Annotated in this window: 49 protein-coding genes and 1 pseudogene (1 of these 50 running past the window's edge); 21 read left to right on the forward strand and 29 right to left on the reverse strand. The window is 57.7% G+C overall.

What is annotated here, in order from left to right:
- Window positions 1–869: the 3' portion of a PQQ-dependent sugar dehydrogenase gene (locus tag CKW20_RS22880; protein ID WP_095054916.1), read on the forward strand. The gene continues 283 nt to the left of window position 1, outside the view; 869 of the gene's 1,152 nt are visible here — the last part of the coding sequence; its start codon lies beyond the left edge, outside the window; it ends in the stop codon at window positions 867–869.
- Between the two features lie 46 nt (window positions 870–915).
- On the opposite strand, the gene rimI is transcribed toward CKW20_RS22880, so the two are convergent.
- Window positions 916–2,013 carry a ribosomal protein S18-alanine N-acetyltransferase gene (rimI, locus tag CKW20_RS22885; RefSeq protein WP_095054917.1) on the reverse strand — a complete coding sequence of 366 codons (1,098 nt, stop codon included), beginning with the start codon at window positions 2,011–2,013 and terminating at the stop codon, window positions 916–918.
- 200 nt (window positions 2,014–2,213) lie between these two features.
- Here rimI and CKW20_RS22890 point away from each other — a divergent pair, with 200 nt between their 5' ends.
- Window positions 2,214–3,692: a RimK family protein gene (locus tag CKW20_RS22890; RefSeq protein WP_176466948.1), complete on the forward strand. Its 1,479-nt coding sequence runs from the start codon at window positions 2,214–2,216 to the stop codon at window positions 3,690–3,692.
- Window positions 3,693–3,699: 7 nt separating this feature from the next.
- A complete protein-coding gene (locus tag CKW20_RS22895; protein WP_095054919.1) occupies window positions 3,700–4,623 on the forward strand; it encodes a magnesium transporter CorA family protein in 924 nt (307 codons plus the stop codon).
- Window positions 4,624–4,682: 59 nt separating this feature from the next.
- Here CKW20_RS22895 and CKW20_RS22900 read toward each other — a convergent pair whose 3' ends face one another.
- A complete protein-coding gene (locus CKW20_RS22900) occupies window positions 4,683–5,018 on the reverse strand; it encodes a DUF2834 domain-containing protein (RefSeq protein ID WP_095054920.1) in 336 nt (111 codons plus the stop codon).
- A 247-nt stretch (window positions 5,019–5,265) separates the two neighbouring features.
- Between CKW20_RS22900 and ilvA the strand changes: the two are divergent.
- Window positions 5,266–6,261, forward strand: a pseudogene (gene ilvA, locus CKW20_RS22905) (threonine ammonia-lyase, biosynthetic); the annotation flags it as partial.
- Between the two features lie 30 nt (window positions 6,262–6,291).
- Here the strand turns inward: ilvA and eco are convergent.
- A complete protein-coding gene (gene eco, locus CKW20_RS22910; protein WP_095054922.1) occupies window positions 6,292–6,774 on the reverse strand; it encodes a serine protease inhibitor ecotin in 483 nt (160 codons plus the stop codon).
- Between the two features lie 390 nt (window positions 6,775–7,164).
- Between eco and CKW20_RS22915 the strand changes: the two genes are divergently transcribed.
- Window positions 7,165–7,434: a DUF1652 domain-containing protein gene (locus tag CKW20_RS22915; RefSeq protein ID WP_095054923.1), complete on the forward strand. Its 270-nt coding sequence runs from the start codon at window positions 7,165–7,167 to the stop codon at window positions 7,432–7,434.
- On the opposite strand, the gene CKW20_RS29645 is transcribed toward CKW20_RS22915, so the two are convergent.
- The 13 genes from CKW20_RS29645 to CKW20_RS22975 form a co-directional block, all read right to left on the reverse strand.
- Window positions 7,431–7,574, reverse strand: coding sequence for a hypothetical protein (locus tag CKW20_RS29645; protein ID WP_176466949.1), 144 nt, complete (start codon window positions 7,572–7,574; stop codon window positions 7,431–7,433). The two genes, CKW20_RS22915 and CKW20_RS29645, sit on opposite strands and share 4 nt — an antisense overlap.
- A 10-nt stretch (window positions 7,575–7,584) precedes the next feature.
- Entirely contained in the window at window positions 7,585–7,854 is a 270-nt protein-coding gene (locus tag CKW20_RS22920; protein WP_095054924.1) for a DUF2790 domain-containing protein, read from the reverse strand.
- Between the two features lie 329 nt (window positions 7,855–8,183).
- Window positions 8,184–9,128 carry a carbohydrate kinase gene (locus tag CKW20_RS22925; RefSeq protein ID WP_095054925.1) on the reverse strand — a complete coding sequence of 315 codons (945 nt, stop codon included), beginning with the start codon at window positions 9,126–9,128 and terminating at the stop codon, window positions 8,184–8,186.
- 14 nt (window positions 9,129–9,142) lie between these two features.
- Window positions 9,143–10,639, reverse strand: coding sequence for a xylulokinase (gene xylB, locus CKW20_RS22930; protein WP_095054926.1), 1,497 nt, complete (start codon window positions 10,637–10,639; stop codon window positions 9,143–9,145).
- Window positions 10,640–10,787: 148 nt separating this feature from the next.
- The gene (locus CKW20_RS22935) at window positions 10,788–12,260 is read right to left on the reverse strand and encodes a mannitol dehydrogenase family protein (RefSeq protein WP_095054927.1); all 1,473 of its coding nucleotides are present in this window, start codon (window positions 12,258–12,260) and stop codon (window positions 10,788–10,790) included.
- A 14-nt stretch (window positions 12,261–12,274) separates the two neighbouring features.
- Window positions 12,275–13,378, reverse strand: a complete 1,104-nt coding sequence (locus CKW20_RS22940; protein ID WP_095054964.1) for an ABC transporter ATP-binding protein — start codon at window positions 13,376–13,378, stop codon at window positions 12,275–12,277.
- Between the two features lie 131 nt (window positions 13,379–13,509).
- On the reverse strand, window positions 13,510–14,340 hold the full coding sequence (locus CKW20_RS22945) for a carbohydrate ABC transporter permease (protein WP_095054928.1): 831 nt from the start codon (window positions 14,338–14,340) through the stop codon (window positions 13,510–13,512).
- 10 nt (window positions 14,341–14,350) lie between these two features.
- Entirely contained in the window at window positions 14,351–15,250 is a 900-nt protein-coding gene (locus CKW20_RS22950) for a carbohydrate ABC transporter permease (protein ID WP_256585109.1), read from the reverse strand.
- Between the two features lie 155 nt (window positions 15,251–15,405).
- Entirely contained in the window at window positions 15,406–16,716 is a 1,311-nt protein-coding gene (locus tag CKW20_RS22955) for a sugar ABC transporter substrate-binding protein (RefSeq protein WP_095054930.1), read from the reverse strand.
- Window positions 16,717–17,114: 398 nt separating this feature from the next.
- Window positions 17,115–18,020 carry an AraC family transcriptional regulator gene (locus CKW20_RS22960; RefSeq protein ID WP_095054931.1) on the reverse strand — a complete coding sequence of 302 codons (906 nt, stop codon included), beginning with the start codon at window positions 18,018–18,020 and terminating at the stop codon, window positions 17,115–17,117.
- An 84-nt stretch (window positions 18,021–18,104) separates the two neighbouring features.
- Complete coding sequence (locus tag CKW20_RS22965) at window positions 18,105–18,977, reverse strand: phospholipase (protein WP_095054932.1); 873 nt, start codon at window positions 18,975–18,977, stop codon at window positions 18,105–18,107.
- A gap of 188 nt (window positions 18,978–19,165) precedes the next feature.
- Window positions 19,166–20,464, reverse strand: a complete 1,299-nt coding sequence (locus CKW20_RS22970; protein ID WP_095054933.1) for a glycosyltransferase — start codon at window positions 20,462–20,464, stop codon at window positions 19,166–19,168.
- 57 nt (window positions 20,465–20,521) lie between these two features.
- A complete protein-coding gene (locus CKW20_RS22975; protein WP_095054934.1) occupies window positions 20,522–20,881 on the reverse strand; it encodes a response regulator in 360 nt (119 codons plus the stop codon).
- Between the two features lie 257 nt (window positions 20,882–21,138).
- Here CKW20_RS22975 and CKW20_RS22980 point away from each other — a divergent pair, with 257 nt between their 5' ends.
- The 4 genes from CKW20_RS22980 (at window position 21,139) to CKW20_RS22995 (ending at window position 27,155) form a co-directional block, all read left to right on the forward strand.
- Window positions 21,139–24,630 (forward strand): response regulator, encoded by a 3,492-nt coding sequence (locus CKW20_RS22980; protein ID WP_095054935.1) that lies wholly within the window; start codon window positions 21,139–21,141, stop codon window positions 24,628–24,630.
- On the forward strand, window positions 24,630–25,442 hold the full coding sequence (locus CKW20_RS22985; protein WP_095054936.1) for a protein-glutamate O-methyltransferase CheR: 813 nt from the start codon (window positions 24,630–24,632) through the stop codon (window positions 25,440–25,442). The genes CKW20_RS22980 and CKW20_RS22985 overlap by 1 nt, the downstream gene beginning before the upstream one ends.
- Window positions 25,443–25,518: 76 nt before the next feature.
- The gene (locus tag CKW20_RS22990; RefSeq protein ID WP_095054937.1) at window positions 25,519–26,733 is read left to right on the forward strand and encodes a hybrid sensor histidine kinase/response regulator; all 1,215 of its coding nucleotides are present in this window, start codon (window positions 25,519–25,521) and stop codon (window positions 26,731–26,733) included.
- Window positions 26,734–26,777: 44 nt separating this feature from the next.
- Window positions 26,778–27,155, forward strand: a complete 378-nt coding sequence (locus CKW20_RS22995) for a response regulator (protein WP_007905602.1) — start codon at window positions 26,778–26,780, stop codon at window positions 27,153–27,155.
- 31 nt (window positions 27,156–27,186) lie between these two features.
- Here CKW20_RS22995 and CKW20_RS23000 read toward each other — a convergent pair whose 3' ends face one another.
- Window positions 27,187–28,242, reverse strand: a complete 1,056-nt coding sequence (locus CKW20_RS23000) for a tetratricopeptide repeat protein (RefSeq protein ID WP_095054938.1) — start codon at window positions 28,240–28,242, stop codon at window positions 27,187–27,189.
- A 176-nt stretch (window positions 28,243–28,418) separates the two neighbouring features.
- On the opposite strand from CKW20_RS23000, the gene CKW20_RS23005 reads away from it, so the two are divergent.
- Genes CKW20_RS23005 through CKW20_RS23015 form a run of 3 tightly spaced genes read left to right on the forward strand, consistent with a single transcriptional unit; the run spans window position 28,419 to window position 31,726 of the window.
- On the forward strand, window positions 28,419–30,566 hold the full coding sequence (locus CKW20_RS23005) for an FUSC family protein (protein WP_095054939.1): 2,148 nt from the start codon (window positions 28,419–28,421) through the stop codon (window positions 30,564–30,566).
- A complete protein-coding gene (locus CKW20_RS23010) occupies window positions 30,556–30,756 on the forward strand; it encodes a DUF1656 domain-containing protein (protein ID WP_038983381.1) in 201 nt (66 codons plus the stop codon). Before CKW20_RS23005 ends, CKW20_RS23010 begins: the two co-directional genes overlap by 11 nt.
- Before the next feature lie 4 nt (window positions 30,757–30,760).
- Window positions 30,761–31,726 (forward strand): HlyD family secretion protein, encoded by a 966-nt coding sequence (locus CKW20_RS23015; RefSeq protein ID WP_095054940.1) that lies wholly within the window; start codon window positions 30,761–30,763, stop codon window positions 31,724–31,726.
- A 202-nt stretch (window positions 31,727–31,928) separates the two neighbouring features.
- Here the strand turns inward: CKW20_RS23015 and CKW20_RS23020 are convergent, their stop codons facing one another.
- From CKW20_RS23020 to CKW20_RS23035, 4 genes are all read right to left on the reverse strand, one after another.
- Entirely contained in the window at window positions 31,929–33,350 is a 1,422-nt protein-coding gene (locus tag CKW20_RS23020; RefSeq protein WP_095054941.1) for an efflux transporter outer membrane subunit, read from the reverse strand.
- Window positions 33,347–36,538, reverse strand: coding sequence for an efflux RND transporter permease subunit (locus tag CKW20_RS23025; RefSeq protein ID WP_095054942.1), 3,192 nt, complete (start codon window positions 36,536–36,538; stop codon window positions 33,347–33,349). Before CKW20_RS23025 ends, CKW20_RS23020 begins: the two co-directional genes overlap by 4 nt.
- Before the next feature lie 15 nt (window positions 36,539–36,553).
- On the reverse strand, window positions 36,554–37,807 hold the full coding sequence (gene mexE / locus CKW20_RS23030) for a multidrug efflux RND transporter periplasmic adaptor subunit MexE (RefSeq protein WP_095054943.1): 1,254 nt from the start codon (window positions 37,805–37,807) through the stop codon (window positions 36,554–36,556).
- 363 nt (window positions 37,808–38,170) lie between these two features.
- Window positions 38,171–39,196 carry an AraC family transcriptional regulator gene (locus CKW20_RS23035; RefSeq protein ID WP_095054944.1) on the reverse strand — a complete coding sequence of 342 codons (1,026 nt, stop codon included), beginning with the start codon at window positions 39,194–39,196 and terminating at the stop codon, window positions 38,171–38,173.
- A gap of 418 nt (window positions 39,197–39,614) precedes the next feature.
- Between CKW20_RS23035 and CKW20_RS23040 the strand changes: the two genes are divergently transcribed.
- The 7 genes from CKW20_RS23040 (at window position 39,615) to CKW20_RS23070 (ending at window position 46,741) form a co-directional block, all read left to right on the forward strand.
- A complete protein-coding gene (locus CKW20_RS23040) occupies window positions 39,615–40,157 on the forward strand; it encodes a lecithin retinol acyltransferase family protein (protein ID WP_095054945.1) in 543 nt (180 codons plus the stop codon).
- 17 nt (window positions 40,158–40,174) lie between these two features.
- Window positions 40,175–41,419, forward strand: coding sequence for a dienelactone hydrolase family protein (locus CKW20_RS23045; RefSeq protein WP_095054946.1), 1,245 nt, complete (start codon window positions 40,175–40,177; stop codon window positions 41,417–41,419).
- Window positions 41,420–41,429: 10 nt separating this feature from the next.
- The gene (locus CKW20_RS23050) at window positions 41,430–42,215 is read left to right on the forward strand and encodes an SDR family oxidoreductase (RefSeq protein ID WP_095054947.1); all 786 of its coding nucleotides are present in this window, start codon (window positions 41,430–41,432) and stop codon (window positions 42,213–42,215) included.
- A gap of 79 nt (window positions 42,216–42,294) precedes the next feature.
- The gene (locus CKW20_RS23055) at window positions 42,295–43,533 is read left to right on the forward strand and encodes a styrene monooxygenase/indole monooxygenase family protein (protein WP_095054948.1); all 1,239 of its coding nucleotides are present in this window, start codon (window positions 42,295–42,297) and stop codon (window positions 43,531–43,533) included.
- Window positions 43,534–43,558: 25 nt separating this feature from the next.
- A complete protein-coding gene (locus tag CKW20_RS23060) occupies window positions 43,559–44,101 on the forward strand; it encodes a flavin reductase family protein (protein WP_095054949.1) in 543 nt (180 codons plus the stop codon).
- A 43-nt stretch (window positions 44,102–44,144) separates the two neighbouring features.
- Window positions 44,145–45,092, forward strand: coding sequence for a transporter (locus tag CKW20_RS23065; RefSeq protein ID WP_095054950.1), 948 nt, complete (start codon window positions 44,145–44,147; stop codon window positions 45,090–45,092).
- Between the two features lie 101 nt (window positions 45,093–45,193).
- A complete protein-coding gene (locus tag CKW20_RS23070; protein ID WP_095054951.1) occupies window positions 45,194–46,741 on the forward strand; it encodes a PAS domain-containing methyl-accepting chemotaxis protein in 1,548 nt (515 codons plus the stop codon).
- Window positions 46,742–46,830: 89 nt separating this feature from the next.
- Here the strand turns inward: CKW20_RS23070 and antC are convergent, their stop codons facing one another.
- The 3 genes from antC to antA are packed head-to-tail and all read right to left on the reverse strand — an operon-like array spanning window position 46,831 to window position 49,756.
- Window positions 46,831–47,862 (reverse strand): anthranilate 1,2-dioxygenase electron transfer component AntC, encoded by a 1,032-nt coding sequence (gene antC / locus CKW20_RS23075; RefSeq protein ID WP_095054952.1) that lies wholly within the window; start codon window positions 47,860–47,862, stop codon window positions 46,831–46,833.
- Window positions 47,863–47,880: 18 nt separating this feature from the next.
- Window positions 47,881–48,369 carry an anthranilate 1,2-dioxygenase small subunit gene (gene antB / locus CKW20_RS23080; protein ID WP_095054953.1) on the reverse strand — a complete coding sequence of 163 codons (489 nt, stop codon included), beginning with the start codon at window positions 48,367–48,369 and terminating at the stop codon, window positions 47,881–47,883.
- A gap of 1 nt (window position 48,370) precedes the next feature.
- Complete coding sequence (antA, locus tag CKW20_RS23085) at window positions 48,371–49,756, reverse strand: anthranilate 1,2-dioxygenase large subunit (RefSeq protein WP_095054954.1); 1,386 nt, start codon at window positions 49,754–49,756, stop codon at window positions 48,371–48,373.
- Window positions 49,757–49,996: 240 nt separating this feature from the next.
- On the opposite strand from antA, the gene CKW20_RS23090 reads away from it, so the two are divergent.
- Together CKW20_RS23090 and CKW20_RS23095 are read left to right on the forward strand one after the other, a co-directional pair.
- Window positions 49,997–51,004 (forward strand): AraC family transcriptional regulator, encoded by a 1,008-nt coding sequence (locus tag CKW20_RS23090; protein WP_095054955.1) that lies wholly within the window; start codon window positions 49,997–49,999, stop codon window positions 51,002–51,004.
- A 100-nt stretch (window positions 51,005–51,104) separates the two neighbouring features.
- Window positions 51,105–51,545: a CBS domain-containing protein gene (locus CKW20_RS23095; RefSeq protein WP_095054956.1), complete on the forward strand. Its 441-nt coding sequence runs from the start codon at window positions 51,105–51,107 to the stop codon at window positions 51,543–51,545.
- 187 nt (window positions 51,546–51,732) lie between these two features.
- On the opposite strand, the gene CKW20_RS23100 is transcribed toward CKW20_RS23095, so the two are convergent.
- The 5 genes from CKW20_RS23100 to CKW20_RS29995 form a co-directional block, all read right to left on the reverse strand.
- The gene (locus tag CKW20_RS23100; RefSeq protein WP_095054957.1) at window positions 51,733–53,298 is read right to left on the reverse strand and encodes a BCCT family transporter; all 1,566 of its coding nucleotides are present in this window, start codon (window positions 53,296–53,298) and stop codon (window positions 51,733–51,735) included.
- A gap of 85 nt (window positions 53,299–53,383) precedes the next feature.
- Entirely contained in the window at window positions 53,384–53,620 is a 237-nt protein-coding gene (locus tag CKW20_RS29365; protein WP_141228978.1) for a transposase, read from the reverse strand.
- 156 nt (window positions 53,621–53,776) lie between these two features.
- Window positions 53,777–55,213, reverse strand: coding sequence for an NAD(P)(+) transhydrogenase (Re/Si-specific) subunit beta (locus tag CKW20_RS23110; protein WP_095054959.1), 1,437 nt, complete (start codon window positions 55,211–55,213; stop codon window positions 53,777–53,779).
- The gene (locus tag CKW20_RS23115) at window positions 55,210–55,566 is read right to left on the reverse strand and encodes an NAD(P) transhydrogenase subunit alpha (RefSeq protein ID WP_095054960.1); all 357 of its coding nucleotides are present in this window, start codon (window positions 55,564–55,566) and stop codon (window positions 55,210–55,212) included. Before CKW20_RS23115 ends, CKW20_RS23110 begins: the two co-directional genes overlap by 4 nt.
- A gap of 15 nt (window positions 55,567–55,581) precedes the next feature.
- The coding region (locus tag CKW20_RS29995; RefSeq protein ID WP_256585110.1) for a hypothetical protein at window positions 55,582–55,670 on the reverse strand (89 nt) is incomplete at its 5' end.

Raw genomic sequence — 55,670 nt, forward strand, 5'->3', positions numbered from 1 at the left:
GCGGGTTGCTTGATGTGGTGTTGTCGCCCGACTTCAAGCAAGACCGCATGGTCTATCTGTCTTACGCCGAAGGGGGCGGTGAGGGTGGCAGGGCCGGCACGGCGGTCGGCCGCGGACGGTTGTCGGAAGACCTGACGGCCATCAAGGATTTCAGGGTGATCTTCCGTCAGGAGCCCAAGCTCTCGGTGGGCAATCACTTCGGCTCGCGACTGGTGTTCGACCGCGACGGTTATCTGTTCATTACCTTGGGCGAGAATAACGACCGGCCCACGGCGCAGGACCTCGACAAACTGCAAGGCAAGATCGTGCGGCTCTATCCGGACGGCAAGGTGCCGAAGGACAATCCCTTTGTCGGGCAAAAAGGCGTTCGCCCGGAAATCTGGTCCTACGGCCATCGCAACCCGCAAGGCGCGGCGCTCAATCCCTGGAGCGGCACTCTCTGGGAAAACGAGCACGGCCCCCGGGGTGGCGACGAGATCAATATCATCGAACGCGGCAAAAATTACGGCTGGCCGCTGGCAACTCACGGCATCAACTACTCCGGCCTGCCAGTCCCGGAAGCCAAGGGCGAAACCGCCGAAGGCACCGTGGGCCCGCACCATGTCTGGGAAAAATCCCCGGGCCTCAGCGGTATGGCCTTCTATGACGGCGATCGCTTCAAGGCCTGGCAGCACAACGTATTTATCGGCGCTCTGGTGAGTCAGGAACTGATCCGTTTGCAGTTCGAAGGCGACAAAGTCGTTCACGAAGAGCGGTTGTTGGGTGAGTTCAACAAACGGATTCGCGATGTACGGCAGGGGCCGGATGGGTATTTATATGTACTGACCGATGAAGATGACGGGGGGCTGTACAAGGTTGGCCTGAAGTAACGCACAAGTCCTGTGGCGAGAGGGAGCAAGCTCTCTCGCCACAGGTTTATTCACGCCGATAGAGAATCACAGCTGCCCGCAGCTTCCCCCGTCCGAAACTGCACATTTTGTCGAATTCCCCATGGCTGACCGGCAAGTGCTGGCAGTCCATCGGCTGACGATGCTGGCTGTGGTCCACATCCGGATCGTGCAGGTAGACGAACTCTTCATCGCAATCGGTGACGATCACCCAGTGCGGCGCCTTGGAGCGGGTCAGGCGATAGCTGCTGATCAGCACCAGCGGCTGCCCGCTATCGTGCAGTAATCGTGGCAGATCCAGCGGCCCGCCGATCACTCGTTCGACGTCAGTGGCTTGCAACTGCGCCGTGAACTCCTCGTGTACCAGGCGCATTACGTCTTTTTTATGCGCATCGCGTACACCGTCGAGAAACAGCGGCCCGGCCATGCTCAGTTGCAGCCGCACCCGAAAGCCACGCCGCCACGCCGCCAGTGCCAGACCTTGAGGGCTGCAGCCTCCATGGCCAGACGTCATGAACACCGTGGTCGCCTCGCGCCAGATTTGCAGTTCTTCGCCGCGCTCCAGCGCGCGATCCTCTTGCAGCGCGCCCATGGCCATCAGCAGGCAGGCCGGGCCGCAGGTGAACTCGGTGGTCTGCGGGTAGTAAGGCACCTTGATGTTGCGTGAATCGCGATGCTGGAGGATACGTTTTTCCAGCCGCAACGCGTCGGCATGGTCCTGATAATAGTCATGGATCAATGCGAAACGTCGGTAGCCGTTGCGTTCATACAGCGCAATCGCCGTCGGGTTGTCGATGCGCACTTCAAGTCGCAAGTAGGCGCAGTCATGCTCAAGGGCGCAGGCCTCGACACGTTCGAGCAATTGTTTGCCCAGTCCATTGCCGCGAGCATCATGGGCAATCGCAATCGAGTACAGGCGCGCCAGTGAAGTGCCCAGGTGAAACAGCACCACCGCATAGCCCACCAATTGCTCCCGCCATTGGGCCACCAGCAGTTGCCCGTGAGCCCGCGTGATCATCCATTGAAAGCTGCGACTGTTGAGCCGATCCGTGGTGAAGCATTGCTGTTCGAGTTTCAGCAGTGCCGGCAAATCTTCAATGACCGCCAGGCGAAAAACAGTATTCATATGACCGCCGTAAAAGTTGCGTAACGAAACGGGACTTTCGAAAAAGTTCGTGCTTAATAGGAAAGGTCTTGTTCTCCAACGGATCAATCACTATGTCAGCGGTACAAGGTCATTGGCGCGAAGTATCCGAGCAAACTTTGCCGACAGCAATAACTTCTGCAAACTATTTAAATAGCTCGATCAGAACTTCCAGCCAGTTGATGATCATCGTCGAACGCAAAGAAGACTGGGCCTCCTACTTTCCCAGTGAAGACATCGTCACCGCCCAGGAATACCTCGAACAGACCCGCGACAACGAGCAGGGCAAACGGGTTCAGGTGATCAACCTGTGCCGCAGCTACAAGTACCTCGGGCACGGTTATTACTGCTCGCTGCTGGCTGAAGCGCGGGGGCACAAGGTTATTCCGTCGGTACGGACCATCAGCGAACTGACTCGAAAATCCCTGTATGGCCTGGCCCTGGATGATTTGGATAAAACCCTGGAAAAGGCCCTCAATAATCACCTTTACAGCGATACCGAAGGTTTTACCCTGACACTGTACTTCGGCAAAACCGCTATCGAGCCATTGCAGGATCTGGCTCGACAGTTGTTCGAAGTTTTTCCTTGTCCGATATTGCTGGTTGAGTTTCGTCGAACTAACGGTTGGCACATCGAAGGTGTAAAGTTTGGCGCCTTGCATAAGTTGCGTGAAGATCAGGAAGATCAGTTCGCTAATGCGCTCGACAGTTTCAGTCGCAAGATCTGGCGCATACCGCGCTCCAGGCGATTGGCCCGTTATGACCTGGCCATTCTGCACGATCCGCAAGAAACATTGCCGCCTTCCAATCCCAAGGCTTTGGATAACTTCGTCAGGGTCGGCAAGACGTTAGGCATCGATGTCGAGCTGATCGAGCGCAAGGACTATGCCCGAATCGCCGAATACGACGGGCTCCTGATTCGCGAGACGACGAGCGTTGACAACCACACCTACCGTTTCGCGAAAAAAGCCGAGAGCGAAGGTCTGGTGGTGATGGACGACCCGGCGTCGATCCTGCGCTGCACCAACAAGGTGTATCTGACCGACCTGCTCAAGAGCCATCAACTGGGCATGCCCGCCACCGAAATCCTCTACAAGGAGCGACCGGAAGATTTTGAGCGGGTGGGCGAGCGTTTGGGGTTTCCACTGGTGCTGAAGATCCCCGACGGTTGCTTCTCCAGGGGCGTCATCAAGGTCGAAAGCCAGCAAGCCTTGCTCGAGGCGACTGCCGAACTGTTTGAGCACTCGGTGTTGCTGCTGGCCCAGGAGTTTTTCTACACCGAGTACGACTGGCGCATTGGTGTGCTCAATCGCAAACCGATCTTTGCCTGCCAGTATTTCATGTCCAAGGGCCACTGGCAGATCTACAATCACAAGGCCAAAGGCCAGGACATCAACGGCGAATGCCGTACCCTGGCGGTTCACGAAGCACCGCGAGCGGTGGTTGAACTGGCGGTGAAAACCGCAAACCTCATCGGCGACGGCCTCTACGGCGTCGATCTCAAGCAGTCCGGCGACAAAGTGGTGGTGATCGAAGTCAACGACAACCCGAACATGGACGCCGGCATCGAAGACGCCTACTTACAGGACGATTTGTATTCCTTGGTGTTGGAAGAGTTTGTCCGTCGGTTGGAGCTCAAGCGTCGCGGCCAGGCCTGGTGAGCGGCCGATGATCAAGAGCTTTGAGCTGAGCCACGGAGCCCTGCACGCGGTCGAACGGCTAGACGCCGACGTGATGCTATTCAGTAACCCCGATGCGGCCGAACGGGATCTGTTGCACAGCCATTTCAAACTCGATGAACATGCCCTGGCCTCGGCCCTGGACCCGGATGAGGTGTCGCGCATCGAGTTTCACCCCGACAACCTGTTCCTGATCTGGAAGCGTCCGGAAAACTACTCCGGTGGTGGCAGCCTGGCCTTCGAAGTGTCGTCCTGCGGCTTGCTGTTTTCCCCGGGGCGTCTGTTGGTGATTGCCACCGACGACTCGCCGCTCAGCGGCCTCGGCACGCGGCAGTCACTGAAGACGCCACTGGATGTGTTGCTCGACCTGTTGTTCAACAACATTCACCACTATCTGGGGCACCTCAAGGTGATCAAGATGGTTGCCCGGGAGTTGCAGCAGAAATTCAATGCCTCGATGCAGAACCAGCATCTGATCCAGATGTTCAACCTCAGCGAAAGCCTTATCTATTACATCAACGCCATTCACAGCAACGGCGCGGTCCTGACCCGGCTGCGTAATCATGCGGCAAAGGAACACTTCAGCGTTGAAGCCATTGGTTTGATCGACGACCTGATCATCGAAAACAACCAGTGCTACAAGCAGGCGGAAATCTACTCCACAGTGTTCTCCGGGTTGATCGACGCCCGGGGCAATCTGATGAACAACAGCATGAACAACCTGCTGCGCAAACTGACGTTGATCAACGTAGTGTTTCTGCCGTTGAACCTGATTGCGAGCATTGGTGGTATGTCCGAGTTCAGCATGATGACCGCCGGCACGCCGTGGTGGCTTTCCTATCCGTTGTTTCTGACGGCGATGATGCTCGGGGCGGCGGGGATGGTGATTGGCCTCAAGCGCCTGGCGAGGTGATTTCGGCGGATGTCAGATCGCCTTCGCGATAGCCATCTCAAAATCAGACCAAATCTGGATCATGCTTGTTGAGTGGCATCGATGGAGTTCTTGCGGCGTTGAAGACCCCGCACCACCAGATACAACAACGGCCCGACAGACACAAAAATCGCCGTCACCAACAGATAAGGAATCACCGACCATCCCGACTGCCCACGCTTGCGCGCATCCTGGTACATCCAGATACCGGCAAGCGTCGCCAACAGGTACAAATCGATCACCACCTGCGCGGTATCGGGCCGCGACATCAGGCTGATGCCGAAATCGAGCAACGACTGCTCGGCCTGCAGCATCACCGAAACGGTGTAGCCAGCGAAGGCGATCAGGGCGGTGAGGGGCAGGGCGACAAACTTCATGGTTTCCTTCCTTGGGACAATGAGCAGAATCGCCAGCCTACAGCGGCCCTTGAAAATTGGCCATTGACTTGCCATCAACGTCCGGCTAATTTCCAGCCATGACTTCCACCGTACTGCGCTGCCAGCCGAGCATTATTACCGCCATTCCTTATTTGGCGGGCTAGCTCACGACTGCAGCACCCAACCCGCCCTAGAGGCGGGTTTTTACTTTCTGTCTCTGGGCTCCGATCAAAGTCAGGAGACGACCATGAGCAGCACCCCTACCCAGCAGAGCTTGCTTGAGCACTACGTAAAAAAAATCCTCGCCGCGCCGGTGTACGAACTCGCCGTGCGTACGCCATTGCAAGCGGCACCGGCCTTGTCCGAGGCATTAGGTAATCAGATCCTGCTCAAGCGCGAGGACTTGCAACCGACGTTTTCCTTCAAGATCCGCGGCGCCTACAACAAACTGGTGAACCTGAGCGATGAACAGAAGGCCCGTGGTGTGATCACGGCCTCGGCGGGCAATCATGCCCAAGGCGTAGCGTTGGCGGCGCGCGAGTTGGGGATTGCCGCAACCATTGTCATGCCTTGCACGACACCGGAATTGAAGGTGCTGGGTGTCCGCAGCCGGGGAGCCGACGCGGTGCTGCACGGCGAGAGTTTTCCATTTGCCCTGGAGTACGCGCTGAGCCTGGCACGGCAAACCGGTCGCACCTTTGTCTCTCCCTTCGACGACCCGGATGTGATCGCGGGGCAGGGCACCGTCGGCATGGAAATCCTGCGCCAGCACCAAGGGCCGCTGGACGCGATCTTTGTTCCGGTAGGCGGTGGTGGCTTGATCGCCGGTATTGCCGCGTACGTCAAATACCTGCGCCCTGAAGTCCGCATCATCGGCGTCGAGTCGGAACATTCCGCTTGTTTACAGGCTGCATTACAGGCCGGTGAACGGGTTGTGCTGCCAACCGTCGGCACTTTCGCCGATGGCGTGGCCGTCGCCCAGATCGGCGCCCATGGTTTCGAGGTCTGCCGGTTTTGTGTCGATGAAGTGCTGACCGTCAGCAACGACGAACTCTGCGCCGCGATCAAGAACATCTACGACGATACCCGCTCGATCACCGAACCTTCCGGTGCGCTGGCCGTGGCCGGGATCAAGCAGTACGTGGCACGAACCGGCGCCCGGGGTCAGACCCTGGTGGCCATTGATTCCGGCGCGAATATCAATTTCGACAGTTTGCGGCATGTGGCCGAGCGCGCCGCGTTGAGCAGCGTGTCGGCGTGAGGGCTGGACCGATTATTCCTGAACCGCTTTCTCGACATGCTCCGACGCCGACCAGATCCGGTAGCGCACTTCGACATCTTTGGGTACGTAGAGCACGATTGGCAACTTGCTGTTGTAACGCAGCCTGAAGCCGTCACCCACCACAGGTACGAAGTCCTTTTTGCTCTTGCTGTCGGGGCACGCCATCCGCGTACTCATCGGGCCGATGACGTTTTCCAGCCGGTAATACGGGTAACCCCACCCCTCAAGATTCTTTTCCTCAAGCATGCCACCCAGGCGCTGACGGTTGCAGTCGACGGTCAGGGTTTTGCCGGCCAGAATTTCGACTTCATAACCATCTTCCTGTTGTTGCGGGGCGAGGTGAATGACCTGGCGGGTAAAACCGCTCTCGGGCTTTGGATATGGCGCGACGTTTTCGAGGGTTGCGGCGTGGGCGACGGACGACAGAGCGGCAACTATCAGCCCGACGGTCGTATTAAGCGGTAAAGCACCCATGATGCCTCCTTGCGTGTGTGTGGGGTCAGCAGATACTGAATGGATGGGCCGCATTCTCACTGCCGTCCTCACCCAATGCAAACCCGCCATCGGCGGTGTTTGCAAAATGCAGGTCTTGAAACAGTCCTTTCTTGCATTTTGCATGACTCGATGTGTTGCCATTCACCCTAAACCCCTGATTTGCCGACGAGGCGCAGAGCGAAATTCCGGGCATGTTTTATGCTGTAGCTGTCTTGAGCTGGCCACGATTCCTACTGAGTCAGCGCTGAAACAGGAAAGCGGTTGGATATTGGAACAATCAGGCCCCCCACGGAAGAGAAGCAACGGGCGATTTGAGTTCCGACCGACATTGATTTTTGATTGGCAATTTCACAAACCGAGAGGGTGGCCATGTTTCTTTCTGCCTTGGAACTACGCAATATCATTGAGAGCAGTTTTCTCCCGAAACGCTGTCAATGCACGCTGTCACCGGACCTGTCGATGACGGTCAAGGTGTACTCGGATCGCGAAACGGATCATCTCGATTTGTTCGTCACCGGCATAGACGCTCAGCGCCTCAATGGATGTAGAGAGATAAAAGATCTGATCGTCGAGTTGCGTTCGGACCTTGAACATCACGTTATCGAGCATCCATACAGCCCAAGGTCAAAGGCCCATTAACCGGCCGTTTCACCCAGTTCGACCGACACGCGCCGGGTCTGGATAAACCCCAGACCCAGTGCCAATTCCACCAGGATCGCCAGCAAAATACCCGGCCCGGCATGGCCGTTGAGCCATTCGCCGAAGCTCAGTGCTGCCAAACCAAAACTGTCAGTTCTGATAACTGCAAGCGTCAGAAAATTTTAGGTAGGTGATTTCCGCAGGCTTGCCCGAGACGCTATCGATGTATTTCATGTTGGCCGTGACCACTTGGCAATCCAGCGTCGACGGTTCGGTCATGGAAATGACCTTGCCCACATGCAGCGGCATGCCGTAGTGATAGGGCACGGCCTGGGAGGACGACGTCTCGTTGGCCTGGGCCAGACCGGCAAATGCAGTGCAAGCGAGGACAGTGGTGATCAGCAATGTTCGCATGTTCATGATGGAGCTCCAGTGCAGACGGAATGTCAGTTCGACTGAAGGGCGTCGAACCTGCCGCACTGGGCGTCAGACGGGGCTGAGGGCGTGCGGTCCAGTAAAGTTTTGGACCGCGGAGTTAAGCGATGGTTAACCGGATTGGAATGCCGCTTGTCGTGAGGGATGTGGATGAGCCCCCGGTTGATCGTGAGTTACAACTTTTCGGTGTTGTATCCGCTTTCGCGGGCAAGCCTCGCTCCTACGGGATTTGCGCAGATCCATCGATCACGACTAAAACACTGTAGGAGCGAGCGGTGCGACGATCCGACTTGCCCGCGAAGGGACCATTAAATTCAGCGCAACTCTAGCTGGTGCCGATACGGCAAATCTGGCCCGGTCTTGCTGCAGGTCAATGCCGCAGCGCTCACTGCAAACTTGAGCATCGCGTCAATGTGCTTGCGACTCAGCTGCTGCAAACCTTCAACCGAATCCAGCTGCTGCTCGGTCAACCAGGTAATCAGCGCCGCCTGAAACGTATCACCGGCCCCCACCGTGTCGGCAATCTTCACCGAGCAGGCCGGCACTGACCACGAACCATGGGCACGGCTGAACACCGTCGCGCCTTCGCCGCCGCGGGTCAGGAATACCAACTGACAGCGATGCTCCAGCCAGCCTTCGATGACGCGCTGAGGGTCCTGTTCGGGATATAACAGGCTCAAGTCTTCATCACTGACCTTGATCAGATCCGCCAGCTCCACCAGCATGGCCATCCGCGAACGCCACAACTCGATGTTCGGCTCGGGATTCAGGCGCACGTTCGGGTCGAGGCTGATCAGGCGTTTGCCGCTTTCCCGTTGCACCAATGCCAATAACGTATCGGCAATCGGTTGCACCACCAACGAGAACGAGCCGACGTGCAACCCGCGCACTTCAGGCCCTAGCTCTGGCAGATGCGCCAGGCTCAACTGCCGATCAGCGCAACCTTCGCCACGAAAGCTGTAGTGGGGCGAGCCATTGGCACCGACCGCGACCATCGCCAACGTGGTCGGTGCGGCAAAGTCCACGAGGTAGTCCGGGCGCACCCCTTCATCCTGCAGCACTTGCTGCAAACGTCGGCCGAGGTAATCGGTCGATAGCCCGCCAAACAGCGCGGCGTCCACGCCCAAGCGGCGCAAACCTACGGCCACGTTGAACGGCGAGCCACCGGCAATTGCCTTGATATTCACTTTGGACGCCAGACCGCTGGCATCGTCTTCGCTGAAGAAATCGAACAGCGCTTCGCCACACACCAGATACATAGTTATTCGCTCTCTTAAAGGGTTGCGACATGCTGTTGATAGCGTTCGTAGGCCTGCTGACAGGCCGCCACATTTTCTGCAATCGGTAAGGTTTCACTGGCCAGATCGAGCTTTACGCAGCGCTCGCACAAGTCCGCCAGGCTGTTTTCGTGACCGTTTGCCCAAGACTTGCACCACGCGGCCTGAATCGCTGCGCCGAGGGCCGCGGCCTCGCTGTGTTCGGTGCAAATCACTGGCGTATTCATGATGTCAGCGACGATCTGTAGCCACACCGGGCTCTTCGAGCCGCCGCCGATCAGGCAGATGCTGCGGCTTTGTAAGCCGTTCTGGCGCAGCAGGTCCAGCCCATAACGCAAACCGAAGGTGGTGCCTTCCACCACGGCGCGGCACAGATTGGCTCGGGTCAGGTTGGTCATGGTCAGCCCCAGCAGGCTGCCGCTGGCATGGGGCAGGGCGGGCACGCGTTCGCCATTGAGGAACGGCAGCATGCACACGCCTTCGGCACCAATTGGCGCTTGCGCGACCAAGGCGTTGAACGCTTCGATATCCAATTCGAATAACTCGCGAATCGCGCCGGTCGCGTTGGTCAGGTTCATCGTGCAGATCAACGGCAACCAGCCGCCGCTGGAGGAGCAGAACGTCGCGACCGAGGCATCCGTGCTGACGTTTGGCTGCTCGGCATAGGCGTAAACCGTCCCCGAGGAGCCGAGGCTCATGGTGATTGCGCCGGGCTTTATATTGCCGGTGCCGATGGCGCCCATCATGTTATCGCCGCCACCGCTGGAGACCAGGGCCTTGGGGTTGATGCCCAAATGTTCGGCGATGCTCGGCAAGATTGTCCCGACCGGCTGATGGGCGTCGATCAGCTCCGGGAGTGCGGCTTGCAGGCGTCCGGTGGGGTCGAGGTCGCGCAGCAGTTGCAAGTCCCACTGACGGGTGCGCACGTTGAAATAACCGGTGCCCGAGGCATCGCCATACTCGCTGCAACTGCGGCCGGTGAGCCAGAAGTTGAGGTAGTCATGGGGCAGCAGGATGCGGGCGATTCGGGCGAAGACCGCCGGGTGCTGTTCTTTGGTCCAGAGCAGTTTGGACACGGTGTAACCCGGCGCGATGACTACGCCGAGGCGTTCCAGTGAGCCTTTTTCGCCGCCCAGATGGGCGAGCAAGCGGTCGTTTTCCGGCGTGGACTCGGTGTCGCACCAGAGCTTGGCCGGGCGCAGGACCTGGCCGCGATCGTCGAGCAGTACCAGGCCATGTTGCTGGCCGGAAACGCCGATGCCGAGGATCGCCTGACCGTCTACATTTGCTGCGAGCAATGCGCGGTGGGTGGCCAGGGTCAAGGCTTCCAGCCATTGGGCGGTGTCTTGCTCGCGACGACCATTGGCGCCGCTGATGAGATTGTGGGTGGCAGCGCCCTGACCGAGAACCTGGCCGCTGTGCGCGTCGAGGACAATGGCTTTGGTGCCTTGGGTGCCGCAGTCGATGCCGAGGAAAAGTTGTTGGTTTGCCATGCAAGATCCTTGGTGTGTCAGGTCGATCTCGGTGAACCCATTCGCGGGCAAGCCTCGCTCCTACAGGATTTGTAGCGTTCATGACTAAACGCCTGACCTGTAGGAGCGAGGCTTGCCCGCGAAGACGGCAGCAGGTTCACCACCATTCTTACGCCAGAACCCGCTCCAACGTCTTCGTCACCCCAACCTCCCGCAAGCAGTTACAGCACCACTCGAACGCCGCCACGAACTCCGGTGAGCGCGGGATCTCTGTACCGAAAATTTCCTCAACCTCCAGCAACCGCTGAGTGATCAACACATCATCCGCCACCAGCGCCTGACAGAATGCCGCCCGCGGATCGGGAATCGAGTAGGTCTTGCCATGCTCATCCATGCCTTTGAGGTACAGCGCCCACGCCGCAACTACCAGCGCCGCACGCTTGGTCTCCTGGCCGTCGGCAATCAAGCGGTTGATGGTCGGCACGGTGAATTTCGGAAACTTCGAAGAGCCATCCGAACACACCCGCTCCAGCTGATCGGCAATCGCCTGGTTGGAGAAGCGCGCCACCAGAGTGTTTTTGTACTCGGTCAGGTCGATCCCCGGCACCGGCGCCAGTTGTGGCGTCACGTCCAGGTCCATGTAGGCGCGCATGTAACGCACGAACAGCGGGTCGTTCATGGTTTCGTGAACGAAGCGGTAACCCTTCAAAAAGCCCAGATAGGTCAGGGCCAGATGGCTGCCGTTGAGCAGTTTGATCTTCATCTCTTCGTAAGGCGTGACGTCGTCGGTGAACTGCACGCCGACCTTTTCCCAGGCCGGGCGACCGTTGACGAATTTGTCTTCCAGTACCCACTGCACAAAGGGTTCGCAGACCACCGGCCAAGCGTCATCAACCGCATGTTTGTCGGCCAGTTGCAGACGATGCTCGGTGCTGGTCATCGGCGTAATGCGGTCGACCATGGCGTTGGGGAAGCTGACATGGCGCTCGATCCAGTCGCGTAGATCGGCATCACGCAGGGCGGCGAAGGCGAGCAAGGCTTTACGGGTCACGGCGCCGTTGTGCGGCAGGTTATCGCAGGACATCAGTGTGAACGCGGGCGTACCGGCTGCGCGCCGTTTGGCCAGCGCCGCACAGAGGAACCCGAACACGGTTTTCGGCGCGTTCGGGTGAGCCAGGTCGTACTGGATTTGCGGCAGGTGGGCCATGAACTCGCCGTTGCTGTCGTCGATGCAATAGCCACCCTCGGTGATGGTCAGCGAGACGATACGAATCTGGGGGCTGGCAAGCTTGTCGATCAGCGCTTCGGCGCTGTCTTCGGCCAGCAGCATGTCGCGGATGGCACCGATAACCCGGATTTCGGCGTCGTCGGCGTCGCCGAGTTCGACCAGGGTAAACAGATAGTCCTGCTCTTTGAGATCGTCCCGGGCGCGGCGGTCTTCGGCGCGCAGGCCGACCCCGCAAATGGTCCAGTCGAGCGCTTCGCCGGTATTCATCAAGGCGTCGGTGTAGTACGCCTGATGCGCGCGGTGGAAACCGCCGACGCCAATGTGCGCGATGCCTTGGCGGGTATCGCTCAGGCTGTAGGCGGGCAGGGCTACCTCGGGGGCGAGGCGGTTGAGGTTGTGTTTATTCAGTTTCATCGCATGCTCTCGGATCAGGCTGCGGCGCGCAGTGGGCGGGTCAGCGCCACGCCGTGGGCATCGAATAAATGGCAGTGTTCGGCGTCCAGGTGCAGGCTCAGGGTTTCGCCATAACGGCTGGCCAGATCGCCGCGAACGCGCATGGTCAGCGCTTCGCCGGAAGACGTCAGGACGTGGCAGAAGGTGTCGCTGCCCAAGCGTTCGCTGACATCGGCAGTCACTTGCAGCGTGCAGTCGCCGAGTCGCGCTAGCTCCAGATGTTCTGGGCGAATTCCCAGGGTCACGGCGCCGCCGACGCTCAGGTTGGCAGCGCTCAGCGGCAGGGTGATGCGGGTGCCGGCGTCCAGCAGCACTTCGCAGCTTTGGCCGTTGACGCGGGTGACTTTGCCCTTGAGGAAGCCCATTTTCGGCGTGCCGAGGAAGCCGGCGACAAACAGGTTGGCCGGCTGGTGATACAGGTCCAGTGGCGAACCGACTTGCTCGATCTTGCCGCCATTGAGGACGACGACTTTGTCGGCCATGGTCATGGCTTCGACCTGATCGTGGGTCACGTAGATCATCGTGGCTTGCAGTTCTTTGTGCAGGCGCAACAGTTCCAGTCGCATCTGCACCCGTAGGGCGGCGTCGAGGTTGGACAATGGTTCGTCGAACAGGAAGATTTTCGGGTTACGCACGATGGCCCGACCAATCGCCACACGTTGACGCTGACCGCCAGACAGTTGCTTCGGCTTGCGTTCGAGCATCGGCCCGAGTTCAAGGATGCGCGCCGCTTCGCCGACTTTCTTCTCGACTTCGGCCTTCGCTACACCGGCCAGGTCCAAGGCAAACGACATGTTTTTGCGCACGCTCATGTGCGGGTACAGGGCGTAGGTCTGGAACACCATCGCGAGGTCGCGCTTGGCCGGGCTGACTTCGGTGATGTCGCGGCCATCCAGTTCGATGGTGCCGCCGCTGACCTCTTCAAGACCCGCGATCAACCGCAGCAGGGTGGATTTGCCGCAGCCCGACGGGCCGACGAATACCACGAATTCCTTGTCATTCACTTCCAGGTCGATGCCTTTGATGATGGAAAAACCTTCGAAGCCTTTTTGCAGATTTTTGATTTTCAGGTTGGCCATGATGATGGGCCTCCACATGTTGTTATTCATTTAAGCCGGACGGCTTTTTGTAGGAGCCAGGCTTGCCGGCGAAGGCGTCCGTCAAATCGCCTTCGCCGGCAAGCCGTGCTCCTACAGGGATTGGATCGGATTCATTTCACGGCGCCGAACGACAGGCCGCGGACCAATTGTTTCTGGCTGATCCAGCCGAAGATCAGGATCGGTGCACAGGCCAAGGTCGACACTGCCGACAACTTGGCCCAGAACAGACCTTCAGGACTCGAGTACGAGGCGATCAACGCGGTCAGTGGTGCAGCCTGCGACGAGGTCAGGTTCAGCGACCAGAACGCTTCGTTCCAGCACAGGATCAGCGATAGCAATACCGTGGAAGCCAGGCCGCCCTTGGCGATCGGCAGCAACACTCGGACCATTTCCTGCCACAGCGTTGCGCCGTCCAGGCGTGCGGCTTCGAGGATGTCTTTGGGGATGTCTTTGAAGTAGGTGTAAATCATCCAGACCACGATCGGCAGGTTGATCAGCGTGTAAATCACGATCAGCGCGATTCGCGTGTCCAGCAGGCCGAAACTCTTGGCCAGCAGGTAGATCGGCATCAGCACGCCCACCGGTGGCAGCATCTTGGTCGAGAGCATCCACAGCAGCGTGCCTTTGGTGCGCTGGGTTTCGTAGAACGCCATGGAGTAGGCCGCCGGCACCGCGATCAGCAGGCACAGGGCCGTGGCGCTGAAGGAAATCACCACCGAGTTCCAGGCGAAGCTGAAGTAGTCGCTGCGCTCGTTGATGTGCAGGTAGTTCTCCAGCGTCGGTGTGAAGATGAACTGCGGCGGCGTGGCGAACGCGTCGATTTCGGTTTTGAAACTGGTCATCACCATCCAGAAGATCGGGAAGAAGATCAGGATCGCGATGGCCCAGGCCAGAGTGCCGAGCAGCAGGCTTTGCAGACGGCGGGATTGTTGAAGAGTCATGGCGCAGGCCTCAGGCTTTATCTGTCAGGTTTTTGCCGATCATCCGTACCAGCACGATGGCCGCGATGTTGGCAATCAACACCGCGATCAAACCACCGGCGGACGCCATGCCGACGTCGAACTGCACCAGCGCCTGGTTGTAGATCAGGTAGGCGAGGTTGGTCGAGGCGTAGCCGGGGCCACCGTTGGTGGTGGTGAAGATTTCGGCGAACACCGACAGCAGGAAGATGGTTTCAATCATCACCACCACCGCGATTGGCCGGGCCAGGTGCGGCAGGGTCAGGTGCCAGAAAATCGCGATGGGACCGGCACCGTCCAGGCGTGCGGCTTCTTTCTGCTCCTGATCGAGGGACTGCATGGCGGTCATCAGGATCAGGATCGCGAAGGGCAGCCATTGCCACGAGACAATGATGATGATCGACAGCAGCGGGTAATGCGCCAGCCAGTCCACCGGCTGCGCGCCGAACAGCTTCCAGATGTAGGCGAGAATCCCCGAGACCGGGTGAAAGATCAGGTTTTTCCAGATCAGCGCACCGACGGTGGGCATGATGAAGAACGGCGAGATCAACATCACCCGCACGATGCCGCGACCGAGAAACTCACTGGCCTCCAGCAACGCGCTGATCAACACCCCGAACACCACGCTGATCAGCAGCACGCTACCCACCAGCAACAGGGTGTTGGTGGCGCCGGGCAGAAAGCCCGAGTCGCTCAGAAAGTAGCTGAAGTTCTCCAGCCCCACGAACTGGTTTTCGCCGGGGTAGAGCAGGTTGTAGCGGATCAGCGAAAAGTAAACGGTCATGCCCAGCGGCACGATCATCCACAGCAGCAGCAACGCCACCGAGGGGCTGACCAGAAACCAGCCGGGGTTGGTCAACCGGCTTTTACGCACCGGTTGGGGGATGTCCATGTGAGCTTTGACAGTTGAGATATTCATGGCGATAGAACCGATTAAGTGCGAAAGCAGGCATAGCGCAAAACCAGTAGGAGCGAGGCTTGCCCGCGAAGGCGATTTGTCTGACACACCGCTTTCGCGGGCAAGCCTCGCTCCTACATGGGCCGTGGTTATTTGGGATAACCGGCGCGTTTCATCTCACGTTCGGTGGTTGACTGGGCGGCGGTCAGGGCCTGGTCGACCGTGGTCTGGCCGATCAGCGCTGCCGAGAACAGCTTGCCGACCTGGGTGCCCACCGCCTGGAACTCAGGGATGGTCACCAACTGAATGCCGACGTAGGGCACGGGTTTGAGCGACGGCTGACTCGGGTCCGCGGCCTTCAGCGATTCCAGCGTTACTTTGGCGAACGGCGCGGCAGTCATGTAGGCCTCGGTGTAGGTCGAGGCGCGAGTGCCTGGCGGCACGTTGACAATGCCGTCTTTTTCCGCGACCAGCGCACCGTATTCCTTGGAGGTGGCCCAGGCGCTGAACGTTTTCGCCGCGTCCTTGGCCTTGGAACTGGTCGGAATGGCCAGCGCCCAGGAATACAACCAGGCCGAACCTTTGTCGGTGGTTTCATGCGGTGCGTAGGTGAAGCCGACGTGATCGCTGACCTTGCTTTGGGTCTTGTCGGTGACGAACGAACCGGCGACGCTGGCATCGACCCAGATCGCACATTTACCGCTGTTGAACAGCGCCAGGTTTTCGTTGAAACCGTTGCTCGATGCCCCCGGTGGTCCGGACTTCTTCAGGGTGTCGACATAGAAGTTCAGCGCGTTCTTCCACTCAGGGCCAGTGAATTCCGGTTTCCACTGCTCATCGAACCAGCGTGCGCCGTAAGCATTGGCGACGGTGGTGATCAGGGCCATGTTCTCGCCCCAGCCTGCCTTGCCGCGCAGGCAGAGGCCGTACTGTTCTTTGTCCTTATTGGTGAGTTTGCCGGCAAATTCGCTGATCTGAGTCCAGGTCGGACGCTCGGGCATGGTCAGCCCGGCGTCCTTGAACAGGTCGGTGCGGTAATAGGTGATGGAGCTTTCAGCATAGAACGGCAGGGCATAGAGCGTGCCCTTGACCGAAAGGCCTTCACGCACTGAAGGGAACACGTCGTCGAGGGCGTAACTGGCCGGCAAGTCCTTCATCGGTTCCAGCCAACCCTTGGCACCCCAGAGTGCGGCTTCGTACATGCCGATGGTCAACACATCGAACTGTCCGCCCTGGGTAGCGATGTCGGTGGTCAGGCGTTGGCGCAGGACGTTTTCTTCGAGCACCACCCAATTGAGTTTGATGTCCGGATGCTCGGCCTCGAAGGTTTTCGAGAGCTTTTGCATGCGGATCATGTCGCTGTTGTTGACGGTGGCGATGGTCAGGGTCTGGGCGCCGAGACTGACGCTACTGAGGGTCATGCAGGTGAGAGCAAGCAGAGCTTTTACCGAAGGTTGCATCGTGCACTCCTTTTCTGCACCCGGAGGGTTACAGAAGGACAGTTATTGTTTTTGTGTCTTCCTGCGGAGGAAGAATGTGCGCTGATTACAGCCTTCAATCGATGGGCTGACAAATCATCCATCGCACTGTGACCGATACTTTTTTGCACTGGGCTTTGGTGCGGGAGATGCAAGGACAGGCTTTGCAGAGGCGAGGGGGCATCGAATTTGTACAGGGTTCACCGGCCTCTTCGCGGGCAAGCCTCGCTCCTACAGGGGGATGTGGTAAGGCTTTGCAGAGGTGAGCGGTCATTGAATTTGTACAGGTTTCACCGTCCCCTTCGCGGGCAAGCCTCGCTCTTGTAGGAGCGAGGCTTGCCCGCGAAGGCGATCTAAAAATCACCACGTGACCAAGGGTTTCAGCCCAGGTTTTGCTCAGTCAAACGCTGCACGGCCAACCGCCGGTAGTGCGACGGCGTCATGCCCTTCAACTGCTGAAAACGCCGGTTGAAGTTGGAAATATTATTGAAGCCCGACTCGAAACACACATCGGTCACCGTTTTGTCGCCATCGGCCAGCAGCTCGCAGGATTTGCTGATGCGCAGGCGATTGACGAATTCGATAAAACAGCGCCCGGTGGCCTGTTTGAACACGCGACTGAAGTAGGTCGGCGTCAGCCCCAGGTGCTCGGCGACTTCTTCCAGCGGCAGTTCCCGGGCGTAATGGGCAAAGATGTAATCCACCGCCCGGTTGGTCCGGTCGATATTGTGTTCATCGGCCAATTGCGGCGTCGTGGCACCGGACAGCAACTGATAGTCATCGGACGCCGCCAGCAACTCCAGCAGAATGAAAAAATGCCCGAGCCGGGTCATGCCCTGAGTGTCGGCAATGCGCTGCATCAAGGCCACGGCCTGGCGGATCGTGCGCTTGCAGCGAAACTCGATGCCGTACTGCGCGCGCTCCAGCAAGGGTGCAAGTGTCTTGAGTTCGGAAAATACCTGATGACCGCTTTCAAACAGTTCGTCAGTGAAATTGACCAGCATGTCGCGCTTGGGCACCACTTCGTCTTCGGCGACCTGGCTGATCCAGTTGTGGGGCAGGTTGGGGCCGGTGAGGAACAGGCTTTCGGGGTAGAAGTTGCCGATGTAGTCGCCGATAAACACCTTGCCGGAGCTGGCGACGATCAGGTGCAGTTCGTATTCCTTGTGGAAATGCCAGCGCACCAGAGGGCAGGGGAAGCCGTGCTGACGATAAATGATGGACAACCCATTGCGGTCGTCCATCAATTCGTAGGAAGGATCGGTAACTCTGGCTGTTCGGCTCATGTCAGGACACTTTTATTATTATCGCGTTCTAATCATGCCTCTGCGTGGCAGGTAACGCCAGTTTCACCGATGCAAAGTCTGGCGCTATACAGTGCGTCGCTGCGCCTTGATTATGTTAGCGGTACGGCAGTTGTGCACGAGACGGGACTCTTCGAAGAAATCCGTATTGATAATGCTGCAGTCGAGCAGCCAGTTGCCGGATTCGGGATCGAACCATCGGTCCAGATGCTCCTTGATGTCCACAGGCCCCAAGGCGAGGTTGTAACTGGTAGCGGAGAGCGACCACGGCATACGACCGGATGGAGGGGCCTGCATCGTTCGGATAATGTGGTTCTCCAGTTCAACGACGCTGGTGTCCGCAATTCCGCTCCAGCGATGTTCGATTTCCGGGAGAAACCAGGTACGGTCCAGAGCCGGGTGGCGCTCAGCGGTCAACCACACCCGCTGGACGCGGCTTGCCTGTTTCAATTGACCCACACTCAGATGCCAGTTGCTGGAAGTAATGATTCTTGGCCCAAGATGCGTCAACAGAAAACGGTCGAACTCTCGATAATCGAAGACGACGTTGCCGGCCTTCAGTTGATGGAAATCCAGCAGTACAAACTCGTCGGGGCTTTCCTCGAGAAAACGAACCACATGCATGATCAGGTTTTCCAGTGAGCGGGATGACCGTACTCCCTGATGCTGGAACCAGAACGTGCCGACCCCTCTGGAATCCCGGTGATACTCGACCCTGGCATCAAGGGCGCGCGCGCCATTGCGTAGCTGATCGTAAAAAGAATTGTTCTGACACGCCGCCCAGTGCGCAATGCCTGGTCCTGCGTACGTGGCTTTTTTGTCGACACCACTATTATGGGCTCCCGGCAGAATCAATTCGCCAAGTGTTAAAGTATCGATGCTTGAAGTGGAGGCCATCCATTGGCTGAGTTCAAGATTTTCTAATGCGATATTGGTCATAAAATGCTTCCTTGCATGTATGAGTGGCACCCGCTTTGGTGGGCGCGAAGTTAAGTTGAAGGTGCCAGATATTTATAATGGTCAAGCGCTGAAATGACCAACACCGACTTGATACGAGAGGTATCTTGTCGGTGTATTTTAAAGTTCGTCCAGATGGAAAATTAGTTGGGTCTGAATGGGGGCTTTGTTTATGTTGTTGGAATGCGGTTTTTTGCTTCAATCCATTGCGCCATGTACTGGGTGCTTTTATGTTGGTGGTGGCGCAACATGCTGCCAGTAAAGTTATCCCTTCTAAGTCGCGACAAGTGTTGTTGGCAGTACAGCAACTTCTCGATCAGCGCCGGGCCGTGTATTGATGGCCGATAGCGAGCGGTCAACAGCGCCTGCCCATGGGATTGGGCATTCATCCAGAGGTCTTTGTCTTTATAAAGACGAACCGCGCAATCGGCAAACTCACGCGCAGTTCGGGTCACCGCCCCCGGCCACGGCTGTTCACGATGCATCGCTTCTGCGCCAATCGGGGTGGTGACATTCGGCGTACCGCACAGCATAGCGTCGACAATCTTGCCTTTGATACCGGCACCAAAGCGCAGGGGCGCCAGACAAATACGCGTAGCAGACATAACGGCTAATGCATCTTCTGCCCAGTTCATCACATGAAAACCCTGGGCCGCATTGTGCAGGGCCGTGGCTTTAGGTGGCGTGTAGGCGCCGTAGAGGTGCAACTGCGCGTCGGGAAGCTGTTGGCGGATCAGCGGCCAGATTGTGGTTTTCATCCAGAGCACGGCATCCCAGTTCGGCGCATGACGGAAGTTACCGATACTGAGGAAATGCGCACGGTCCTCAAAGGCTGGCGGTGGTGCACTCGGCGGGTCGACCATCAGCGGACACCAGTGCAGCAAGTTGCGTGGCAGCCGGAATTGTTCGACCAGCAACTCGATTTCCACTTCGGAAATCATCAGGTTCAAATCACAGCGATACAGCGCTGCGATCTCCCGTTTGGCCAGATCGGTGTCAGCCATCAGCTCGAACTCTTCGCGCAGCGCCGGGGCGAACAGCCCGGTGAAATCATCCACGTCGTCACTGGCCTTCAGGCGGTCCTTGAGGCGTTGATGTCGAGCATGCCGCAGGCTTTGCAGGTCGGAGGTCTCCAGCACGCGCAAGGCGTCAGGGCAGTTTTTTTCGACTCGCCAGCCGAACTGCTCTTCCATCATGAACTGGTCGAACAACACGATATCCGGTGCCAGTTCACTGACAAAGGTGTCGAAACTGCTGTTATTCAACTCGATTGGCACTTCGCGAATGCCCAGCGCGGTCAGGTCCGCACGGTGCTCACCGGTGCCGGCCGGGCTGCTGAAGGTAATCTCCCAGCCTTGCTGCAAGAACGTTTCGAGGATTTGCATGACATGCCCGCTCGCCGCGGAAGAGCGGGGCTCGGGCCAGACGTAACCAATGACCAGGACTTTGGTTGCGCGGGGCTGACTCATTGACGGGTATTCCTTGATGCGGGTAGAGAGTGGAGAGATCGGGGGGGACAAATCAGCCTAGACGAGTATACCTTTGACCTTGTCCCGCAATTGATCAATCGAGAACGGTTTGCCGATAAGATGCATGCCGTCCGGCACCTCGATGTTTTCGGCATAGCCGCTGGCGAACAGAATCGGCAATTCGGGACGCAGCATGCGCGCCTGCTTCGCCAGTTCCCGACCATCCATGACCGGCAACCCTATATCCGTCATCAGCAAATCGATGTCCTGGTCCTCATCGTTGAGGAACTCCAGCGCCTTTTCACAGCCATCCGCCGCAAGCACCCGGAATTCCAGTTCCTCCAGTACATCGACGATCAACGTGCGCACGATGGCATCGTCTTCGACGACTAGAATGGTGGAGGCGTTCGTGGGCATAGTGGGCTCTCAAGGTTTGGTTGGTGGTGACGTCGATCGAAATCGCCGGGCCCTTGGGTGAATCAGTGACGGACCACGACACGTTTGCGGCGCGCTATAAAAAACAATAGCCGCTCAAGAGCCGCACAGGATAACCGCTCCTTTGTTCCAGAGCAGTCAAATGCAGGGTTTTGCCGAAAAACATGTCGGAAAATTGGATCCACTCGGCAGTTATGGAGCAAACTCGGTTACTTTCAACAGTTCGACAAGGCCTCCCCATGACCTCTGCGCCCTCGGTTGATGAGCAACGATTCCGTAAACTCCTGAGCCGCAACGTCAGCCTGCCGCTGGGTGTCGGCGTCATCAGCGCAGTGTTCTTCGTTTCATTGATTACCTATTTGCTGTCGGTGATCCAGTGGGTCCAGCACACCGACCGGGTGATCAATAATGCCAATGAGTCGATAAAGCTGACCGTCGATCTGGAAACCGGCATGCGCGGTTTTCTGCTCAGTGATGACGAGCATTTTCTTGAGCCCTATGAGACGGCCAAGCCGAGAATCGCCGTCGCTCTCAACACCTTGCTCGACCTGACCGCCGACAACCCTGTCCAGACCGACCGCCTGCACCGGCTCCAGGCGTTGCAGACGGAATGGGCCCATTACGCGCAATCGATGATCGATTTGCGGCGCGCAAACGGTGACTACCGCAGCGTCATCAAGGCCGGGCGTGGCAAGCGGCTGACCGATGAGATTCGTAAGCAATTCGAAGACGTGATCGACATGGAGCAGCAGTTGCGTGCCACGCGCAACGAGGAAGTGCGCCAAACCACGATTTGGAGCATCGCCCTTTATCTGCTGTTCGTGGCCGGTATCAGCGGGTTGCTGGCCTACATTGGCCGTCGGGACTTGCTCAAATTGTCGCAAAGTTACAGCGCCAACCTCGCCGGGCAACAGGCCAGTGCCCGGCGCCTGGAACAGCAAGCCTGGTTGCGCAACGGCCAGACCGAACTGGCCGAGCAAGTCTTGGGGCAGTTATCGCTCAATCTGTTGGGGCGTAACATTCTGCAGTTCTGCGCCCAGTATTTAGGGACGGCTGTCGCGGCACTCTATGTCCGTGAGGATCATGGTGGTCTGAAACGCATCGCGTCTTACGGTTTCTCCCGGGAACAGGAAGCGCTTGAACAGCAGATTTACAGTGGCGAAGGGATTGTCGGCCAAGTGGCGCAACAGGCGCGCTTGATTCGTCTGGATGATGTGCCGAGTGATTACTTCAAGATCAGCTCAGGCCTGGGCGAAGGTTTACCGCACAGCGTGCTGGTGGTGCCGACCAGCGACGACGATCGGGTCAACGGTGTGATCGAGCTGGGGTTTCTGCGGGCGCTGACGGAGCGTGATATCGAACTGCTGGAATTGATTGCCGGCAACATCGGCACCTCGATCGAGGCCGCTCGATATCGTCAGCGCTTGCAGGAAGTGCTGGCCGAAGCCCAGCAACTCAACGAAGAGCTGCAGGTTCAGCAAGAAGAACTCAAGAGCACCAACGAAGAGCTGGAAGAGCGGTCGCGGATTCTCAAGGAGTCCCAGACTCACCTGGAAACCCAGCAGGTCGAGCTGGAGCAAACCAACGAACTACTCGCCGAGCAGGCGCAGATTCTGGCCGCGCAACGCGATGTCATGGACCTGAAGAACACCGAATTGAATCAGGCCCAGGTTGAGCTCGAAGCACGCGCCGAAGCGTTGCAGCGCTCAAGCCAATACAAGTCCGAATTCCTCGCCAACATGTCCCACGAGCTGCGCACGCCGCTGAACAGTTCGTTGATTCTGGCCAGGCTGTTGGCGGAAAACCCGCAGGAAAACCTCAGCGCCGAGCAGGTCAAGTTCGCCGAGTCGATCTACTCCGCCGGCAACGATTTGCTCAACCTGATCAACGACATTCTCGACATTTCCAAGGTCGAGGCCGGCAAACTTGAAGTGCGTCCGGAGAACACCCATGTTGCGCGTCTGGTGGAAGGCCTGCATAGCGTGTTCCTGCCGTTGGCTGCGGACAAGAAACTGGATTTTCAGATCCAATTGCAGGCCGATGCACCGCTGATGCTGTTCACCGACCGCCAGCGGCTGGAGCAAGTAATCAAGAACCTGCTGTCCAACGCAGTGAAGTTCACTGAAAAGGGCACGATCATCCTGAATGTCGCTGCTCAGCCGGGCGACTGCATCGCCTTTATTGTCCGCGATTCCGGCATCGGTATCGCCCCGGATCAGCAAGAAAGCATTTTCGAAGCCTTTCGTCAGGCCGATGGCACCACCAATCGTCGTTACGGCGGCACCGGCCTGGGTTTGTCGATTTCTCGTGATCTGGCCACGCTATTGGGCGGCTCCATCAGTGTGACCAGCACGCCGGGGCAGGGCAGTGTGTTCACCCTGGTGTTGCCGCAGCACTACGTTGAACCGGGCGATGCGCCTGTCGGGACGATGAAAGCCGCGCCGGTTGTCATGCCGAAAAACGCCGCGGTTGCTGCGCCTATGCCGCTGAGTGCCGACGCGGATATTCCGCGTTTCGACGATGATCGCAACAAGGCGCCATTCGTCACTCGCTGCATTCTGGTGGTGGAAGATGAGCCGAACTTTGCGCACATTCTCTACGACCTGGCTCATGAACTGGGTTATCAGTGCCTGGTGGCCCACGGCGCCGACGAAGGCTACGACCTGGCCAGGCAGTTCATCCCCGATGCGATTCTGTTGGATATGCGCCTGCCGGATCATTCCGGGCTGGCGGTATTGCAGCGTCTGAAAGAACATGCCGAAACCCGGCATATCCCGGTGCATGTGATTTCTGTCGAAGACCGTGTCGAGGCCGCCATGCACATGGGCGCCATCGGTTATGCGGTCAAACCCACCACGCGTGAGGAACTCAAGGCTGTGTTTGGCCGCCTCGAAGCCAAACTGACGCAGAAGGTCAAACGGGTATTGCTGGTCGAAGACGACGATGTGCAACGCGACAGCATCGCCCGACTGATCGGCGACGAGGACATCGAAATCACCGCCGTCGGCCTGGCGCAGGATGCGCTCGACTTGCTGCGCAGCACGATTTTCGACTGCATGATCATCGATCTGAAGCTGCCGGACATGCTCGGCAATGACTTGCTCAAGTGCATGTCCACCGAAGATATCTGCTCGTTCCCGCCGGTGATCGTCTATACCGGACGTAACCTGACCCGGGACGAAGAAGCCGAACTGCGCAAATATTCGCGCTCGATCATTATCAAGGGCGCGCGCTCGCCCGAGCGGTTGCTGGACGAAGTGACACTCTTTTTGCACAAAGTCGAATCCCGGTTATCCCAGGAACGCCAGACGATGCTCAGGACCGCCCGCAGTCGCGACAAGGTTTTTGAAGGACGTAAAGTGCTGCTGGTGGACGACGATGTACGTAACATCTTCGCCCTCACCAGTGCGCTGGAGCAAAAGGGCGCCATCGTGGTCATTGGCCGTAACGGCCGTGAAGCGATCGAGAAATTGAATGAAGTCGAGGACATTGACCTGGTGCTGATGGACGTGATGATGCCGCAGATGGATGGTTTTGAAGCCACCCTCGAAATCCGCAAGGACCCACGCTGGCGCAAGCTGCCGATCATTGCGGTGACGGCCAAGGCCATGAAGGACGATCAGGAGCGCTGCTTGCACGCCGGTGCCAATGACTACCTGGCCAAGCCCATCGACCTGGATCGCCTGTTCTCGCTGATTCGTGTGTGGTTACCGAAGATGGAGCGCCTCTAGTGGAGCGCGCCGAAATCGAATTGAGGTTGTTGATCGAGGCGATCTACCTCAAGTACAGCTACGATTTTCGCGATTATTCCGGCGCGTCGATCAAACGCCGGGTCAATCACGCCTTGAGTCAGTTCGAGTGCAAGACCATCTCGGCACTGCAGGAGAAGGTTCTGCACGATCCGACCGCGTTCATGCAACTGCTGCAATTGCTGACGATCCCGGTCAGCGAAATGTTCCGCGATCCTTCGCACTTCCTGGCCCTGCGCCGGGAAGTGGTGCCATTGCTCAAGACTTATCCGTCGATCAAGGTCTGGATCGCCGGTTGCAGCACCGGCGAAGAAGTCTATTCGATGGCGATTCTGCTGCGTGAAGAAGGCCTGCTGGATCGCTCCATCCTGTATGCCACAGACATCAACCCGCGCTCGCTGGATAAAGCCAGGCAGGGGATTTTCTCCCTGGAGAATGTTCGGGCCTACACTCACAACTACCAGCAGGCCGGCGGTCAGCGTTCATTCGCCGATTACTACACGGCGGCCTATGGCTACGCCATTTTCGACAAGAGCCTGTGCGATAACGTGACCTTCGCCGATCACAGCCTGGCCACCGACAGTGTGTTCTCGGAAACTCAGTTAATTTCGTGCCGTAACGTTTTGATTTATTTCAACAAAAAACTACAGGATCGCGCGTTCGGCCTGTTTCACGAATCCCTGTGTCATCGGGGTTTTCTGGCACTGGGCAATAAGGAAACCCTGGATTTCTCGGCTTATGGCAATCAATTTGAAGCATTGGTCAAACCAGAACGGATCTATCGAAAATTATGAACAGGGCAGTGCTGGATACTCATCGGCTGGATCTTCGCGGCATTGACCGTCTGTTTGTCGAGCCGGAACGAATCGCATGCTAAGTAATATCCAGGCCAAATTGCTGGTCGTCGACGACCTGCCGGAGAACCTTCTGGCGCTCGAAGCCTTGATCCGGCGTGAAGACCGTATCGTCTACAAAGCCCTGTCCGCCGACGAAGCCTTGTCGCTGTTGTTGCAGCATGAATTCGCCATGGCCATTCTCGATGTGCAGATGCCCGGCATGAACGGCTTCGAGCTGGCCGAGTTGATGCGCGGTACGGAAAAAACCAAACACATCCCGATTGTGTTCGTCAGTGCCGCTGGCCGCGAGCTTGATTACGCGTTCAAGGGTTACGAAAGCGGTGCGGTAGACTTCTTGCACAAGCCGCTGGATGTTCACGCGGTCAAGAGCAAGGTTAATGTCTTCGTCGACCTGTATCGCCAGAGCAAAGCGATGCAGCGTCAGGTCGAAGCCCTGGAGCAAAGTCGCCGGGAGCAGGGTGCGCTGCTCCAGCAGTTGCAGAACATCCAGAATGAGCTAGAGCAAGCGGTGCGCATGCGTGATGACTTCATGTCCGTCGTTGCTCACGAAGTCCGTACGCCGCTCAATGGCCTGATTCTCGAAACCCAGTTGCGCAAAATGCACTTGGCCCGGGGTGACGCCGCGGCATTCACCCTGGACAAAATGCACGCCATGGTCGACCGCGATGAGCGGCAGATCAAAAGCCTGATCCGCCTGATCGAAGACATGCTCGATGTGTCGCGGATTCGTACTGGCAAGCTGTCGATCCGCCCCAACCGGTTTGACCTGGTGCAGCTGATGAACAATCTTCTGCAAAACTTTGCCCCGCAGGTCGAGGCCGCAGAGTCATCGGTTACCTTGACGGCCAACCAGCCCGTGGTGGGCAATTGGGATGAGTTCCGTATTGAACAAGTGATGTCCAACCTGTTGACCAATGCGTTACGTTATGGCGCCAAGAGCCCGATCGACGTACGCGTGTACAATCAGGACGGGCAAGCGCGGGTTGAGGTTCAGGATCGCGGTATCGGGATCAGTGAAGAGAATCAGCAGCGCATTTTTCAGCAGTTCGAAAGGGTTAGCGCCAATGCCGTTGTCGCGGGGCTGGGTCTGGGATTGTTTATTTCGGAGCAGATTGTCGCCGCCCATGGTGGCTCCATCACCGTCGAGAGCCGGATTGGCGAAGGCGCCTTGTTTCGCGTTTGTCTGCCGCTGCAGGAAAACAGCCCGATAAACGCAACCTCTGAATGACCTCACGGTCGTATCAGCAGCTATTGACTGAACAAAGGCTTTCCATGAGTGAAGATGCGCAAGATGTGGTACTGATCGTCGAGGATGACCCTTCGATCCTGATGGTGCTGTCCGCTTATTTGTCGGGCGAGGGTTACCGGGTGCTGCAAGCCGAAAACGGCGAGCAGGCCTTTGAGATTCTGGCGAGCAAACCGCATCTGGACATGATGATCACCGACTTCCGCTTGCCGGGGGGGATTTCTGGCGTGCAGATCGCCGAACCCGCCGTGAAGCTGCGACCGGAACTCAAGGTCATCTTCATCAGCGGCTATCCGCAGGAAATTCGCGAGACCGACAGCCCGATCACCCGCAAAGCGCCGATCCTGGGCAAGCCGTTCGATCTGGATGTGTTGCAACAGATCATGCAGGACATGTTGTCCTGACCGCTCCGGCCCTCGCAGGCGCTTTTCAAGGTTAAAGCCCTTGTTGCAACGCCGGGTCATCCGGGTTGAGCTGCTCCAGCTGTGCCAACAGGATCTGCACGTTCTGCAACTGTCCGCTTTCTTTCCAATAGTTGATCAGCAGCACGCGCGCCTTGCGATCGGCCGGGTGACGCTGGACGATTTCCTGTAGCTGGTTCTGCGCCGCTTCCAGCTCCTGCTCACCATGCAGCGTGGTGGCCAGGTCGTAGCGGTAATCCTTGTTGTTCGGCTCAAGCTCCACGGCTTTGGACAGGCCGAGCAAAGCGAATTCGCTTTGACCGTGATGCAACAGCCACAATCCCAGGGCATGTTGCAAATAGGCCGAATCGGGTTGCGCCTTGAGTTGTTTGGCCAACAATTGTCGGGCAGCGTCGTTCTGCCCCAGTTTATCAAGCACTTCAATCTGCATTACCACCGCCGGCAGGTTGTCCGGCGCCAGGCGCAAGGTGTTTTCAAGCGCCTGCTGCGCCTCCTTGAATTCAGCATTGTGCAGATGCAGACGAGCCAGTTGATACTGGTTGTCAGCGCTTTGCGGCGCGTTTTTGAGTGCTTGCTGCCAGGCATCGATGGCCTGTTCCAGCGGTCCGAAATACAAGCCGAGGTCATCCGGCGAAAGCCCCAGCAAGGCATTGACTGCGGCAAACCGTACGTTCTGGTCACTGTCATCGAGCAACGGCCCCAGCAACAGGCTGCGCTGACCACTGGGTATAAATCCGCTGATGCTTTTGATCGCCGCAATGCGCACTTCGGGTGATTCATGCTGCAAATCCGCATCGGCCAGTTTCAGGGCGACGGAACTGGGGTAATTGGGCAACTCTGCATGCAGCCAGACGCGCCGCTTGGGCGAAATATCCGGGCGTCCCAGTTGTTGATAAAGCACCCGCGCGGCGCCCGGTTGACCGTTTCGGGCCGCCGCCAGCGCTTCGCTGTAACCGCGCTTGATCGCCTCTGGCACGACAGGAGTGGTGCTGCGCAGGAACGCCCACGCAAGGCCGATGGCAAACAGGATAGAGAGACTGATGATCAGGTAACGGCGTGACTTGGGCATGCAGAATCCGAGAGTGGCAACATTTGGCAAGCTATCAGCTTCGGTCAGGCCGGGTTGTGAGTCAAATCCAAGCTTGATTCAGCACGTAGTCGTCGGTGAATTTGCCTACAGGTCTTGTCGATATTGAAACCTGTCGAGGCACTGAAGCAATGACTACGCTTGCTGGATATGACTCGATGAGCGCTCCCATGCAACCACTGCTTCAATATTTCAAGGCGATACTCAACCCCGGACGAGAGGTGCTGCTGTTCGCCCTGAGGACCATTGTGGCCGGACTGCTGACGTTGTACCTGGCCTTCCTGTTCGACCTTGAGCAGCCCAAGTGGTCGATCATGGCGGTGATCATCGTCAGCCAGCCGTTGGCTGGCATGGCCCTGGCCCGAAGTTTCGGCCAGGTCATCGGCACCACGTTTGGAGCCGTCGTGGCGGTGTTGATCATGGCGATCTTTCCCCAGGCGCCCCTGCCTTTCATCCTCACCCTGGCCTTGTGGTTGGCATTCTGTACTGCTGGGGGCACCTTGTTGCGCTACACCAGTTCCCAGGCCTTTGTTCTGAGTGGGTACACGGCGGTAGTCGTGGCGCTGCTGGCGGTGCCCGATCAGGACGGTACGTTCCTGCTGGCTGTCACTCGTGTGACCGAGACGCTGTTGGCGGTGGCTTGCGTGTGCGTGGTCAGCCTTCTCACGGCGCGGCCGGAAGCTGTGGCACGGGATTACTTCGCCAGGATCGATCAGGTCATCAAGCTGCTCGCGACCCACGCTGCTGCCGTCATCCGAACCGAAGAAAGCGAGGCCGATTTCCATCGGCGGCAGATGCAACTGCTCGGTGCAATCAGCGCTCTGGAGGGGGTACGTCGGCATTTATATTACGATGCCCCACGGTTGCGCAGCGCCAATGGTCTGGTGCAATTGCTTGGCAATCAGCTGGTGCTGCTGACTTCGCGGTTGACGGCCCTGCGTCACCAGCGGCTACTGCTCACCGAACGCTGGGAAGGAGCGTTGCCGGAAGAGATACAGCGTTTGCGCGCCGAAGAACTGGCGTTTCTCGATGAATTGGCCCTGCAAGGGCGCTCATTGTCGAGCGAGGCACGGCACCATTTCGCGGCGCTGCAACAGCGTTTCGATGACCAGGCCTACAAGGCCGAACAACTCACCGAGACGATGCCTGCCACCCTGCGTTCATTGGCCTGGGCACTGCGCTGGGAACAGGCACGGATGCTAGAGCAACTGGCGCAGATTCTGGAACTAAGCGACGCGATCCAGGAAGGGCGTGAAGCCAGTTGCGTGTTCCGTGGCCAGGACAATCCGCTGCATCTGGACTTCACGTTGGCGGCAATGAATGCAATCCGGGCCTTTACCGCGTTGCTGGTGGCCGGTCTGATCTGGATCGAGACCGCTTGGGAGGGGGCCCGTGGCGGGATGATTGTGGTAGGGATTCTCTGTTCGCTGATGGCGACTTTTCCGCGGCCGTTGCTGGCCGCGCAAAGCTTTGCCAGGGGACTGGGCCTGGCCTTGGTAGTGTCGGCGCTCTATCTGTTCATGTTGGTACCGATGATCAGTGATTTCGAATTACTCGCCTTGTTACTTGCCCCATTGCTGTATGCGGTCGCGGTGGGGCTGGCCAGTCCGCCAACCACTGGCACAGGCATCGGTCTTGGGCTAACGACAATACTGTTGCTGGGCCCGCAAAACGTAGGTGTCGGCCAAAACACTGCCATTCAGTGGTTCGAGTTTGCCGGTGCGTACATCAGCGCCTCCGCGCTGGCGCTCAGTGTCTACGCCTTGATCTTCCCGTTCAGGCCCGTTTTGCGGATACGCCGGCTGTTCAATGAAAACTGCGAGCAGGTTTACGCTTTGCTGAAGACGCCGGCCACCGATGAACAACAATTTGCGTTTGAAAGCCGTATGGTCGATCGCCTGACCATGATGTTGGGATTATTGCCGGCTACCAACGACAAGCACTCTAGCGAGCTGTTCGAAGTCAGCTTAGGGTGCATGGCACTCGGTGTGGCCTTGAACCAGCTCAGGCAACAGGGGCAAAGCAACACGTTGCTGAGCACGGAGCAGCAAAACCGTTTGCTGGCTGCCGTCCGTGAGACAGGCCGATTGATCGCCGGGCGGCCCGGGATTGACCTTGAGCAGTTGCTCGGAAACTTGCATGTCTTGGGCGATGAAATGGACGATTTGCATTTAGACGTTCATGAACACCTGTGGTCGGTATTCAGGATGCGCGTGGCGTTGTTGATCGTGGTGTCGTTTCTGGAGCGACATCGCCAATACTTTCAACCCGCCCAAACGGAAGGAGAGCCAGCCCTTGCCCATTGATTTTGAATTGGGCGGCGTCTACTTGCCGCCGATTGCCCAGGCATTATTGCTGGCCCTGCCGATTTTCCTGCTACTGGACTGGATCTTGCGCCGCTTTGGCGTGCTGCGTTTTGTCTGGCATGAGGCCTTGTTCGAAGGCGCGCTGTACGCGTGCGTTTGCGCGACGCTGATTCTGGTGATGGGAGCTTGATGCCTTGAAGAAGATCCTTGCCCGACTCGTGACTGTGGCGATGGTGTTGCTGGCCTTTATCCTCGGCTGGTTCGCCTGGGAACATTACACCCGCGCGCCCTGGACTCGGGATGCGCGGGTTCGCGCCGATGTGGTGACGTTGTCCGCCGATGTCTCGGGGCGCATCGTCAGCCTGAGTGTTCAAGACAACCAGCATGTTGAGAAAGGCCAGTTGCTGCTGGAGATCGACCCTGCTCGTTATACGCTGGCAGTGGAGCATGCCAAGCGCGCGGTGGAAGTGGCAAAAGCCACGCTGGGCCAGTCTGAAGCGACGATTGTCGCCAGCGAAGCGCTGCTCAGGCAGCGTCAAAGCGAAGAGCATCGCCGTCGAACCCTCAAACAGCGTTTCGCGATCTCTGGCGAAGAATGGGAAAAATCCAGTACCGAAGTGGCTGTGGCGCAGGCGGAGCTGTTGCGCAATCAGGCCAATCTGGGTCTGGCACAGGCCAACGTGCAACTGGCGATCGCTGCATTGACCCAGGCCGAACTGGACTTGCAGCGCACGCGGGTCGCATCGCCTGTCAGTGGTTACGTGACCAACCTGCTGACGCGTCAGGGTGATTACGCCATTGCCGGAGGGGCGTTGTTGGCGCTGGTGGACAGCGACTCGTTTTATATCAGCGGCTACTTTGAAGAAACAAAGCTGCCACGAATCGAGGAGGGCGACCGGGTCAGGGTCGAGTTGATGAGCGGCGAGACTTTCGGCGGCACCGTGCAAAGCATCGCTTTTGCTATCGCCGACCGCGAGAATTCCCCCGGCAGTCGTCTGCTGGCCAACATCAACCCCAGTTACACCTGGGTCAAGCTGGCGCAACGGGTGCCGGTGCGGATTCAGATCGATGCTGACTATGCCGCCAAAAACCGCCTGCGTGCCGGGACCACGGCTACGGTGACCGTTGAGGAAAACCGAGATAACGAGACTGCCCACTAACCCTGTAGGAGCGAGGCTTGCCCGCGAAGAACGATGACGCGTAATACCTGAAAAACCGCAGTGCATTCTTCGCGGGCAAGCCTCGCTCCTACAGGGATATGTGTTGAATTAAAGACCAACAAAAAAAAAGCCCCACGACCGAATGAGGCGCGGGGCAAAAGAATTGGTTGATTGCGGCCAACCAAAGGAGCTCTTTAAAACGTTACTTGCTGGCGACTGTCTCTGGTTGCCAGCCGCCGCCGAGGGCTTTGTAGATGGCGACAATGCCGCGATACAAATCGACTTCGGCCTGGGCCTGGGTGTCTTCCGCTGCCAGGCGCTCACGCTGAGCATCGAGCAGTACGAGGAAGTCCACGGTGCCTTCGCGGTAGCGAATATCGGCGAGATCGGCAGCGGCGCGGCTTGATTCGCTTTGACGAATCAGCGAGATCAGGCGCTGCTGACGTTTGCCGTAATCGCTGAAGGCGTTTTCCGACTCTTCCAACGCCAACAGTACTTGCTGCTCGTAGGTCGCCAAGGCGCCTTCGGCTTCAGCATCGGCACCGCGCAAACGGGCGCGCACGCTGCCCAGGTCGAACGCCGCCCAGGTGATGCTTGGGCCCAGTGCCCAGGCGTTGGCCGCCGAGGAACCGATCTGCGAACCGCGTCCCGCAGTGAAGCCGAGGAAGCCGCTGAGGCTGACCCGTGGGAACAAGTCAGCCTTGGCCACGCCGATACGGGCGGTGGCGGCCGCCAGTTGGCGTTCGGCGCTGCGGATGTCCGGACGCCGTTGCAGCAGTTCGCCCGGATCACCGATCGGCAGGGCCTTGGCGATTGCCGGCAGGTCTTTTGGACTCAGGTCGACGCTCAGTTTGTCCGGACGCTCACCCAGCAGGGTGGCGATGCGGTTGCGCTGACGCACCTGTTCGGCCTGCAGCTGCGGCACGCTGGCTTCGACAGAGGCCAAGCGCGCATCGGCGCGAACCACGTCCAGCTGATCGCCGACACCGGCATCACGCAGGCTTTCGGTGATCTTGCGTGATTCCTGCTGGTTGTTCAGGTTGGCCAGGGCGATCTTTTCCCGTAGCTGTGCGCCACGCAGTTGACCGTAGGCGTCCACCAGTTCGGCAATCATGGTGACTTGCAGTTGGTAAAGATCGGCTTCGGCGGCCTGCTGCTCGGCATCGCTGGATTCCAGGTTGCGCTGGATGCGACCGAACAAGTCCAGCTCCCAGGCCATGTCCAGGCCCAGGTCATAGCGTTCACTGCTGACCCGGTCGGTGGTCTGGCCGGGAATCTGCCCTTTGGCCAGATCACTGCTGGCGCGGCTAGTGATGGTCGGCATGGCGTCATTGCTGACGTCATCACGAATCGCCCGGGCTGCTTTCCAGCGAGCGAAGGCCACGCGCAAATCGCGGTTGCCTTGCAAGGATTGCGTCACCAACTGGTTGAGGGTCGGATCGTCGAACTGCTGCCACCAGATGCCTTCGAAACGGGCGCGGTCGAAGTTCTTCTGACCGGCGCTGCCATCGGTGGCGGCCGTGATGTTGGCCGCCTCCGTCGCTGGGGTTTTGTAATCCGGGCCAACGGCGCAGGCACTCAGGGCCAGTACCAGAAGGCTCGGCAGGAAGGCTTTCAGGCTCATTGTTGCGCCTCCAGTTGCTTTTCCAGTTTCAGCGCCTTGGCCGCTTTGCGCGCTTCACCGCGCTCTACAAAGTTGCGAATCAGTACGTAGAACACCGGCGTCAGCAACAGACCGAAGAAGGTCACCCCGAGCATCCCGGAGAACACCGCCACACCCATGGCATGACGCATTTCGGCACCGGCACCGCTGGAGAAAACCAGAGGCACAACACCCATGATGAACGCGAAGGAGGTCATCAGGATCGGCCGCAGACGCAGGCGGCAAGCTTCCAGCACCGCTGCCAGCGGGCCGAGGCCTTCTTCCTGTTTATCCTTGGCAAACTCGACGATCAGAATCGCGTTCTTGCACGCCAGGCCCACCAGTACGATCAAGCCGATCTGGGTGAAGATGTTGTTGTCGCCGCCCGAAGCAATCACACCGGTAATGGCCGACAGCAGGGTCATCGGTACGATCAGGATCACCGCCAGTGGCAGGCTCCAGCTTTCGTATTGCGCCGCGAGCACCAGGAACGCCAGCAGTACGCAGAGCGGGAATACGAACAGCGCGGTGTTGCCGGACAGAATTTGCTGGTAGGTCAGGTCGGTCCACTCGTAGGTCATGCCGTTGGGCAATTCGTCCTTGAGCAGTTTCTCGATGGCTTTCTCGGCCTGGCCAGAGCTGTAGCCGGGGGCTGCTGCACCGTTGATTTCCGCGGTGATGAAACCGTTGTAGTGCATCACCCGGTCCGGGCCCGAGGTGTCGCTGACCTTGATGAAGGTCGCCAGCGGAATCATCTCGCCCCGGTTGTTACGCACTTTCAACTGACCGATCTGGTCCGATTCGAGACGGAACTGCTGCTCAGCCTGAACGTTGACCTGATAGGTGCGACCGAAGCGGTTGAAGTCGTTGGCATACAGCGAACCCAGATAGATCTGCAGGGTGTCGAAGATGTCGCTGACGGCCACGCCGTGGGTCTTGGCTTTTTCCCGGTCGATGGCGGCATCGACCTGCGGCACGTTCACGGTGTAACTGGTGAACAGACCGGCCAGTTCCGGCACGCTGTGGCTTTTGGTGATGATGTTCATGGTTTCTTTGTACAGCTCGTCATAACCCAGGTTGCCCCGGTCCTCGATCTGCAGGCGGAAACCGCCAATAGTCCCCAGGCCTTGTACCGGCGGTGGCGGGAAGATCGCCATGTAGGCTTCCTGAATCCCGGCGTACTGGCCGTTCAATGCACCGGCAATCGCACCGGCGGACATGCTCGGATCCTTACGCTGGTCGAACGGTTTCAGGGTGACGAAGACGATGCCGGCGTTCGGGCTGTTGGTGAAACCATTGATCGACAGACCCGGGAAGGCCACGGCGCTTTCCACGCCAGGCTGTTTCAGGGCCAGATCGGACATGCGCTTGATCACGTCTTCGGTACGGTCCAGGCTCGCGGCATCCGGCAGTTGCGCGAAGGCCACCAGGTATTGCTTGTCCTGGCCGGGTACGAAACCGGTCGGGGTATTGGAGAAACCGAAGAACGTCAACACCATCAGGCCGGCGTACACCAGCAGGGCGATACCGCTGCTGCGGATAACCCGGCCCACGGTGCCGACATAACCATGGCTGGCCTTGTCAAAGAAGCGGTTGAACGGACGGAACAACCAGCCGCCAAAGATCTTGTCCAGAACCTTGGAGAAACGGTCTTTCGGCGCGTCGTGGCTCTTGAGCAACACGGCGGCCAGCGCTGGCGACAAGGTCAGCGAGTTGAAGGCCGAGATCACCGTGGAGATCGCAATGGTGAGGGCGAACTGTTTATAGAACTGCCCGGTCAAGCCGGAGATGAACGCGGCCGGGATAAACACCGCACACAGCACCAGCGCCGTCGCAATGATCGGACCGGTCACTTCGCGCATCGCACGCTTGGTGGCTTCTACAGGGGTTAATCCGAGCCCGATGTTTCGCTCGACGTTCTCCACCACCACAATCGCATCGTCGACCACGATACCGATGGCCAGTACCAATCCGAACAGCGACAGGGCGTTCAACGAGAAGCCGAACAGGTGCATCACGGCAAACGTACCGATCAGCGAAACCGGCACCGCCACCAACGGGATGATCGAGGCGCGCCAGGTTTGCAGGAACAGGATCACCACCAGCACAACCAGGATCAGCGCTTCGAAGAGGGTGTGAACCACCGCCTCGATGGAACCGCGCACGAAGATCGTCGGGTCATAGACGATGCTGAAGTCCATGCCTTCCGGGAAGTTCTTCTTCAGCTCGGCCATTTTCTCCCGAACGTCGTTGGAGATCTGGATCGCGTTGGAGCCAGGGCGCTGGAAGATCGGGATCGCCACCGCCGGCTGGTTGTTCAGCAAGGAACGCAGGGCATATTGGCTGGAGCCGAGTTCGACGCGAGCGATGTCTTTCAGGCGAGTGATTTCACCATTTTCGCCGGAGCGAATGATGATGTTCTCGAACTCTTCCTCGGAAACCAGACGGCCTTGGGTGTTGACCGACAGCTGGAACGCAGTGGCATTCGGCGCAGGCGGAGCGCCCAGGGCACCGGCCGCCACTTGACGGTTTTGTTCACGAATCGCAGTGACCACATCGGTGGCGGTCAGGTTACGCGAAGCGGTCTTGTTCGGATCGAGCCACACCCGCAGCGAGTAATCGCCCATCCCGAACAGCTGCACATCACCGACACCACCCAGACGCGCCAGCTCATCCTTGATATTGAGCAAGGCGTAGTTGGACAGGTAGAGCATGTCGTAGCGTTTGTCCGGCGAGGTCAAGTGCACAACCATGGTCAGGTCGGGCGACGCCTTGTCGACGGTGATACCGATGCGCGTCACTTCCTCGGGAAGTTTGGGCTCGGTACGGGTCACGCGGTTCTGAACCTGTACCTGCGCGTTATCCAGGTCAGTGCCCAGGGCGAAGGTGATGGTCAGGGTGATCTTGCCGTCAGCGGTGGACTGCGAGGACATGTACAGCATGTTCTCGACGCCGGTGATGGCTTGCTCCAAAGGAGCGGCCACGGTTTCACCGATGACTTTAGGGTTGGCGCCCGGGAAGTTGGCACGCACCACCACGGTCGGCGGCACGACTTCCGGGTATTCGCTGATCGGCAACTGGAACAGCGAGATGGCACCGGCGATCAGGATCAGCAGCGACAGTACCGCTGCAAAGATCGGCCGTGAAATGAAGAATTGGGAAAAATTCATCGGAGTCGTTGTCCCTTAACCGCGTGGAGTCGCAGCAGCCACTTTCACAACCGTGCCCGGCGCGACCTTGGCAGGTGCGACTTGGGGCAGGTTGCTGGCTTCCAGCGCTTGTCGTTGTTGAGCCAGAGCTGCGAGGGTTTGTTCGCTGGCCATCGGGATCACTTCAGGGGTGACCGGTGAGCCAGGGCGAACCCGTTGCAAGCCCTTGACGATGATGGTGTCGTCCTTGTTCAGGCCGCTGCGCACGATGCGCAGCCCTTCGATCTTCGGACCCAACTCGACGGGGCGGTAAGTCGTTTTGTTGTCGGCATCCATCACCAGCACGAACTTTTTACCCAGGTCGGTGCCGACCGCTTCGTCATTGATCAACATGGCGGAGTAAGTGCCGCTGCCCACCAGTTTCAGGCGTGCATAAAGGCCCGGGGTGTAGGTGCCGTCGCTGTTGTCGAACACCGCACGACCGCGGATGGTGCCGGTCTGCGGGTTGACCTGATTGTCGACAAAGTTCATCTGGCCCTGGTGCGGGTTGCCGTCTTCATTGGACAGGCCGAGGTAAACCGGCGTGGTTGCGCCGCGTTGGCCCTGGCGGGCGAGCTGGGTGTATTTGAGGAACACACGTTCGTCGGCGTCGAAGTAGGCGTAGACCTTGTCGGTGGACACCACGCTGGTCAGTGCGGTGGTATCGGCGGTAACGAGGTTGCCGGCGGTGATTTCCGCGCGACTGACACGGCCACTGATAGGCGCAGTGACGCGGGTGAAGCTCAGGTTCAGTTTGGCCAGGTCCAGTTGGGCCTGGAGGGCGCCGACGGCGGCGCGAGCTTCTTGAGCCGCGCTGGTGCGCGAGTCGGCGAGTTCGGCGGAAATCGCATTGCTGATGCGCAGACGTTCGCCGCGTTGGGCTTCGTTTTCGCTGCGGGTGGCGGTGGCGCGAGCTTGGGCAACCAGGGCTTCGAGGCGGCGGACCTCAGCCTGGAATGGGCGCGGGTCAATCTGGAACAACAGATCGCCTTTCTTGACCAGCGCGCCTTCGGTGAAGGCCACGTCATCGATCTGGCCGGAAACCCGTGGACGAATTTCTACCGTTTCCGGCGCTTCAAGGCGCCCGGTGAATTCGTCCCACTCGTTGACCGGTTGTTCCAGCACCTTGGCCACGCTGACTTTGGCCGCGGGCATGGTGGCGGCTGCGTCCGGGGTCTTGCCGCAGGCACTCATCACCAGCACGGCCAACAGGGCCAAGGGGAAGCGCAAATGTTTGAGTGAATGTTCCATGGATGCATCCGCCAATGTATTGAGATGGACGGATGATGCTTGGCGGGTGTGTAGGGCACGAATCGAATGGGGCGAAGGTAACTATCATTCGGAATGATATAAGCCCAAAGGGAGCCCTCTAGCATGCACCTTCCATGAGTGGGCTATCAAATGAAATGATGACAATTCAGTGTTGCAGGGAGTGTAAGAGGTTGGCTTGAAACCGTGTCGCGGCTTTCGCGGGCAAGCCTCGCTCCTACAGGAATTACGGTGCTAATGAAATCCCCTGTAGGAGCGAGGCTTGCCCGCGAAGAGGCCGTCAGCCCAATACAAAAATCAAACCAGCCTCGCAGGTTCGGTCAATTCTGCCTGTGCTCTCTGAGTTCAGCTGCGGAATCTGAGCGTTGTTGAGGGGGCTTCACCGTAGCGTCTTTTATATTCCTGTGCGAATCGCCCTAAATGAGCAAAACCCCATTTGAAGGCGATATCTGTGACCGAATCTTCTTGTTGCTGACGGCTCAGTTCAAGGTGCACTTGTTCCAGCCGTAAGTTGCGCAAGTAGGCCATGGGCGTGGTATCGCAAAAGTCGCGGAAGCCGGCAAATAGCGTGCGAACGCTCACACCGGCATGTTCGGCCAATTGCTCGATACTCAGCGGTTGGTCGGCGTGAGCGCGCATGAACTCTTCGGTTCTTTTGACGAAGTGGGGTAAAGGCGCTTTGTTGCTGGCACAGTCCAGGCGTTCTCGAAGATTGTTGGGCTGACCATAAACCAGAGCATTGATCAGCATTGACTCGAATTGCTTGAGTACCAGCGAATGGTGCAGTGGATGATCATCCAGCTTGATTGCGTCCGCCAGAATGCCGATTAGCTGGAGAAAGTAGTGACCTCCAGGTGTGGTCAGGTCGAGTTCTGGATCGAACTCCAACGGTCTGTCCAAATTGTGTCCCAAATGCTGGACGCAATGGTATTCGACTTCACTGCGCTCAATCCTCAAGGCCAATTGTGGCGCGTTGGCGTCCCAACTCATCGACAACGGCAGATTGGGGGAGATCAGCGAGGCCCGTTCCGGCGTGGAGATGAAGTCATGTCCTGCGCACTGAATGCGTGCTCGTCCCTTAATGGGTACCTGGATCAGGAAAAAATCCTCGAGGCGACCTGGATCGATAAAGACGTTGACGCCGTATTCCAGTCGGTTCAAGGACAGTCGTCCACGGTTGATATGGTGCATCCGTGCGCTGACCCGCTCGGTGCTGTCGATGCAGCGCAGTTCGTGGTTTTTGAAGACGCCGCTGACGCCTTCGCGGATGCCCTCCAGATCATTGAGCAGGAACAATTGGTTTTCCGGGGTGAACAACGACGCACTGTCGAAAAGGCTGGCGCAGCGCTGTGCGATGAGATTCTGACTCATGGTCACCTCAGTTGCATGCACGATATCAAGGCATGTCGCACGTGGTGTTACCCGGGTTTTGCAGGATCTGGATGATCGCTGCGTTATCCGGATAACCCGTGTGCATGTCCGTTTCTTTTTGTGCCCTTATCGGGCTGTCTGCCTAAGCCAGCAATTGGTGTGCCAAGCGACGACAGTGGCACTCTGACGGAGCGTGGCGTAGTCGGTAATTCTTAGAATCCTCCCGCAAATCCTGGACGTCCAACTTTTCTGGAGGGGCGAGGCATACCTGTTCGGTGAATGTGCTGAAGGCGCCGACACATTTTCGCAGCCCCCGGACAACGACAGCATCAGATGGATAGTGCTGGCAAGGGCAGGGTCGCACCATGACTTCAACGCTTGTTGATTCGTTGAAGCCGCCAGACGGGAGGTGAACGCCATGAACATTACCCATACACCGCCAGCCCCGGGCAATCATCAATGGCGCAACTGGGATGACTTGGAAAACGCCGACGTTCAGCCTGGCAGTCATCTCATCACTTCAAGACGTCGTTACTACCACCATGGAATTTATCTGGGCGGGCATCGAGTCGTGCACTACGCAGGCTTTCATAAAGGTTTTCAGGTCGGTCCGATCGAAGTATTGGCGCTGGACTGTTTTGCTGGCGGGCAACAGGTGTGGGTCGACGATGCCTCTTTGTCTCAGTTCGACGGTGAGGAAGTGATCCGCCGGGCACTCTCGCGCCTGGGGGAAAATCATTACCGGTTGCTGACTAATAATTGCGAGCACTTCTGTAACTGGTGCCTGTACGGCAAAAGCAGTAGCGAACAGGTTCGAGGCTTCATGACCCATCCATTGGCACTGCTGCGGTTGGTGCTGCAAAGCCTGCCAGACAACTTCCTGCAGGCCTCGGACAAGCATTGCACTCAGCGGATAGTCGGTGCAGCAGAAGGTGCCCAATATCACCTCCAACGTTCCTGAACCCTTGGAGATTCGAGATGAAAGGCCAATATATCAGCGTGCCGGTTCCGTCCGGCGGTCAGTTCCAGGCTTACCTGGCGACCTCTATCGATGGTCGTGGTCCGGGTGTGGTGCTTTGTCAGGAAATTTTCGGCGTTAACCAGGCTATGCGTGAAGTTGCCGACCTGTTGGCCGAGGAAGGTTATACGGTGCTGGTTCCGGACCTGTACTGGCGCCAAGAGCCTGGTGTCGATTTAGGTTACACCGAAGTGGAGTTTGGTCGTGCCTATGCGCTCTATCAGGGTTTCGACGAGGCGCTGGGCATTGATGATATCCGTGCCAGTCTGAAGGCTTTGGAGTCATTGCCCCAATGTAAGCCGGGGGACCTGGGCGTTGTCGGCTATTGCCTGGGCGGCAAACTGGCTTACCTGGCGGCCTGTCGGTTGCCTGAGGTGGCCTGTGCTGTTGGCTACTACGGCGTAGGGATTGAAACCGCGCTCTCGGAAATTGAAGGACTTCAAGGGCGTCTGGTGCTTCATATGGCCGAACAGGATCAGTTCTGTCCAGCAGAGGCCCGCTCCGCGATCAGGGAGGCCCTCTACGATAAAAAGGGTGTTGAACTCTACGTTTATCCGGGCGTTGACCACGCGTTCGCTCGCCCCAACGGTCATCACTACCACAAGCCATCAGCGCTTCTGGCCCACGAGCGGACTGTTGCTGCATTACGCAGGGAGCTAGGGCCAGACTACAACCTCTCTGACCTGTGGGATGAGCATGTACGTCACGAGTTCGATACCCGGGACGTACCTGCCACCATGGCTACCATGGTCGCTGAGCCTTACGTCAACCACATTCCGACCATGACCGGCGGCGTGGGTGCCAAAGAGTTGAGCCGCTTCTACCTGCATCACTTCGTCCACGGCAACCCCAAGGATATGGCGTTGACGCCGCTGTCTCGCACCGTCGGTGCGTCACAGATCGTCGATGAATTCATCATGAGCTTTACCCATGACTCCGAGATCGACTGGATGCTTCCCGGGGTGGCACCCACCGGGCGCTACGTCGAGATCCCGATGCTTGGCGTAGTCAAGTTCCGCGGGCCGAAGCTCTATCACGAACACATCTACTGGGATCAGGCCAGCGTGCTGGTTCAGATCGGCCTGCTTGACCCGGCAGGGTTGCCGGTGGCCGGTGTGGTGACCGCCCAGAAACTGCTCGATGAATCACTGCCTTCCAATACGTTGATGCCTGGTTGGGCTTCCAGCGCCGACAAGTCGGTTTAAGGGGATAACCATGTCTCATCTACAGAACAAGGTTGCAGTGATCAGCGGTGGCGCGACCCTGATTGGTTCCGCCGTCGCTCGAGCGCTGATGGACGCAGGCGCTGTCGTTGCGCTGTTCGATATCGATCGTGAAGCGGGTCTCAAGGCCGCCGCCGAGCTCGGTGAGCGAGCCGCATTTTTTCATCTCGATGTAACGGATGACGAACTCATTACGCATGCAGTCGAAGACGTTCGGGCACGTTTTGGTGGGGTCGACCTGTTGATTAATCTGGCCTGCACTTACAGCGATCAGGGCTTTGCTTCCAGCCGCCAGGATTGGTTGCAGGCGCTGGATGTGAACCTGGTTTCGGCCGTAGCACTGACTCAAGCGGTGCATCAGGACCTTAAAGCCCGACATGGTGCGATTGTCAATTTCACTTCCATCTCGGCCAAGTGTGCCCAGACCGGGCGTTGGCTCTACCCAGTTTCGAAGGCCGCCATGGTGCAGCTGACTCGCTGCATGGCTATGGACCTGGCCGCCGACGGTATCCGCGTTAATTCGGTGTCGCCTGGCTGGACCTGGTCACGGGTGATCGACCAAGCCAGTGGCGGTAACCGCGAAAAGGCTGATGCAGTCGCCGCTTCCTATCACCTGTTGGGCCGCCTGGGAGAACCCGGCGAAGTGGCCAATGTGGTGGCGTTTCTATGTTCGCCAGCCGCCAGCTTTGTGACGGGCGCGGATTATGCCGTCGATGGGGGCTACTCGGTCATGGGACCGGAACAGAACCTGCCGGCGATACCAAGGCTTGCTGAGTGACACAGAACACTAACAAGAAACCCTGTTCGGCGACTGCCGAATGCTGCACCTGTAACCGTCGATAACCAGGAGAATAACAATGCGTCGAATCGCCATCGTCGGAGCCGGTCAAGCCGGCCTGCAACTCGCTCTAGGCCTGCTCGCCAAGGGCTACCATGTGACCCTGGCCACTAATCGTAATGGCGAGGACATTCGCAACGGTAAAGTGATGTCCAGTCAGTGCATGTTCAACGCCGCTCTGCAAAGTGAGCGTGATTTGGGCCTGAATTTTTGGGAAGACCAGTGCCCGGCCGTAGAAGGTATTGGTCTGGCAGTGCCTGACCCAGAGAAGCCGAATGAGCCACTGTTCAGCTGGAGTACCCGGCTGGATCGCTACGCCCAATCAGTCGATCAGCGCCTGAAAATGCCGGTCTGGATGGACGAGGTCGTGAAGCGTGGCGGCGAGGTCATTATCCAGGATGTCGGTGTGGCCGAGTTGGAGCTTTTGTCGACCACTCATGACCTGGTACTGCTGGCGGCGGGTAAGGGCGAAATCGTCAATCTGTTTGAAAAAGATGCCGAGCGGACTCAGTTTCAGCAACCGCAAAGGGCGCTGTCATTGACCTATGTGAAGGGCATGACACCGATGTCGCCGTTTTCCCGGGTCAGCTTCAACCTGATTCCCGGTGTAGGTGAGTACTTTGTGTTTCCTTGCCTGACGACCACCGGACCTTGCGAAATCATGGTCTTCGAAGGCATTCCGGGCGGGCCGATGGACTGCTGGCAGGGGATTACGTCTGCCGAGCAACATTTCGAGAAAAGCCTTGAGCTGGTCAATCGCTACGTCCCTTGGGAAGCCGAACGCTGCCGTTCCGTGGAAATGACCGATGACAAGGGCTTCTTGTCCGGCAGGTTCACGCCGATGGTGCGCAAACCGGTATTGACGCTGCCGTCTGGTCGCAAGGTCTTTGGCATGGCCGATGCTCTGGTCGTCAACGACCCGATTACCGGCCAGGGTTCGAACAATGCCGCCAAGTGCAGCAAGGTTTACCTGGATGCGATTGTCGCTCGTGGCGCGCAAGATTTTGGCCCTGACTGGATGCACGACACTTTCGAGCAGTACTGGAGCTATGCCCAGCATGTGGTCAAGTGGACCAACACCATGCTGACGCCACCGCCTCAGCACCTGCTCGAACTGCTCGGTGCCGCGAGCCAGTCGCAACCGCTGGCATCGGCTATCGCCAATGGTTTCGATGATCCACGCACCTTTGCACCTTGGTGGTTCGACGCCCAGTCTTGCCAGGCCTTTATTCAGAAAAAGACTCGTCAGGCCGCTTGAGCCGCCATCGAGCCAGGAGTTCATCATGAATGCACTTACCGCAGAATCCATCGAGCATGATCTGGTCAACGCACAGGATTGCGATCCGCGCGAACTGCGCAATCTCCTCGGGCAATTTGCCACGGGTGTTACCGTCATCACTACGCGCACAACCGATGGGCGCAATGTTGGCATGACCGCGAATTCGTTTTCGTCGGTCTCGCTCGATCCTCCACTGATACTTTGGAGCATTTCTCGCAACGCTCCGAGTCTGGTGGACTACCTCTCCTGTAGCCACTTTGCGATCAACGTTTTGGGGGCTGATCAGCACGATATTTCCGGACGTTTTGCACGACCTGCACCCGACAAGTTCTCCGGTGTGGCCTTCACGGCCGGGGAGGCCGGGGTACCGCTTATCGAGGGTGTAATCGCGACGCTGGTCTGCCGCAATGTCACTCAGTACGAGGGCGGTGACCATCTGATTTTCCTTGGGCAAATCGAGCACTACCGCCACGGTGCAGGGGAACCGCTGGTGTTTCACTGCGGGCAGTATCGAGTGGCCGCAGAGCATCCCGGGTTGAGTCGATAAGTCAGGAGTCTTGCCTTTAGCCTTGCTGCAAGTGGAGAGCGTTATGAAAACAAAAATAAAACTGCTATCGGTGTGCGTGCTGGGCCCTGGCCTCTTGGGAGTTGAACCGGCGCAGGCGTATGACTTGCCGGTGGTCAATCTGGGTTTGACCAGTTTCCTTGACGGTGCCCCGCCAGCCGGACCGGGTTGGTACTTTCAGGAATACTTCCAGAACTACAGCGCTAATCGTTTTCGAGATCAAAATGGCAAGGCACTGGGTTTGCCCAAACAAGAACTGGATTATCAGGTCGCAGTGACTCAAGTCAGCTATTTTTCCGATCTTCGCTTGGGTAATGCAACTCTGGGCATGAACGCTGTGCTGCCTTTTGTGACCAGCATGGATGTTGATGACGGACTGAATAATGCGGCGATAAAGGCTCAAAGTGGTCTGGGTGATCTTCTGTTAGGCCCGATGATCCAGTTTGATCCGATCATGGGGCCGGATGGGCCGCGTTTCGCGCACCGCATCGAGTTGCAGGTCAATGTTCCGACCGGTAAATACGACAATAAACATGACATCAACCCCGGCGCTAACGCTTGGTCGTTTGACCCCTATTGGGCGGCCACTTATTGGTTTACCCCAAAGTGGACGGCGTCGGTTCGGGCTCACTATCTTTATAACGGCAAGAATGATGATCCGGGCCCGGGGTTTGGTGGCGCCGATGATGTTCAAGCTGGCCAGGCCCTGCATGCAAACTTTGCTACCGAGTATGCGGTGACGCCGCAGCTGCGCCTGGGTATCAACGGCTATTGGCTAAAGCAAATCACCGATACCAAAGTCGATGGTCATGAGGTTTCCGGTCGTCGTGAAAAGGTATGGGCCATTGGTCCGGGGGCGATGTACAGCTTCTCCAAGGACGATCATGTTTTTTTGAACGCGTACTTCGAACAGGACGTCGAGAACCGTCCCGAGGGTAGTCGCGTGCAAATGCGCTACGTCCATCACTTTTAAGACCACCGCAGTCATCGTGCTCCGTAGCTTCCTATTACTTTGGTCTTCTGCCTGCCCTTATGGGCAGGCTTTTTTTTTCCTTTTTTGGGACCTTTTCAGTCATGTCCGCACCTCGTACTTCCTCTGACAATACAGTCCTGATATGTCGTACCGACCTACAGGGGCGCATCACCCACGGTAGCGAAGCTTTTATCAAACTTAGCGGGTATACGAGTCAGGAACTGTTGCAACAATCAAGCAGTCTTCTTAAACATCCAGATATGCCCGCACACATTTTCAGTAGCCTGTGGAGTGCGCTGCAACAACGAAAGCCCTGGATGGGGCTGTTGAAGAATCGGCGCAAGGATGGCTCAACCTATTGGTTGAATGTCTACATAAAACCGGTGTTCGGCGCCGATGGGATTGAGGCCTATGGGGCTGTCTATAGCTCACCGTCGCAAGCGCAAATCGAGCGTGCAGAAAAGCTCTATTCGCGGTTAAGTTCTGGTGGGGTAATTCTTCACTGGGGCTCTCGTCTCAATCGACTGGTGGGATCTGCATTGCCGAGCTTGCCTCTAGGATTAGTGTTGTCGGCAGGTCTTTGGCAGCTGGATTCTTTTTGGGCCCGGAGTGCTGTGATGATGGCTGGATTGACCGTTATAGCGGGTCTCCAGGACTGGCGACAGTCCCGTGCCATCAAGCAGATTTTAGTTGCCCATCCCAAAGCATTTGCCGACTCGTTAACCGCCAACATTTACAGTCATGCGCCAGGGGCTGCAGCGTTAATGGAAATGGCCCTGGTGGCGGAAGAAAGCCGCCTGCAAAGTGCGTTGTCGCGAATCGGGACGACCGGAGGCGTCGTTGAGCAGCGGGTAGTCGAGCTTGCTCAGTTGATCCAGGCCGAAACTCAGCGTCTTGAACGTCAGCGTGATGAAACCGACTTATCAGTAACCGCCCTCAGCGAATTGGCAGCCACTATCCAAGAGGTCGCCAGTAATGTTCAGGCAACAAATCTGGCCACCCAAGAAGCTGTCAGGCTCGCCAGCCATGGCGAGCAATTGTCCGGCAAGAGCCTTGATGCAATGCAGCAACTCAACACCTCCGTCGGGGATATTGCAGTGGCGGTTCAACAGTTGGCCAGTTCCACGGAGTCCATTGGCGCAATCACCAACATTATTAGTTCGATTGCTGGGCAAACTAATTTGCTGGCTTTGAATGCTGCCATTGAAGCTGCTCGCGCTGGCGAAGCGGGCAGGGGGTTCAGTGTTGTTGCCGACGAGGTTCGGCAACTGGCAACACGCACCCAGGAAGCAACCGAGCAAATTCAACCGCTCTTGCTGCAACTGCGTGATGCTACCGAACGTACCGTCCAACTGACCGATGAGGGTCGAGAATTTGCACAACACAGCACTCGTGAAGTGGTGTCGGTGCAAGGAAATCTGGCTGGAGTGAATTCCTCGTTGACTCAAATATCGGGCATGAGCATGCAGATTGCCTCTGCCATGGAGCAGCAATCACAAGTGGTGGAGAGCTTGTCACAGCAGGTTCTGCAAGTGGCTGAGCTATCGAAACAGAGCGTCGATAAGGCTTTGGATGGTCAAAGAATTGGTGAGGACTTGAAAACTCAGGCCGAGGTGCTACGAAATCTGGCGGAGCGTTTTGATCGTTGAGTTTTTAGGGAAGGGGAATTGAGCGGGACCAGACAATTGATAAAACAGCAGGGGAGTATCGGGTTGATTCCAGATACTCCCCTCGGTTCTTAATGTTTTGAATTGCTCTCGATGAATTTCTCGTAAAACATCTGGAATCTTTCTATTTGCTGCTCGTTGAACCAGGTCTTGACCGCTTCGACCATTGGAGGAGGGCCGCACAAATAAATGTCGAATGGATCAGCCTCAAACGCATTCCGATCAAAGTGATCAGGAATCCATCCAGTTTTTCCTTTCCACTGCTCTGATGGCTTCGACACGATAAGGTGGTAGTCGAAATCAGCGATGCGTTCGCGATAGCCCGCCAACCGTTGGGTTTCGCAGAGATCATTGTCCTGCGTGACACCATAGAACAGCTGGATCGGGTGTCCGCAGCCACCCTTTTCCGCGATGTTATCCAGCATCCCGAGGAAGGCCGACAGGCCGGTTCCTCCTGCCACCAGTACCAGAGGCTTGGTCACTTGGCGTAGATAAAAACTACCCAGAGGGGCCTCGAACTCGATGATTTGACCGGGTTGGCAATGTTCACGGATGAAGTTGCTCATCACTCCATCAGGCAGAAGCCGGATGAGAAATTGAAGCTGGTTAGTGGGATTGGGCCGGTTGGCGAAAGAGTAGGAGCGCCACTCACTGGTTCCAGGTACATGCAATCGTGCGTATTGCCCTGGGAGAAAATCCAGCTGCTGCGGGCTGGAGCTAGCGTCGATATGAAGTATCGCGGTAGTGGCTGAAACCTGCTCCACACGGGTAATCACCGCTTGCAATAATTGAGTTGCCCCAGCGTTGCACAAGCTCGAATCGAAGTCGAAATAGAACGAGGCATCCGATTGCACTCGGGTCTGGCAAGAGAGCATTTTGCGCTGTGCCAGATCGTGTTCGGACAAAGCCTCGTCATCGACATAATCTTGAGTGAATTGACCTGATTCGCAGCGGCCCTGGCAGGTGCCACAGACACCTTCGCGACAATCCAGCGGAATGTTCACGCCATTGCGCAGCGCGGCGTCGAGCAGCAGTTCGTTTGGTTTGACCTCGAAGAACGAGGTCTTGCCATCTGCGAAGCTGAAAGCGACTTTATGGTTCATGACAAGGTGCCCCGCAGCTCACAGGTGATAGAAATCAAGCACAGAATTGATCGTGTCATTGAGCAACACGATGTGCTTGCGAGTGATCTTCCAGCTGTCTGCGACCGCTTTAAGGTGGTAGGTCACATGGCCGTAAAACTGCTCGGACAATCCTTGACGAGTGTAAAGCGTGACCCAGGCTGCCTTGACTTCAAGCAAGCCATGATCGAGTTCCTTGATTCGCACGTTGCTGATTTGATGCAGGGTGCGCGGCATCGGGTTTGAGGCCGCCGACTTACCGGTGCGCAGGCGAAACACCCGGTCTTCAAGGCCAGACCGGTTCGAGTAGTAAATCAACGACATGCTGCGCTTGGGATCGGTGGTGTACACATGCTCCGACTCCCACTGCGGCAGATGGAACTCACTCTGCTCATCGAAGAGGGCGATGTAGGCGTCCCAATCCTGCTGATCACACAGCTCGGATTTACGGTAAAGGAACTGCTCGACGGAATGTTGTAGTGCGCTCATTTCACACCTCCTTCAACTTCAGGGCTTTTTGTTCCAGGCCTTGCAGAAGGAAGCGCTGCCAGGAACCGTGCTGATTAATGTAGAGCCCCTCATGGGTGAACTCGGTACCGGTCAATACCGGGTTGATGCCCAGAACCTCGCTGTTGGGTGTGGGGCCTTCAACCCATTTTTCACTGCCGCGGGATACTTCGTTCCAGCGCTCAAGGCGTGCCTGAAACCCGCGCTGGGCTTCACGAAATTCCACCAGGTCGTCGGGGGTTCCCATGCCTGAAACGTTGAAGAAGTCCTCGAACTGACGAATCCGGTTTTCCCGATCTGCGTCGGACTCACCTTTCACGCCGATGCATTGGCTGGTGATCTCTGTCTTGTTCCAGGCCACCGGGCGCACGATACGCAGCTGCGAGCTGATCTGATCCATGAAGAACAGGCTTGGGTAAATGTTGAGGTTGCGCAGACGGTGCATCATCCACTCAGCTTGCTGCTGGCCGTACTCTTCCACCAGACGCGGCATGACGGTGGCATAACCGGCGCGTACTGCCGGGTTGGGCATGTCGCTGAACAAGAGGCTGTGACCATTCTTGAACGAGAACCAGCCGTCGTCGGTTTCGGCGTCGCCGGCGCCCAGTTTGCTGTAGTCCAGTGTGTCGGAGCCGCCGCCATTAGCGGCATTGACTTGCTGGCGATGCTGTACCGTGGAGACATAGTTGTAGTGCACTGTGCTGACGTGATAACCGTCCAGACCATTTTCGTGCTGCAGTTTCCAGTTGCCGTCGTAGCTATAGGTCGACTTGCCGGGCAGTATCTCCAGCTCGCCAGTGGGAGACTGCGCGACCATCATGTCGAAGAACACTTTGGCATCACCGAGGTAGTCTTCCAGCGAGTCGCTGCCGTTGACGTCCAGACTGATGAAGACGAAGCCCTTGTAGCTCTCGATCCGGGCTTTCTTCAGGCCGCGGGTTGCCTTGTCGAAGCCTTCCGGGTACTCCCCTGGTGCCTTGACCTTGACCAGGCGGCCGTCACTTTTGTAACACCAGGCATGGAACGGGCAGGTGAAGGTTGACTGGTTACCTTTGCTGACGCGAGTCAGCGTCGCGCCCCGGTGCTGGCAAGCGTTGATCAGCGCGTGGAGCTGATTGTTTCCATCCCGGGTGATGATCATTGGCTGACGACCTGCGCGCATCGTCAGGAAGTCATTGGGATTCGCGATTTCGCTCTCGTGGCAGGCGTAGATCCAGTTCTTTTCGAAGATCAACTCCATCTCCAGGTCGAACAATTCCGGCTCTGTGAACATGTCACGGGCGATACGATAGATGCCTTCAGCCGGCCGGAAATCCAGGCAGCCCTGAATGTAGTCTTGCCACTGTGTAATGCTTCTAGTGCTGTTCATCAGGTACACCCTTTTTGTAGTTTTAGGCACAACCCGATTGAAAGCCTTTCTGTGCAGTGCAGCTATCCGGATTCGAAGCGATATCTGTCCGTTTCTTGGGGACGGGGATCGATTTGGGTGAGCGCTGCGCAGGCAAGCTTCTTTCCGCGTTTTTTTGATTGTTTTTGCACTATGTGGATAGCGGGCGTGTGGGGGCAAAAAGTATGGTTACAACTAATCTGTAACCCTTGTGGTGCTGTGATGAATCTGCAAACTCATGCTCGGGCTGATGCTGAATTTCAAGACATCCATGCGGTACGTCATGACCTGCAGAGTGCGCAGGCCTGGATGGAGAACATTTGCGGCCCCCACGAACTAAAGACCTCTTCTCCTCAACGTCTTCATTTTCAGCACGACGGAAACGTCCTGAAGTCGATGTCTACGGTGATTGGGTATATCGAATACGGTACCGATGTCACTATCGATATTGATGCGTCGGTACTCAGCAGTTACAGCATCAGTCTTCCCATCAGCGGGCAACAGGAACTGCGAAAGCCAAATGGTTGTTTGATGTCCGATAGCAGTAACGGACTTATTGTGTCGCCCTACGATCAGCAAGAACTCACCATTGCCGGTAACTGCCGAAAGATACAGGTGGCGATCAAGTGTGTAGCAATGCGTCAGGTATTGGAGGAGTTACTACAGCGGTCCGCCGAACAACCGATTGTCTTCGAAACACGGATAAGTACCAATCAGGGAGCTTCCGCCGCATGGTGGCGGTTAGTAAAATATCTGCTGATGGAGTTGGATCAGGGGCGAAACTTTTTTGGTCATGTTTCCATTGTTCGTGATATTGAACGGGCCTTGATAAAAGGTTTGATTTTGTCGCAGCCCAATAATTATTCAAATGAATTGGAGGGTGGTGCGCAAACACGCTGCCCTACGTATTTGTTGAAGGCCAAGCAGTTCATGCATGAAAATGCCAGCGAGGAACTGAATCTGGATGATATCAGTCGGGCGGCCGGCGTATCGCGCTTCAAACTGGCTGAGGACTTCAAGAAGTACTTCGGTATTTCCCCCGCTTTGTATTTGAAGCGATTCCGGCTGGAAGCGGTCAGGCAGGCGCTGCTGGAGGGTGGTTGTAATGAAAATATCACGGCGGTAGCGATGCGATGGGGATTCAATCATCTGGGACGTTTCTCATCCGACTACAAAAAAATGTTCTTGGAAGTTCCATCGAAGACGGTTGAGCAAAGTCGCAGTCATTGAGGTAGAAACTTGACGCTAAGCATTTATTGAAAGTGCGGGGTGAAAGATCCCTGGCTGTTTAGCAGGCGCTTGTATTCAAATAAAATAAGAGAGGATTGTCATGAAAACAGTTACCCAGTTGCTGTGTTTAAAGCCTGTGCATAATCAAAAAGTTCACACCGTTGCACCCGGTCAAATGGTGTTGGAAGCGATCAGGGTTATGGCCGAGCGAAACATCGGTGCTCTTCCTGTCGTAGAGAATGGGCGTGTTATCGGTATTGTCAGTGAGCGAGACTATGCACGGAAGATGGTACTGCAGGGCCGCGCCTCGGCGGGTACTGCCGTGAGGGACATCATGAGTTTTCCCGTCATAACGGTAGACACTCGGCAGAGCATTGAGGATTGCATGGGCATTATGACCGATAGTCATCTTCGTCATCTGCCAGTCGTGGAAAACGAAGAATTGCTTGGTTTGCTATCAATTGGTGATCTGGTGAAGGCTGCTATTGCAGAACAAGCCGACCTCATTCATCAATTGGAAAGCTACATCCGCGGGCATTGAAGACATCGGGCGCGCCGACCTGGCAATCGCCGCTCAACCCCTGCGCAAAGTTCATGCCCGCCGCAGGCTCTTCGACTACCGAATGTCTCGGTGTGGCGCGCACTTAAGGGAAAACCTGACAGCGAGGTCGAGGAAGGCATTCCTGCTCTACAAGCAGCACCGCCTCGGCTCGCGCGACATGAAATCTTCAATCCGAAGCGGCACGCTCTGGATCGCTGGCGACGTCATCCTGCTCACGCGCCTCGCTAAACTGCAGATCATCCAGCAGGGCCTTCCACAGCGACACGCACATCCCAATCATCACTAACAGGAACGGTGCGGCGACGATGATGGCCGCGGTCTGCAGCCCACCCAGTCCGCCCATCACCAGCAGCACCGAGGCCGCCGCTCCGGCCAACGTACCCCACAGCACCACCAGCCAGCGCGGCGGCTCCAGATTGCCGCGGGCGCACAGCATGCCCATGACGATGGAGCCCGCGTCGGCCCCCGAGATGAAGAACACGCCAACCAGCACCATGGCCGCAAACGAGGTCAGCGTCGCGGCGGGATACTGAGCCAGCAGCGCGAAGAGCGCCACTGCCGGCCCCTGGTCATTCACTACGGCGGCGATGCCACCGACGCCTGCCAACTCCGAGTACAGGGCCGCGCCGCCCATGATCGAGAACCACACCATCGTCACCCCACTGGGAATGAAGATAACGCAGACGACGAACTCGCGAATGGTGCGCCCGCGGGAAATTCGCGCGATGAAGGTGCCCACGAACGGCGCCCAGGAGATCCACCAGGCCCAGTAGAAGATGGTCCAACCGGCGAGCCACTTGCCGTCACTGAAGGCCGCGGTGCGAAATGACATCGGCACCAACTCACGGATGTATTCGCCCAGCGACGCGACCAGCATATTCACGATGAACACGCTGGGGCCCACTGCCGCCAGGAACAGCAATAGCAGCGCTGCAATCACCATGTTGACGTTGCTCAGGAACTGCACCCCCTTGCCCACGCCGGATACTGCGGAGAGGATGAAGAGCACCGTCATCACCGCGATGATCGTCAAAGCAATGCTAGTCGATTCGCCGGTATGCCACAGGTAGTTCAGGCCGCTGTTGATTTGCTGCGCGCCCAGGCCGAGCGAGGTGGCGGTGCCGAAAAGAGTGGCCAGAACCGCCAGCACGTCGATCGATTTACCCAATGGCCCGCGCACACCTGCCTCGCCGATCAGCGGCGTAAAGGCGCTGGATATCAGATTCGGCAGCCCCTTGCGGAACGAGAAGTAGGCAATAACCAGACCGACGATGGCGTAGATCGCCCAAGGGTGGAACGCCCAGTGGAAGTAGGCGTACTGCATGGCCAGCTTGGCGGCTTCCCTGGAGTGCGGCTGCGCCAGTCCGTGCGGTGGCGTCGCAAAGTGCGTAATCGGCTCGGCCACACCCCAGAACATCAGCCCGATGCCCATGCCGACGCTGAACATCATCGCGATCCACGATGAAGTGCTGAATTCGGGTTGCTCCCCGTCCTTGCCCAGCGTGATTCGGCCGAAACGGCCGAAGGCCAGGAACAGCGCGAAGCCCAAGAAAAACACGGTGGAGATGACAAAGCTCCAACCGAACTCGTCGATGATGGTGTCCAGCAGCGTCTGCAACGTCGTCGCCATGGCCTTGGGCAAGAGCGCCCCCCAGGCGACGAACGAGGCTGAAATCACGGCAGCCACCCAGAAAACGACTTTGTCGATGGGTGACTCAGGTGTTTTTTGCATACTCCCTCCTCCAGTAAGGTGTGGAGCCCGCTGCGACGGGCGATAGCTATTGCCCCTTATGGTCGCTCGCCAAGTGATCTGCGGCTTACGCATAGACGATTTCCACTGGTCCGATCACGACAGCTGTGTCAGTAGTACAAGCGTGTGGCCGAAGAAAACTCAGGCTGTGGCTCAGTGCGACGCTGGCCACGGAGGCATCTGGTTGCAGGCATTCCTGGACAACTTGGGCTTTGAAAGGCTTGGAGTAAGAGGTTCGTTGGCGTATGGCGAACCGTTTGTTGAGGCTATAAATGGTGTCCTTGCCGGTGGAGCGCATGAACATTTAGCGACTATCGCGCTAACCCTCTGATCGTCTGGCATGAAGCATTCAGCGGCTCACGATAATGCTTGCGAAAACAAAACATCCTGCGAAAGCGTAGCCCTCGCAGGATGTGGGGGGGATCATCTCATTAACCCCAGTTGGGGAGCTGAAGCAGGTTTAGTCGACCGCTTTGACCATGTCTTCGATGACTTTCTTGGCGTCGCCAAACACCATCATGGTCTTGTCCAGATAGAACAGTTCGTTGTCCAGACCGGCATAGCCGCTGGCCATCGAGCGCTTGTTGACGATGATGGTCTTGGCTTTATAGGCCTCGAGAATCGGCATGCCGGCAATCGGCGATTTCGGGTCGTTCTTCGCTGCCGGGTTGACCACGTCGTTGGCGCCCAGCACCAGCACCACGTCGGTCTGACCGAACTCGGAGTTGATGTCGTCCATCTCGAACACTTGTTCGTAAGGCACTTCGGCCTCGGCCAGCAGGACGTTCATGTGCCCCGGCATGCGCCCGGCAACCGGGTGAATGGCGAACTTCACGGTGACGCCAAGGTGAGTCAGCTTCTCCGCCAGCTCCATCAGCGAGTGTTGGGCGCGCGCCACCGCCAGGCCATAGCCGGGCACGATGATCACGCTATCGGCGTTGGTCAGCAGGAACGCAGCATCGTCGGACGAGCCGGACTTCACCGGGCGCGCTTCCTTGGAACCGGCAGGACCAGCCACATCGGCTGCGCCGCCGAAACCGCCGAGGATCACGTTGAAGAACGAACGGTTCATCGCCTTGCACATGATGTACGAGAGGATCGCACCGCTTGAACCCACCAGCGAACCGGCGATGATCAGCATCGAGTTGTTCAGCGAGAAACCGATACCCGCCGCGGCCCAGCCGGAGTAGCTGTTGAGCATAGACACCACGACGGGCATGTCGGCCCCGCCGATCGGGATGATGATCAGCACGCCCATCACGAAGGCCAGGGCCAGCATCAGGGCGAAAGCGCCGAAGTTGCCGGTCAGTGTGAACATGATGCCCAGGCCCAAGGTCGCCAGGCCCAACACCAGGTTCAATTTGTGTTGACCAGCGAACTGTACCGGTGCGCCCTGGAACAACCGGAACTTGTACTTGCCTGACAGCTTGCCGAACGCAATCACCGAACCGGAGAAGGTGATTGCACCGATGGCCGCGCCGAGGAACAACTCCAGACGGTTGCCCGCCGGAATCGAATCCCCCAGCTGTTTAACGATGCCCAAGGATTGCGGTTCGACCACCGCCGCGATGGCAATGAACACGGCGGCCATACCGATCATGCTGTGCATGAAAGCGACCAGTTCCGGCATCTTGGTCATTTCAACGCGCTTGGCCATGATCGAGCCGGCGGTGCCGCCGACCAACAGACCCACGATGACATAGCCGATGCCCGCTGTAGCCAGCTCGGTGCCGAGTTTGTAGACCAAGCCGACCGTAGTGAGGATCGCCAACGCCATGCCGAGCATGCCGTAGACATTGCCGCGCCGCGAAGTGGTGGGGTGCGACAGGCCTTTGAGGGCCTGGATGAAGCAGATCGATGCGATTAAATACAGGGAGGTAACCAGGTTCATGCTCATGCTTTTTGCACCTCGACAGGGACTGCTGCCTTGGTCATCGGAGCTTTCGTAGGTGCCGCTTTTTTCTTGAACATCTCAAGCATTCTGCGAGTCACGAGGAAACCACCGAATACGTTCACGGCCGCCAGCGCCAGCGCCACCGCCAGTGTGCCCATGGTCTTGCCCAGTGGGGTCACGGTCAACGCTGCCGCCAGCATGGCGCCGACGATCACGATCGCCGAAATGGCGTTGGTCACCGCCATCAACGGCGTGTGCAGTGCAGGTGTCACGTTCCACACCACGTGATAACCGACATAAATCGCCAGCACGAAGATGATCAGGTTGTAGATGCCGGGGGAGATAAGCTCTTCCATCGTCTGAATCCCTGCTTAGGCGTTTTTGCGGATGACTTGGCCGTCGCGGCACATCAGGCACGCGGCGACGATGTCGTCTTCGAGGTTCACTTCAAACTGGCCTT

Source organism: Pseudomonas sp. Irchel s3b2 (genome assembly GCF_900187445.1).
Classification (GTDB): domain Bacteria; phylum Pseudomonadota; class Gammaproteobacteria; order Pseudomonadales; family Pseudomonadaceae; genus Aquipseudomonas.

Excerpts from the sequence above, each read along its gene's own strand:
- rimI (WP_095054917.1), bottom strand. The coding sequence starts at position 2,013 with ATGAATACTGTTTTTCGCCTGGCGGTCATTGAAGATTTGCCGGCACTG.
- CKW20_RS22890 (WP_176466948.1), top strand. The coding sequence starts at position 2,214 with ATGATCATCGTCGAACGCAAAGAAGACTGGGCCTCCTACTTTCCCAGT.
- CKW20_RS22895 (WP_095054919.1), top strand. The coding sequence starts at position 3,700 with ATGATCAAGAGCTTTGAGCTGAGCCACGGAGCCCTGCACGCGGTCGAA.
- CKW20_RS22900 (WP_095054920.1), bottom strand. The coding sequence starts at position 5,018 with ATGAAGTTTGTCGCCCTGCCCCTCACCGCCCTGATCGCCTTCGCTGGC.
- eco (WP_095054922.1), bottom strand. The coding sequence starts at position 6,774 with ATGGGTGCTTTACCGCTTAATACGACCGTCGGGCTGATAGTTGCCGCT.
- CKW20_RS22915 (WP_095054923.1), top strand. The coding sequence starts at position 7,165 with ATGTTTCTTTCTGCCTTGGAACTACGCAATATCATTGAGAGCAGTTTT.
- CKW20_RS22920 (WP_095054924.1), bottom strand. The coding sequence starts at position 7,854 with ATGAACATGCGAACATTGCTGATCACCACTGTCCTCGCTTGCACTGCA.
- CKW20_RS22925 (WP_095054925.1), bottom strand. The coding sequence starts at position 9,128 with ATGTATCTGGTGTGTGGCGAAGCGCTGTTCGATTTCTTCAGCGAAGAC.
- xylB (WP_095054926.1), bottom strand. The coding sequence starts at position 10,639 with ATGGCAAACCAACAACTTTTCCTCGGCATCGACTGCGGCACCCAAGGC.
- CKW20_RS22935 (WP_095054927.1), bottom strand. The coding sequence starts at position 12,260 with ATGAAACTGAATAAACACAACCTCAACCGCCTCGCCCCCGAGGTAGCC.
- CKW20_RS22940 (WP_095054964.1), bottom strand. The coding sequence starts at position 13,378 with ATGGCCAACCTGAAAATCAAAAATCTGCAAAAAGGCTTCGAAGGTTTT.
- CKW20_RS22945 (WP_095054928.1), bottom strand. The coding sequence starts at position 14,340 with ATGACTCTTCAACAATCCCGCCGTCTGCAAAGCCTGCTGCTCGGCACT.
- CKW20_RS22950 (WP_256585109.1), bottom strand. The coding sequence starts at position 15,250 with ATGGACATCCCCCAACCGGTGCGTAAAAGCCGGTTGACCAACCCCGGC.
- CKW20_RS22955 (WP_095054930.1), bottom strand. The coding sequence starts at position 16,716 with ATGCAACCTTCGGTAAAAGCTCTGCTTGCTCTCACCTGCATGACCCTC.
- CKW20_RS22960 (WP_095054931.1), bottom strand. The coding sequence starts at position 18,020 with ATGAGCCGAACAGCCAGAGTTACCGATCCTTCCTACGAATTGATGGAC.
- CKW20_RS22965 (WP_095054932.1), bottom strand. The coding sequence starts at position 18,977 with ATGACCAATATCGCATTAGAAAATCTTGAACTCAGCCAATGGATGGCC.
- CKW20_RS22970 (WP_095054933.1), bottom strand. The coding sequence starts at position 20,464 with ATGAGTCAGCCCCGCGCAACCAAAGTCCTGGTCATTGGTTACGTCTGG.
- CKW20_RS22975 (WP_095054934.1), bottom strand. The coding sequence starts at position 20,881 with ATGCCCACGAACGCCTCCACCATTCTAGTCGTCGAAGACGATGCCATC.
- CKW20_RS22980 (WP_095054935.1), top strand. The coding sequence starts at position 21,139 with ATGACCTCTGCGCCCTCGGTTGATGAGCAACGATTCCGTAAACTCCTG.
- CKW20_RS22990 (WP_095054937.1), top strand. The coding sequence starts at position 25,519 with ATGCTAAGTAATATCCAGGCCAAATTGCTGGTCGTCGACGACCTGCCG.
- CKW20_RS22995 (WP_007905602.1), top strand. The coding sequence starts at position 26,778 with ATGAGTGAAGATGCGCAAGATGTGGTACTGATCGTCGAGGATGACCCT.
- CKW20_RS23000 (WP_095054938.1), bottom strand. The coding sequence starts at position 28,242 with ATGCCCAAGTCACGCCGTTACCTGATCATCAGTCTCTCTATCCTGTTT.
- CKW20_RS23005 (WP_095054939.1), top strand. The coding sequence starts at position 28,419 with ATGAGCGCTCCCATGCAACCACTGCTTCAATATTTCAAGGCGATACTC.
- CKW20_RS23020 (WP_095054941.1), bottom strand. The coding sequence starts at position 33,350 with ATGAGCCTGAAAGCCTTCCTGCCGAGCCTTCTGGTACTGGCCCTGAGT.
- CKW20_RS23025 (WP_095054942.1), bottom strand. The coding sequence starts at position 36,538 with ATGAATTTTTCCCAATTCTTCATTTCACGGCCGATCTTTGCAGCGGTA.
- mexE (WP_095054943.1), bottom strand. The coding sequence starts at position 37,807 with ATGGAACATTCACTCAAACATTTGCGCTTCCCCTTGGCCCTGTTGGCC.
- CKW20_RS23035 (WP_095054944.1), bottom strand. The coding sequence starts at position 39,196 with ATGAGTCAGAATCTCATCGCACAGCGCTGCGCCAGCCTTTTCGACAGT.
- CKW20_RS23040 (WP_095054945.1), top strand. The coding sequence starts at position 39,615 with ATGAACATTACCCATACACCGCCAGCCCCGGGCAATCATCAATGGCGC.
- CKW20_RS23045 (WP_095054946.1), top strand. The coding sequence starts at position 40,175 with ATGAAAGGCCAATATATCAGCGTGCCGGTTCCGTCCGGCGGTCAGTTC.
- CKW20_RS23050 (WP_095054947.1), top strand. The coding sequence starts at position 41,430 with ATGTCTCATCTACAGAACAAGGTTGCAGTGATCAGCGGTGGCGCGACC.
- CKW20_RS23055 (WP_095054948.1), top strand. The coding sequence starts at position 42,295 with ATGCGTCGAATCGCCATCGTCGGAGCCGGTCAAGCCGGCCTGCAACTC.
- CKW20_RS23060 (WP_095054949.1), top strand. The coding sequence starts at position 43,559 with ATGAATGCACTTACCGCAGAATCCATCGAGCATGATCTGGTCAACGCA.
- CKW20_RS23065 (WP_095054950.1), top strand. The coding sequence starts at position 44,145 with ATGAAAACAAAAATAAAACTGCTATCGGTGTGCGTGCTGGGCCCTGGC.
- CKW20_RS23070 (WP_095054951.1), top strand. The coding sequence starts at position 45,194 with ATGTCCGCACCTCGTACTTCCTCTGACAATACAGTCCTGATATGTCGT.
- antC (WP_095054952.1), bottom strand. The coding sequence starts at position 47,862 with ATGAACCATAAAGTCGCTTTCAGCTTCGCAGATGGCAAGACCTCGTTC.
- antB (WP_095054953.1), bottom strand. The coding sequence starts at position 48,369 with ATGAGCGCACTACAACATTCCGTCGAGCAGTTCCTTTACCGTAAATCC.
- antA (WP_095054954.1), bottom strand. The coding sequence starts at position 49,756 with ATGAACAGCACTAGAAGCATTACACAGTGGCAAGACTACATTCAGGGC.
- CKW20_RS23090 (WP_095054955.1), top strand. The coding sequence starts at position 49,997 with ATGAATCTGCAAACTCATGCTCGGGCTGATGCTGAATTTCAAGACATC.
- CKW20_RS23095 (WP_095054956.1), top strand. The coding sequence starts at position 51,105 with ATGAAAACAGTTACCCAGTTGCTGTGTTTAAAGCCTGTGCATAATCAA.
- CKW20_RS23100 (WP_095054957.1), bottom strand. The coding sequence starts at position 53,298 with ATGCAAAAAACACCTGAGTCACCCATCGACAAAGTCGTTTTCTGGGTG.
- CKW20_RS29365 (WP_141228978.1), bottom strand. The coding sequence starts at position 53,620 with ATGTTCATGCGCTCCACCGGCAAGGACACCATTTATAGCCTCAACAAA.
- CKW20_RS23110 (WP_095054959.1), bottom strand. The coding sequence starts at position 55,213 with ATGAGCATGAACCTGGTTACCTCCCTGTATTTAATCGCATCGATCTGC.
- CKW20_RS23115 (WP_095054960.1), bottom strand. The coding sequence starts at position 55,566 with ATGGAAGAGCTTATCTCCCCCGGCATCTACAACCTGATCATCTTCGTG.